Below are 55349 nucleotides of genomic sequence, written 5' to 3' on the forward strand. Positions count from 1 at the left end.
CACGAGCGCGAGCGTCTTGCCGCGCGGGATCTGGAACGAGACGCCGTCGACCGCGCGGAAGGGCTCGCTGCGGAACCCGCCCTTGCGGATCCGGTAGTCCTTCGTCAGATCGCGCACCTCGACCACCGGGTGGGCGTCGGCGACGTCCTCCAGGTGCTCCACGCCGCGCTCCTCGACCACGGCCTGGATGCGCTGCGACGCCAGGCTCGGCGCCGCGGCCACCAGCCGCTGGGTGTACGGGTGCTGCGGGTTCTCGAGGATGACGCGGCTCGGGCCGGCCTCGACGATCTCGCCCTGGTTCATCACGACGATGCGGTCCGCGCGGTCGGCCGCGAGGCCCAGATCGTGCGTGATGAACAGCACCGAGGTGCCCTTGTCCCGGGTCAGCGACGCGAGGTGATCCAGGATCACGCGCTGCACCGTCACGTCGAGCGCGCTCGTCGGCTCGTCGGCGATCAGCAGCTTCGGGTCGGCCGCGAGGCCGATGCCGATCAGCGCGCGCTGGCGCATGCCGCCCGAGAACTGGTGCGGGAACTGGTGCAGGCGCCGCTCGGCGTCCGCGAGTCCCGCGTTCTGGAGCACCTCGATCGCGCGGGCGCGCACCTCGCGGCGCCCGGAGGCCAGGCCGTTCGCGCGGATGGCTTCCTCGACCTGGAAGCCGATCGACCACACCGGGTTGAGGTTGGACATCGGGTCCTGCGGCACGTAGCCGATCTCGCGCCCGCGGATCGACTCCATCTCGCGGCGGCTCGCGCGCGTGATGTCCACGCCGTCGAGCTCGATCGTCCCGCCGGTCACCTTGCCGGTGCCGGGGAGCAGGTCGATCACCGCGGCGGCGGTGGTCGACTTGCCGGATCCGGACTCGCCGACGATCGCGACGGTCTCGCCCGGATACACGTCGAGGTCGACGCCGTGCAGCACCTCGCGGGTCTTCTTGCCGGTGCCGAACGAGACATTCAGCCCCCGGATCTTCAACAGCGGCTCGGTCACGGCGTTCTCCTTCGTCGCCTCGCGCCGCGCGGCGCGGCTCGTCACGACCTCGTTCTGGATCTCGGTCATCGCTGGGCCCTCGACTTCGGGTCGAGCGCGTCGCGCAGCAGCTCGCCGAGCGTCACGAACGCGAGCACCGTGACGGTGAGCGCGAGCGACGGCCAGAACAGCGCCATGGGCGACGTGCGGATCGACGTCTGCGCCTGGCTGATGTCGGCGCCCCAGGAGACGCCGCCGAGGCCGACGCCGAGGAACGACAGGGTCGCCTCGGCGACGATCGCCGAGCCGAGCCCGATGGTCGCGACCACGATCACCGGCGCGAGCGCGTTGGGCAGCACGTGCACGACCAGGGTCTTGAAGCGCGACAGGCCGAGCGACACCGACGCCATCACGAAGTCGAGCTGCTTCACGCGGAGCACCTCGGCGCGCATGATGCGCGCGGTCGAGGCCCACGAGAAGCCGCCGATCGCGAACGCCAGCACGAGCTCGTTGCGCAGGTCCCGCGGCACCACGGTCATCACGACGATCGCGGCGACGATGTAGGGGATCGTGAAGAAGATGTCGCCGACGCGCGACAGCAGCGAGTCCAGGAAGCCGCCGTAGAACGCGGCCAGCGCGCCCATGATCACGCCGATCAGGGTGCCGATCGCGGTGGCCATCAGGCCGACGGCCATCGACACGCTCGTGCCGTGCACCAGGCGCGACCACACGTCGCAGCCCAGGCGGGTGAAGCCCAGCGGGTGACCCGGCTCGGGGCCGGCGTTGCTCTTGTTCAGGAAGCAGGCCCCGGAACCCTGGGGCGGCACCGACGTGAACAGGGACGGCCACAGCGCGACGACCACGATGATCGCGCACATCACGACCGAGATCCAGAACAGCGGGCGGCGTCGCAGGTCGCGCCACGCGTCGAGCCAGAGGTTGCTCTTCTTCTCGTCGAGGCGCACCGCGTCGACGACGACCTGCTCCGCCTTGACCGGAGCGACGTAGTGGGTGGCGTTACTTGACATAGCGGATCCTCGGGTCGAGCAGACCGTAGAGCAGGTCGACGAGCAGGTTGACGAGCACGTACACCACGACGAACACGGTCACGAAGGACACGACCGTGGGCGTCTCGTGGCGCAGGATCGCCTGGTAGAGCGCGTTGCCGACGCCGGGCACGTTGAAGATGCCCTCGGTCACGGTCGCGCCGACCATCAGGATGCCGAAGTTGGTGGCGGTGTCGGTCACCATCGGGATGAGCGAGTTGCGCAGCACGTGGACGGGGATCACGCGCCCTCGCGTGAGGCCCTTCGAGTACGCGGTGCGCACCCAGTCCTGTCCGAGCGACTCGATCATCGACGACCGGGTGAGCCGCATGCTGGCCGCGTAGACGCTGAACCCGAGCACGAGGGCCGGGAGCCACAGGTCGCCCCAGTTGTTCTGGCCGCCGACCGTGGGCTTGAACCAGCCGAGCTGCACGGCAAGGAAGTACTGCGCCATGAACGCGAGGACGAAGATCGGCACCGCGATGAAGATCAGAGCGACGACCAGCTGGAAGTGGTCGTACACGGTGCCCTTGAGCATGGCCGAGGTCGCGCCGATCACGATCGACAGCACGAAGGCGATCAGGATCGACAGGATGGCCAGGCGCAGCGTCACCGGGAACGTGCGGCCGAGGACCTCGCCGACGCTCTGGCCCGTGAACGTGGTGCCCAGGTCGAAGCGCAGGATGCCGGCCAGGTAGTTGAGGTACTGGACGATGAACGGCTGGTCGAGCAGGTAGCGCTCGCGGATCTGGTCGATCACGGCCTGCGGCGGCTGCTTGTCGCCGAACAGCGCGGCGATCGGGTCGCCGGGCATGCCGAAGACCATGAAGTAGATCAGCAGGGTGGCGCCGATGAACACCGGGATCACCTGGATGATCCGTCTGAGGATGTAGGTGGCCATCCTCCCCCTCCCTTCGGGGAACTCGTCGTGCGCTCTCGGGTGGAACGCGCACGGAAAAAGGGGCCCCGATCCGGGGCGCCCTCAGCGGGGCCCATCCTCTCCCCGGATTCCTGGGAAATCCGTGAGATCGACGAGCGGAACACGGCGCGAGGCGGTGACGCGTACGTCACCGCCTCGCGGGTGAGAGCGGAAGCTCCCGACCGACTTACTCGGCCTTGGTGATCAGGTGGTACAGCGGCACCGAGTTCCAGCCGAACTCGACGTTCTCGACGCCCGCGGCCCAGCCGCCGGTGACGTTCGAGTACCACAGCGGGATCGCCGGCAGGTCCGTGAAGAGGACCGTCTGGGCCTCCTGGAACTTGGCCTGAGCCTCCTCCGGGTCGGTCGCGCTGATGCCCTCCTCGAGCAGCTGGTCGAACTCCGGGTTGGAGTACTTGCCGTCGTTGCCGCCCGCGCCCGTGGCGTAGAGCGGGCCGAGGAAGTTGTACAGACCGGGGTAGTCGGCCTGCCATCCGGCGCGGTACGGGCCGACCGTCCCGGCGTCACGCGCGTCGAGCAGCGTGGCGAAGTCCGGGTACGGGTCGCCCTTGGCGGTGATGCCCAGCGTGTTCGAGATCTGGTTCACGACCGCGTCGACCCAGGTCTGGTGACCGCCGTCGGCGTTGTACGCGAGGGTGAACTCGCCCTCGAACGGCGCGATCTCCTCGGCCTGAGCCCACAGCTCCTGGGCCTTCTCGGGGTCGTACTCGAGGACCTCGCTGCCGGGGACCGAGTCGCTCCAGCCGTCGATCACGGGCGACGTGAAGTCGCTCGCCGGCGTGCGGGTGCCGTGGAAGACCACGTCGGTGACCTCTTCGCGGTTGATCGCGTGCGAGATCGCGGCGCGGCGCAGCTGGCCCTCCTCGGTGGTCGACGAGAACTGCTCGATCCACTCGGGGATGACGAACGACTGGAAGATCGCGGCGGCCTGGTTGACCGTGCGGCCCTCGAGGTCGCTCTCGTAGGTCTCGAACGCCGAGTCCGGGATCGCGTCCAGGACGTCGAGGTTGCCGGCCTGCAGGTCGGAGTACGCCGCGTCCTGCGAGGCGTAGAAGACGATGTCCAGGCCGCCGTTCATCGGCTCGCGCGGACCCTCGTAGTCGGGGTTCGCCACGAGGTCGATGCGGACGTCGTGCTGCCACGCGTCCTCGCCGTCCAGCATGTACGGGCCGTTGCCGATCGGGTTCTGGCCGAACGCCTCGATGTCGTCGAACGCGACGTCGGGCAGCGGGTAGAACGCCGAGTAGCCGAGACGCTGGGCGAAGTCCGACGCCGGCTTGTTCAGCGTGATCGTGAACGTGTAGTCGTCGACGACCTCGAGGCCCGTGAGCTCCGAGTCCTCGTCGTACGAGAAGCCCTCGATGTCCTCGAAGAAGTACGCGGCGTAGTGCGCGTTGCTGGCCTGGGCGCCCAGGTTCCACGCCTTGGTGAAGTTGTCGGCAGTGACCTCTTCGCCGTTCGTGAAGGTCGTGCCCTCCTTGAGCTTGACCGTCAGCTGCGTGGGCGAGTCGACGGTGATCTCCTCGGCGACCTCGTTGACGACCGAGCCGTCGGCCTCGTACGTGATCAGACCCGCGTAGATCGAGTCGACGATCTTGCCGCCGCCCGTCTCGCCGGTCATCGTCGGGATGAGCGGGTACTGGGGCTCCGAGCCGTTGGTCGTGATGACGGCCGTGGTCGCAGCCGGGGTCTCGCTGCCGCCGGTCTCGCCGCCGCCGCCGGCGCAGCCGGCGAGCACGAAGCTGCCGCTGCCCAGCAGCGCGAGGCCCGCGAGGGCGATCTTGTTGCGCTTCACAGGGTTCCTCCTGGGGAAGGTTGGGTGTCCCCGCCGGGCATGGTTGACCGGCGGGCGATGCGATGACTCTAAGCCTCACATCGGTCTGTCCCAAAGTTTGAGCAGAACCGTTACATAGCCTTTACCCGGCTCGCCGTCGATTGGGCAATCTGTCGATTTCAGCGAAGTTTCGACCAGATGACCGATCGATCGTCGTGGCAAGGTAGCCGAGTGCAGCCGACCGATCCCTTCCCCGGAATCGCCCCGCCGCAGGCCCGCGCGCGCCTGAAGGCCGAGGTCGCGATCGTGCTCGCGCTCACGGTGGGCCAGTCCGCGCTCTACGCCGTGCTGTCGCTCGTGCGCCGTGTGCTGGATCCCCGCCCCCTGTCGCAGCAGTCTGCCCAGCTGAACACCCCGCTCGACGCCGCGGTGCTCTGGGACATCCTGTACCGGGTCCTCGACGTGGGGTTCGACCTGATGCTCGTGGTGCTCGTGGTGTTCCTGCTGTGGGAGCCGGGTCGCGGCGCCCTCCGGCGGCTCGGCCTCGACTTCACCCGGTTCGGCGTCGACCTGGGTCGCGGCCTGGCGCTGGTGGCCGTGATCGGGATCCCGGGCATCGCGCTGTACGTGGCCGGGCGGCTGGCGGGCGTGACCGTCGCGGTCGAGGCCTCCCCCGGCGGGCTCGACTGGTGGACGGTGCCGCTGCTGCTCCTCTCCGCGCTGCGCGCGGGGCTGATCGAGGAGGTCATCGTCGTCGGCTACCTGGGCGACCGCCTCTCGCGGCTCGGCTGGGGACCCTGGCGGATCATCGTGGCGGCATCGCTCCTGCGCGGCGTCTACCACGCGTACCAGGGCTTCGGCGCGATCGCCGGCAACGTCGCGATGGGGCTGGTCTTCGGCTGGTGCTACCGCCGCTGGGGACGGCTGATGCCGCTGGTCGTGGCGCACACCGCGATCGACGCGATCGCCTTCGTGGGGTACCCGCTCGCGGCCGCGTTCCTGCCGGACCTGTTCTGACGCTCGTCCCCAGGCCACGATCCGGACACGAGGCGTCGAGATCCCCGCGTGTCGCGCGCGCGAAGGGCCCGGGAGCGGGATCCTGGCCTCATGTTCTCGCTCGCACGTCGTTCCGGACACGCGTTCGGACTCCTGGTGGCCGAAGAAGCCCGCCAGAACGGCTGGCTCACCCGGCTCGAGCACGCGGTCGAACGCGACGACGTCGTCGCCGTCCGGCCCGGCGTGTACCTGCCGGCCCGCCGGTGGCGGTCCCTGTCGGGGGCCGACCGCACGCTCGCCCGGATCTACGCGGTGGCTCTCACGACGCCGGACGCGGTGTTCGCCTTCCACTCGGCCGCGGCGCTGTACCGCCTGCCCCTGCCCGGGGACGAGATCGCCGACGTGCACGTGCTCGGGGGCGAGCCCGCGGAGGGGCTGATCGTGCATCCGGCCGCGTCGCACGACGGCGCCTCGGACATCGCCGAGCGGTTCGGGCTCCGCGCCACCTCGCCCGTGCAGACGGTGCTCGACATGGCCGACGTCCTGGACTACGACGACGCGCTGGCTCTCGTGCGCGCCGCCATCCACCCCGCATCGGGAACGCGGTTCGACGAGCCGCCCCTGTGCACGAGGGCCGAGCTGCTCGACGCGGCGCAGGCAGTCGCCCGGCGCACCGGCGACGAGAGGCCGCTCACGGTGGCGCAGGCCGCGGAGGCCGACCGGCTCGCCGCCTGACGGGCGCGCTCAGCGACCGGCGATCCGGTGCTCGAGTCCCGCGCGCACCGCGGGCCACTCGGTGTCCAGGATCGAGAAGACCACGGTGTCGCGGATCACGCCGTCCTCGGTCATCGAGTGGTTGCGCAGCACGCCGTCCTGCTTGGCACCGAGACGGGCGATCGCCGCGCGAGACTGGTGGTTGTGCCAGTGCGTGCGCAGCTCGACCGCGATGCAGCCGAGCACGTCGAACGCCCGCTCGAGCAGCAGGAGCTTGGCCGCGGGGTTCACGCCGGTCCCGTGGGCCGCACGGCGGAGCCAGGTCGACCCGATCTCCAGGCGCCGGTTCTGCTCGTCCAGGTTGAGGAAGGTCGTCATGCCGACCGCGCGGCCGGCGCGCGCATCCACGATCGCCCACGCGGCGATCCGGCCCTCGCGGTGCAGCGCCAGGCGGCGGTCGATCTCGGCGGCCATCCCCTCGGGCGTCGGGATGCGCGTGTACCAGGCGCGCGCGAGGTCGCCCACCGCGTCAGCGAGGTCGTCCCGATGATCCGCCGCCAGCGGCTCGAGCCGGACGAGGCGGTTCTCCAGCAGCGGGGCGTCGGCGAAGGTCACCGGTTCAACCTACCGAAACCGCACCGCAGCGCTGAGACGGCAATGCCGCGCCGACACAGCGGGTGTCCACTGCTGTCTCGGCGCGGCGTTGCAGTCTCGCGGCGGGATCAGGCGACGGCCTCGATCGGCGGGCAGGCGCACACCAGGTGGCGGTCGCCGTAGGCCTGGTCGACCCGGCGCACGGGAGGCCAGTACTTGGCGGTCGGGTCGCCGCCGGCGGGGTACACGGCGACCTCGCGCGGGTACGCATGCGACCACTCCGACGCCACGGCGACGGCCGCCGTGTGCGGCGCGTTCACGAGGGGGTTGTCGCCGGCCGGCCACTCCCCCGCGCGCACGCGCTCGGCCTCGGCGTGGATCGCGATCATGGCGTCGACGAAGCGGTCGAGCTCGGCGCGGTCCTCCGACTCGGTCGGCTCCACCATGAGCGTTCCCGCCACGGGGAACGACATGGTCGGGGCGTGGAAGCCGTAGTCGATCAGCCGCTTGGCGACGTCGTCGACCGTGATGCCCGTGCGCTCGCGCAGCGGACGAAGGTCCAGGATGCACTCGTGCGCCACCAGGCCGTCCTCACCCGTGTACAGCACCGGGTAGTGGTCCTTGAGCCGCGCCGCCACGTAGTTCGCCGCGAGCACCGCTGCGCTCGTGGCCTCCGTGAGGCCTTCGCGGCCCATCATCCGGATGTACGACCACGTGATCGGCAGGATGCCGGCGGAGCCGTACGGCGCGGCCGACACCGGTCCGATGCCCTCGCGCGCCGCCGCCCCCTGGGCGAACGGGTGCGAGGGCAGGTACGGCGCGAGGTGCTCCTTGACGGCCACGGGGCCCACACCGGGACCGCCGCCGCCGTGCGGGATCGCGAACGTCTTGTGCAGATTGAGGTGCGACACGTCGCCGCCCAGGTCGCCGAACCGGGCGTGGCCCACGAGCGCGTTGAGGTTGGCGCCGTCGATGTACACCTGTCCGCCCGCGTCGTGCACCGCCGCGGTGATGTCGAGCACGTCGTGCTCGTACACGCCGTGCGTCGACGGGTACGTGATCATGAGCGCAGCCAGCGTGTCGGCGTGCGCGGCGATCTTCTCGCGCAGGTCGGCGAGGTCGACGTCGCCTCCCTCATTCGTGGCGACCACGACCACCTTCATGCCGGCCAGCACGGCCGACGCGGCGTTGGTGCCGTGGGCCGACGACGGGATGAGGCACACGTCGCGCTGCCGGTCCCCGCTCGCGTCGTGGTACCCGCGGATCGCGAGCAGCCCGGCCAGCTCGCCCTGCGAGCCCGCGTTGGGCTGCAGCGAGACGCGGTCGTACCCGGTCACGTCGGCGAGCCAGCCCTCGAGCTGTCCGATCAGCTCGAGGTATCCGGGCACGTCCTCCGCGGGCGCGAACGGATGGATGCGCCCGAACTCGGGCCACGTGATCGCGGCCATGGCGGTCGCGGCGTTGAGCTTCATGGTGCACGAGCCGAGCGGGATCATGCCGCGGTCGAGCGCGTAGTCCTTGTCGGCGAGGCGCTTGAGGTACCGCATCATGGCGGTCTCGCTGCGGTGCGCGTGGAAGACCGGGTGCGTGAGGTACTCGTCCTCGCGCGCGAGCGCATCCGGAAGGCCGCGCAGATCGAGCGCGGCGTCGAACTCCTCGGGCGCCGTCCCGCCGAACGCGGCGATCACGAGCTTCAGGTCGTCGGTGGTCGTGGCCTCGCCGACCGAGACGCCGACGGTGTCGGCGTCGGCCAGGTGCAGCAGCACCCCGCGCTCGCGCGCGTCGGCGACCACCGCCTCGGCGCGCCCGGGCACCCGCACGGTCAGCGTGTCGAAGAACGTGTCGCCCACCGCCTGGGCGCCCGCCGCGGCGAGCGCGTCCCGCAGGAGCGCCGTCTTGGTGGCGATCTCGGTCGCGATCGTGCGCAGGCCGTCGGGGCCGTGGTAGACCGCGTACATCGAGGCCATGACGGCGAGCAGCACCTGAGCCGTGCAGATGTTTGACGTCGCCTTCTCACGCCGGATGTGCTGCTCGCGCGTCTGCAGGGCGAGGCGATAGGCCGTGTGGCCCTCGGCGTCGACCGAGACGCCGACCAGGCGGCCCGGCAGCTGCCGCTCGAGCCCCTGCCGCACGGCCATGTACCCGGCGTGCGGGCCGCCGAAGCCGAGCGGCACGCCGAAGCGCTGCGTCGAGCCCACCACGATGTCGGCCCCGAGCGATCCCGGCGAGGCGATCAGCGTCAGCGCCATCAGGTCCGCCGCAACGACGACCTGCCCGCCCGCGACGTGCGCGGCGTCGATCACGCCGGACGGATCCCAGATGCGGCCGGAGGCGCCCGGGTACTGGATGAGCGCGCCGAACGCGCCCTCGGGAAGGGCCGCGCCCCCCGCGAGGTCGAGCTCGACGATCTCCACCCCCAGCACGCCGGCGCGCAGGCGCAGCATCGCCTTCGTCTGCGGCAGGGCGTCGGCGTCGACCGCGAACACGTCGCCGCCGCCCTTGACCGCCCGGCGCGCGACGAGCATCCCCTCGACCACGGCCGTGGACTCGTCGAGCATCGACGCGTTCGCGATCGGCAGGCCGGTCAGATCGCCCACCATGGTCTGGAAGTTGAGGAGCGCCTCCAGGCGGCCCTGCGAGATCTCGGGCTGGTAGGGCGTGTAGGCCGTGTACCAGGACGGGTTCTCGAGCACGTTCCGCTGGATGACCGACGGCGTCAGCGTGTCGCTGTAGCCCAGGCCGATCATGGGCGTGCGCACGCGGTTGCGGCCGGCCAGGGCGCGCAGCTCCGTGAGCGCCTCGGCCTCCGAGACGCCCTCGCGGGGCAGCAGGCCGGCGCCCTTCGGCGCACCGGTCCGGATGACGGCGGGGACCGCGGCGTCCATGAACCGGGCGAGCGGGCGGCGGCCGTCCGCGGCGATGCCGACGGCCGCGGCCATCTCCTCGTGGTCGCGCGCCGACGTGCCGATGTGCCGCGCGGCGTACTCGGTGGAGCTCACGCGTCGCCGCCGGTCAGCGCGACGTACGCGTCGCGGTCGAGGAGCCCGTACGGCTCGCCGGTCACGCGCACGCGGATCAGCCACGCGGCGAAGGCGTCCGCGTTGACCTGGGCGGGATCGGCGTCGACGTCCGCGTTGACCTCGACGACCTCGCCGTCCACGGGTGCGTAGAGCTCCGACACCGACTTGGTCGACTCGATCTCGCCGAACACCTGGCCGGCGGTCACGGTCTGGCCGACGGAGGGCAGGTCGACGTACACGACGTCGCCGAGTTGGTCGGCGGCGAAGTCCGTGACCCCGATGGTCGCGAGGTCGCCGTCGACGGCGACCCACTCGTGCTCGGCGGTGTACTTGAGGCTGTCGAGATCGGTCATGAGTTCCTCCGGTAGAAGGGCAGGGCGGTCACGGTCGCGGGGATGCGCGTGCCGCGGACGTCGATGGTCAGGTCGGATGCGGCGGCGCCGTCGGACGGCAGCGCGTCGGGCCGCACGAACGCCATGGCGATGGGATGGCCGAGCGTCGGGCTGAGCGCGCCGCTGGTGATCTCGCCCACGCGCTCGTCGCCGCGGAACACGCCGTAGCCGGCGCGGCCCGCGCGGCGCCCCTCGGCCGTCAGCCCGATCAGGACGGGCGCATCCGGGCGCGACTCGGTCGCGGCCTCCCCCACGAAGCCGGTCTTGCCGGCGGGGATGACGCGGCCGAGCCCGGCCTGCGCGGGCACGATGTCGCGGGACAGCTCGTGGCCGTAGAGCGGCATGCCCGCCTCGAGGCGCAGCGTGTCGCGCGCCGCCAGGCCGGCCGGCACGAGCCCGTGCGGCTCCCCGGCCGCGAGCAGCGCGCGCCACAGCTCGGCCGCGCGCGCGACCGGCACGAGCAGCTCGAAGCCATCCTCGCCCGTGTAGCCGGTGCGGGCGATCAGCAGCGGCTCGCCTCCGAAGAGCACGGATCCCCACGCGTAGTTCCGGATCTCGGGCAGCGGGAGCGAGAGCTCGACCACGCCCGCCGTCTCGGCGAGGATCCGTTCGGCCGTCGGGCCCTGCAGCGCGATGAGCGCGTAGTCGTCGCTCTGGTCCTCGACCGTCGCGTCGAAGCCTGCGACCCGGTCGGTGAGCTCGCGCGCCACGACCTCGCGGTTGCCCGCGTTCGCGATCACGAGAAACTCGTCGTCCTGCAGCCGGTACACGATCAGGTCGTCCACGATGCCGCCGTCCTCGGCGAGGATCATCGTGTACTTGGCGCGACCGACCGGGACGGCCGAGATGGCGCCGGCGAGCGCGTGATCGAGGAACGCGCCGGCCCCGCCGCCCTCGACGAGGATCTCGCCCATGTGCGAGATGTCGAACAGGCCGGCGGCCTGGCGCACCGCGTGGTGCTCCGCGAGGTCCGACGTGTAGCGGACGGGCATCAGCCAGCCGCCGAAGTCGGTGAAGGAGGCGCCGAGCGCCTCGTGCTCGCCGCGCAGGGGCGTGTCGCGCGGCTCCTCGGCCGGGATCCCGGCGTCCGTGGGCTGATCCATGAGTTCTCCTGACGACCTGGCGTCATCCCCGGGTCTCGGATGAGAACCGGGAGAACTCCCCCTCTGTCATGGACCTGAGAGTTTCGGCGGGAGGCGCCGCGAGGGCGGCATCCCGTCTTTCACCGTCGGCGGGAGCGTGGGCTCCGCTTTTCAGAGTGGCCCGATCCACGCGGTACGTGCACCTGAGAGATTGGCGGGGAGGCTTGCTCCTTCGGTGTCGCGGTCGCGCCCGGATCCGAGGATCCCGGCGCCCGGCGACTCTCCCGCGCGGGTCATGGGGCCGTCTTCAGTTGTGCCGCGCCGTGGGAAGCGCGCGGTGTCGGGCTCAGACTACCGCGTGCGCCCCGTCCGGACGAGGCGCCCCGGCGTCCGCGTGGCGCGCGGGGCGCTGCTCGAAGAACGCCCGCTCGTGCGCGCACGACGCGAGGAACGCCTCGCGCATCCGCCCCAGCGCGTCGGGGTCGGCGCGCGTGGCCGCGCGGTCGGCGATCCGGATCGCCCGGCGCGTCGCCTCGGCGAACGCGGGGTCGCCGTAGGTCCCGAGCCAGTCGGCATACGGATGATCCGGATGGGCCGCCGTCGCGAGCCGCCGCCCGACGTCCTCGTAGATCCAGAAGCACGGCAGCACGGCGGCGACGAGCACCCCGTAGTCGCCGGCCGCGGCGGCCGCGTCGAGGTGCGCGAGGTACGCCGCGGTCTCGGCGGACGGGGCGACGGCGGGCTCCCCCACCCGCGAGCGGTGCAGCTCGAGCTCGACCTCGATGCACGTGGCCGAGGAAGCCGCCCAGAACGCGCGCTCGTCCTCGTCGCCGGCCAGCATCGCGGCGCGCGCGAGCACGGCCGAGTACGCGCGCAGGTACAGCGCGTCCTGCGCAAGGTAGTGCTCGAAGACCTCGCGGTCGAGCGATCCGTCGGTCATGCCGCGCACGAACGAGCCGGCGTCGATGGCCGCGCGGACGGGCGCCGCATCGCACCACCACCGCTCGGTGGCCGCTCGCGGGACGCCGTCGCCGCGCCAGAGCGCGTGCGCGTGCTGCAGCGGCCCGTTCCCGCCGCCGACGTCCAGCGCCTCGGCGGCGGCGATCGCTCCGCGCAGCCACTCGCGCGCCAGCCCGGTCGCCACGACCCAGTCGCCGTAGCGGGCGAACAGCGTCGCGAGCGCGGACGACAGCGAGCAGCCCGTGCCGTGCGTGCTGCGCGTCTCGATGCGCCGGCCGGCGAACTCCGCGAGCACGCCGTCGGCGGACACGAGCGCGTCGGGGCAGGCGGGTCCCGGCAGGTGCCCGCCCTTGGCGAGGACCAGAACGCCGTGCCGCTCCGCCAGCGCGCGGGCCTGGCGCAGCGCGGCGGGCCAGTCGCCCGCCACGTCCTCGCCGACCAGCACGGCCAGCTCGGGAAGGTTCGGCGTCACGACGTCGGCCCGGGCGATGAGGTCGTGGAGCGCGTGCTCCGCGTCGTCGTCGATCAGGCGGTCGCCGCTCGTGGCGATCATGACGGGGTCGACGACCACGGCGGGCCGCTCGGCGAGCGCGTCGAGCCACCCGACCACCTCGGCGATCACCGCGGCGCCGCCGATCATCCCCGTCTTGACCGCGTCGATCCGGATGTCGGACGCCACCGCGTCGAGCTGGTCGCGCACGAACCCCAGCGGCGGGACGTGCACGCCGCTGACGGCGCGCGTGCTCTGCGCCGTCAGGGCGGTGAGAGCGGCCATGCCGTAGCCTCCGCTCGCCAGGATGGACTTCAGATCCGCCTGCACGCCCGCCCCGCCCGAGGGATCGGAGCCCGCGATCGAGAGCACGTTCGGGATGCGGGTCGACGCCTCGCGCCCGCGCATCAGGCGACCTCCGCCCACTCGTTCCGCAGCGACCGCGCGGCGTGGGCGGGGTCCTCGGCGGCGCACACGGCGCGCACGACGGCCAGCCCGGCCGCCCCGGCGCGCCGCGCCTCAGCGGCGTCGCCGTGCCCGACGCCGCCGATCGCCACACAGGGCAGGCCCGCGACCGCCGCGAACTCGGCGAACCCGCGCCAGCCCAGCGGCTCGGGGTGGTCGGGCTTGGTCGGCGTCGCGCGGATCGCACCGACGCCGAGGTAATCGGCCGTGCCGGCGGGGAGCGCGCGCAGCGCCGCGAGCTCATGCGGGCGGCTCGCGCTCAGGCCCACGATCGCGCCCTCGCCGAGCAGCGCGCGCACGCGGTCGACGGGCAGATCGCTCTGGCCCACGTGCACGCCGTCGACCCGGGCGCCAGCCGCCCGCGCGGCGAGCACGACATCCACCCGGTCGTCCACCACGAGCGCGGCCCGCCCGGCCACCGCCTCGGCGGAGCGCTCGACGACGTCGAGCAGCTCCGCTCCCCCGAGCTCCTTGCCGCGCACCTGCACGATCGTCGCGCCGCCGTCGACCGCCCGGCGCACGACGTCCGCGACGGCCGCCAGATCGCGCCCGGCTCGGGAGAGGATCGTGGCGACGTCGGCGACGACGTACGTGCACAGGTCGAGCGCGCGGCTCACGCTCCGGCTCCGGCTCCGGCGAGGAGCGGCTCGCGGGCCGCGAGGGCGGCGGGCTCGACCGTGGCCAGCGCATCCAGCAGCGCGACCGCGAAGCCGCCCGGGGCCGGCGCGACGGCGGCCGCGCGCTCCGCGGCCTCCGCGTAGAGCACGTGCGCGGCGACCGCCCCCGCGAAGGCGTCGCCGCCGGCGGCCGCGACGGCCGCGCCCACGATCGCGCCGAGCGCGCATCCGGCGCCCGTGACCCGGGTGAGGAGCGGATCGCCGCCGTGGACCCGGACGACCCGGCCGCCGTCCGCGATCAGGTCCACGGGTCCGGACACGGCGACGACCGCGCCGGTGCTCCGCGCCAGCTCGCGCGCGATGCCCGCCGTCTGCTCGACGTCGTCCGCGGCGTCGACGCCGCGGCCGCGTCCGCCCGCGCCGGCGAGCGCGAGGATCTCGGACGCGTTCCCGCGGATGACCGCCGGGCCGTCGGCGAGCAGCTCGCGCGCGAAGTCCGTGCGCAGGGACAGCGCGCCCACGCCGACGGGGTCGAGCACCCACGGCGTGCCCGCGGCTCCGGCGGCCGCGACCGCCTCTCGCATGGCCTCGCGCTGCTCGGCGCGCGGCGTGCCCAGGTTCACGAGCAGCGCCGACGCGACGCGCGCGCACTCGCGCGCCTCGCCCGGGACGTCCGCCATGACCGGCGACGCCCCCGCGGCCAGCATCGCGTTGGCGGTGAAGTTCACCACCACGGAGTTGGTGATGCACTGCACCAGCGGTGCGTCCTCGCGCAGCCGTGCCAGCACGGCTCCCGCATCCGGACCGGACGACAGATACACGTCACTCATCAGCGACATCCCTCCGCTCGTACTAACGAGATCAGGTCGATACGGGTGTGATCTCAGTCCCCCGGTGGGGACACCCCGTGCCACTGCGAGCGATCCTATCCGGGTTGCGCCTCCCGGGCGGGCGACCTCGACCGCATAGGCTCGAGGGGTGAGCAGGACGTCGGATGCGCAGGATCAGGAGCGGGGCGCGACCGCCTCGGGCGACGAGATCCGGGTGGCCGTGTCGACCGTGATCTTCTCGCTGCGCCCCGACCCGGACTCGGACCGGCTGATGATCCCGCTCGTGCGGCGCACGCGCGACCCCTTCGAGGGCATGTGGGCCCTGCCCGGCGGCTGGCTGGACGTGGACGAGGGCCTCGGCGAGGCCGCCTCGCGCACGCTCGAGGAGACCACGGCGCTCACGCCCAGCTACCTGGAGCAGCTGTACACGTTCGGCGACGTCGACCGGTCGCCGACGCGCGTCGTCTCGGTCGTGTACTGGGCGCTGCTGCGCTCCGACCTCGTGGACGCGCAGCGCTCGGTCGTCGGCGCGCCCGAGAACGTCGAGTGGTTCGACGTCGACCACCTGCCGGCGCTCGCGTTCGACCACAACCGGATCGCCGAGTACGCGCTGTGGCGCCTGCGGAACAAGGTGGGCTACAGCCGCATCGCCGCGGGCCTGCTGCCCGACGAGTTCACGCTCACAGAGCTGCGCGAGGTGTACGAGTCCGTGCTCGGCCGCCGGCTCGACCCCTCCAACTTCCGCCGCCTGCTCGAGGGCTCCGAGGCGCTCGTGCCCACCGAGTCCTTCCGCACCGGCAAGCACCGCCCCGCCCGCCTCTACCGCTACAACGCGGAAGCTGAGTCTTTCTAGAAGCGCCTCGCACGCTCGCTTTGCTCGCACGACCGTAGATGCAGGGAGTTGCTGCCGACCCTCACCCCCGGTCGTTCAGCGACGAGCGCCAGCGAGGAGTCGAAACGACGCCGAACCTCCCCAGCCGGCCGGGACGATCCGGCCACGTTTCGACTTCGGCGCTGGCGCGCCTCCGCTCAACGACCACGGGTTGGCCATCGACCGCCGTGCGAGCGAAGCGAGTCGAAACCGCGGCTCCACGCCGGGGCGTGAGCGGAAAGTGATCGAAATTGCGGTTCTGGTCAATGTGACCTAATCTGGGCGCGACAGTAAGTGTCGTTCCGACCAGAAGGCGAGGGCTCACATGGCCGCCTCTCCCCTGACCCTCGCACCGCGCCGCGCCGTCGATGCGTCCGTCGACCACGGCATCCAGGCGATCGTGGCCGGCACGGCCACGGGCAGCACGTGCTCGACGGACCTCGCGGCCACGCCCTGGACGTTCGACACTGTCCCCGGCTACGGTCCCGGCGCCTCGATGGGCGACGTGATCCCCACCGGGTCGCCGCGCCAGGGCGAGCTGCCCGCCGAGTATCGCGAGGCGTCCGAGGACGAGCTGCACGCCCGGATCCGCGCCGCGAAGGAGACCCTCGGCGACCGCGTCGTGGTGCTCGGCCACTTCTACCAGCGCGACGAGGTCGTGCGGCACGCCGACTACGTGGGCGACTCGTTCCAGCTCGCGAACGCCGCCAAGGCCCACCCCGAGGCCGAGGCGATCGTGTTCTGCGGCGTGCACTTCATGGCCGAGACCGCCGACCTGCTGTCGGGCCCGGGGCAGGCGGTCATCCTGCCGAACCTGGCGGCGGGCTGCTCGATGGCGGACATGGCCGACATCGACCAGGTCGAGGAGTGCTGGGAGCAGCTGGAGGACGTCTACGGCCCGCTCGACGAGCCCGACGCCGACGGCTTCCTGCCGGTGATCCCGGTCACCTACATGAACTCCTCGGCGGCGATCAAGGGCTTCGTGGGCCGCCACGGCGGCATCGTCTGCACATCGTCCAACGCGCGCACCGTGCTGGAGTGGGCGTTCGCGCGCGGGCGCCGCGTGCTGTTCTTCCCCGACCAGCACCTGGGACGCAACACCGCGAAGGCCATGGGCGTCCCGCTCGAGCGGATGCCGATGTGGAACCCCCATCGCCCGCTCGGCGGCTCGTCCGAGCAGGACCTGCGCGATGCGCGCGTGATCCTGTGGCACGGCTTCTGCTCGGTGCACCGGCGGTTCACGGTCGACCAGATCGACAGGGCGCGCGCCGAGCACCCCGGCGTGCGCGTCATCGTGCACCCCGAGTGCCCGATGCCCGTCGTCGACGCGGCCGACGAGGCCGGCTCGACCGACGTCATCCGGCGCGCGATCGTGAGCGCGACCGCGCCCACGACGTTCGCGATCGGCACCGAGATCAACCTGGTCCAGCGCCTCGCGGCGCAGCACCCGCAGCACACGATCTTCTGCCTCGACCCCGTGGTGTGCCCCTGCTCCACGATGTACCGGATCCACCCGGGCTATCTCGCGTGGACGCTCGAGGAGCTCGTGGCCGGCCGCGTCGTGAACCGGATCACGGTGGCGGACGAGGTCGCGGCGCCCGCGCGGGTCGCGCTGGAGCGGATGCTCGCCGCGAAGCCCGCGTCCGCGACGCCCGCCCGGACGGCCTGACATGACGCGCGCGCTGATCGTCGGCAGCGGGATCGCCGGCCTGTTCTGCGCGGTCCACGCCGCGCATCGGGGCGTCGACGTCACGCTCGTCACCAAGGGCTCCGCGGATCAGGGCTCCACGCGGCACGCCCAGGGCGGCATCGCGGGCGTCGTGATGCCCGAGGACCGCCTCGAGGACCACGTCGCCGACACGCTCGCGGCGGGCGCGGGCCTGTGCGACGAGGACGCCGTGCGCGTGCTCGTCGAGGAGGGCCCGGAGCGGATCGGCGAGCTCGCCCGCTGCGGCGTCGAGTTCGACCGCGACGCCTCCGGTCGCCTGCAGCACGGCCTGGAGGCCGCGCACTCGTTCCCGCGCATCCTGCACGCCGGCGGCGACGCCACGGGCCTCGCGATCGAGACGGCGCTGCTGCGCACCGCGCGCCGGATGGGCATCCGCATCGTCGAGCACGCGTTCCTGCTCGACCTCGTGATCGGGCGCACGGGCGCCGTGACGGGCGCGCGCGTCCGCATCGACGGCCGCGACGCGGTGCTGTCCGCCGACGCCGTGGTGCTGGCCACGGGAGGCGCGGGCATGCTGTACGCCCGCACCACCAACCCGGCCGTCGCCACGGGGGACGGCATCGCCGCGGCCCTGCGCGCGGGCGCCGCCGTGGCCGACCTGGAGTTCGTGCAGTTCCACCCGACCGTGCTGATCGCCGACGGGCCGGCCCCCGGCGATCCGTTCCTGATCTCGGAGGCCGTGCGCGGCGAGGGCGCGGTGCTGATCGACGACGACGGGCGGCGCTTCGCGTTCGACGCGCATCCGGACGGCGAGCTCGCGCCGCGCGACGTCGTTGCCCGCGCGATCGCGAACCGGATGGCGGCGCAGGGCGGCCGTCCCGTGCGCCTGGACGCCACGGCGCTCGGCGCCGATCTGCTGCGCACCCGCTTCCCCTCGGTCGATGCGGCCGTGCGGGCGCGCGGCCTCGACTGGGCGTCCGAACCCATTCCGGTGACGCCCGCGGCGCACTATCTCATGGGCGGCGTGCGCACGGACCTGGAGGGTCGCACGACGCTCCGGGGGCTCTACGCGGTCGGCGAGACCGCGCGCACCGGCGTCCACGGCGCGAACCGCCTCGCGTCCAATTCGCTGCTGGAGGGCGCCGTGTTCGGGGCGCGCGCCGCGATCGCGATCGCCGAGCGCGGCCGGCGGCGGTCCGGCTGGCCGGGCCCCGAGCCGACGGCGGCCGCCGCCGAACCGGTCGCCGCGGCCGCCGATGCGCCGCCGTTCACGCGCGCCGCCCTGCGCGCGCTGATGTGGGAGCACGTCGGTCTGGTCCGCGACGCGGCGGGGGTGGCGCGCGCGGGCGCGGTCGTGGCGGCGTGGCGCCGCGACGCCACGACCCCGCGCACGGTCGCCGAGCATGAGGACGCCGGCATGCTTCTCGTGGCCGCGGCGACCATCGCCGCGGCGAGCGCGCGGACCCGATCCGTCGGCGCCCACTTCCGATCCGACGAGCCGCGGCTCTCGGGCGGGGCGCACCCCCCGGTCGAGTCCCGAGCCGCCGATCCCGCCTACGACCTCACGCCGGCAGGAGCCGCATGCTGACCCCGCAGACCATCGACCGCGTCGTCGGCGCGGCGCTCGAGGAGGACGCACCCTGGGGCGACCTCACCGCGCAGGCGTTCCTTCCCGCCGAGGCGACCGCACGGGCCGAGCTCGTCGCCCGGGAGGCCGGCGTGTTCAGCGGCGGAGCGGTCTTCGCGGCCGCCTTCCGCCTCACGGACCCGGCCATCCGGGTCGACGTGAGCGCGCGGGACGGCGAGACGTTCGACGCGGGCGCGGTGCTCGCGGTCGTGAAGGGCCCGGCGCGCGCCGTCCTGACCGCCGAGCGCGTGGGGTTGAACTTCGCGCAGCGGATGTCGGGCATCGCGACCCTGACCGCGCAGTACGTCGCGGCCGTGGCGAACACCGGCGCGCGCATCGTCGACACCCGCAAGACCACCCCGGGGCTGCGGGCGTTCGAGCGGCACGCCGTGCGCTCGGGCGGCGGCTTCAACCACCGCCACTCGCTGTCGGACGCCGTGATGGCGAAGGACAACCACCTCGCCGTGCTCGCGGCGGGTGCGAAGGGCGCCGACTACGCCGCCGCCCTCACGAACGCGCTGCGCGCGGGCATCGCACGGCTCCCCCACACGACGCACGTCGAGGTCGAGGTCGACCGCCTGGAGCAGATCGAGCCCGTGCTCGCGGCGGGCGCGCACACGGTCATGCTGGACAACTTCGCGCTCGACGACCTGAGGCGCGGCGTCGACCTGATCGCGGGCCGCGCGGTCGTCGAGGCCTCGGGCGGCGTGACGCTGGACACCGTGCGCGCGATCGCCGAGACGGGCGTCGACGTGATCTCGGTCGGCGCGCTCACCCACTCCGCGCCGGCCCTGGACCTGGGCCTCGACGTCGCGATCGGCGACTGACATGCCGCACCTCGACGCCCTGTACCTGGACCACGCGGCCACCACGCCCGTGCGGCGCGAGGTGCTCGAGGCCATGGCGCCGTACCTCACGGACGAATTCGGGAACCCGTCCAGCCACCACACGGTCGGCGAGCGTGGCGCAGCCGCCCTCGACGACGCCCGCGCGCGCGTCGCCCGCGTGCTCGGCATGCGCCGCGGCGACATCGTCTTCACGTCGGGCGGGACGGAGGCCAACAACCTCGCGGTGAAGGGCGTCGCGATCGCCGCGATGCTCGACCGCGGGGCCCGCCACATCGTCACGTCCCCGATCGAGCACGAGTCGATCCTGGCCTCCGCCGAGCACCTGCGCCGCGTGCACGGCTTCCAGGTCGCGCACGTGCCCGTGGACGGCGACGGCCTGGTGGATCCGGACGCGCTGGCCGGGGCCGTCCGAGACGACACGGCGCTCGTGACGGTCGCGCTCGCGAACAACGAGGTCGGCACGGTCCAGGACCTCCCGGCGCTGCGCGCCGCCGCGCCCGGGACGGTCTTCCACACCGACGCGGTGCAGGCGGCCGGGTGGCTGCCCCTGGCCGGGCTGCCGGTGGACGCGCTCACGATCGCCGGTCACAAGCTGGGCGCCCCCAAGGGCACCGGCCTGCTGGCCGTCCGGGGCCGGATCCCGCTCGAGCCGCTGCTGCACGGCGGCGGGCAGGAACGCGGCCGCCGCAGCGGCACGGAGTCGGTCGCGGGGGCCGTCGCGCTGGCCACGGCGCTCGAGCTCGCCGAGGCCGAGCGCACGGCGGACGCCGCCCGCGTCGCGGCCCTGCGCGACGAGCTGGTGGCCCGCGTGCTCGACCTCGTGCCGTCCGCGCGACTCACCGGCCATCCGGTCCGCCGTCTTCCCGGCACCGCGAGCTTCACGTTCGCGGGCACGAGCGGCGAGGCCGTCCTGCTCGAGCTCGAGCGCCGCGGCGTCGTGTCGTCGAGCGGCTCGGCGTGCGCGGCGGGCAGCTCGGACCCCTCGCACGTGCTGCTCGCTATGGGCGTGGATCCCGAGGTCGCGCAGACCGCCGTGCGGATCACCCTCGCGCATTCGCACCGGGCGCCGCTCGGCCCGGTCGCCGAGGCGATCGCCGCGTCCGTCGCCGCCGTGCGCGGATCCTGATCCGGCCCTGGACCGAGGAGATCTACCGGATCCCGGAGCTTCCGGCCGGGATTCCTCCTGAGCCGTGCAGATCTCCTCTCCTGGCGTCGCCGCGCCCGTCCGCAGCTCGGCTCCCCGCCCGCCCCGCGCGCGCCGCGCGGCCGTAGGATCGCGACGTGACCTCCGACCCGCTGATCACCGTCATCGTGCCCGGGTGGGACGTCGCGCTCTACGCCGCCGAGGCGCTCGCGTCGCTGCAGGCGCAGACCCTGGACGCGTGGCGCGCCGTCCTGGTCGACGACGGCTCGACGGATGAGACGGGCGCCGTCTTCGCGCGGTTCGCGGGGCGCGACGAGCGGTTCCGGCTCGCGCCGCATCCGTCCCGGCGCGGTCTCGGGGCGGCCCGCAACACGGGCCTCGAGCTGGTCGACACGCCCTACGTCGGGTTCCTCGACGCCGACGACGTCATGCTCCCGCGCGCCCTGGAGCTTCTCGTCGGGTCCCTCGAGCGCTCGGGCAGCGACGTCGCCGTCGGCGCCTATGCGCGCCTGCGCCCGCAGCCGGGCGGCGGGTACGCGCCCTCCCCCGTCCAGCCGTGGGTCGTGGCGTCCACGTCCCCGGCGCGCACGGGCGTGACGCTGGCCGAGCACCCCGAGGTGACGGGCAACATCGTCGCCTGGTCCAAAGCCAGCCGCGCCGAGCTGTGGGAGGGCCTGCGGTTCCCGCAGGGGCTGTACGAGGATCAGGCTGTCACGCAGGCCATGTACGCGCGCGCACGCGCGATCGACACCATCCCGGAGCCGGTGGTGCACTGGCGCGTGCGCGCCGAGGGCACGTCCATCACCCAGCACGAGGCGGACCCCGACGTGCTGGCCGCGGCGCTCGACGCCCTGCGCGACGGCGTCGACGTGCTGCGCCGCGAGGGCCCCGAGGCGGCGGTTCGGGCCCGCATCGGCCAGATCCTGCGGATGGACGTCCCCCGCCTCACGGCCATGTCCCAGGACGACGCCTCCCGCGCGCTCATCCGCGACTTCGCGGCCGAGCTGTCGGAGTCCCTCCCGGGGTGACCTAGGCCTCGGGAAGAGGCGCGGGCGACTCCAGCAGCGCGACCGGCTCGGGCGCGGCCGGCGGGCGCTCGTCGGCGGGAGGGCGGTCGGCGCGGCGCGCGCGCAGCGCGGGGTCGCGGCCCTCCTCCGATTCGGCCTCGGCCTCGAGCACGCGGTTCGCCGCGAGCTGCTCCTCGGCGAGCTCGGCGTACAGACCGCCGAGCGCCACCAGCTCGGCGTGCGTGCCGGACTCGACGATCCGACCCGCCTCGACCACGTGGATGACGTCGGCGTCGATCACGGTCGACAGGCGGTGCGCGATCGAGAGGGTCGTCCGGCCCGCCGCCGCCGTCTCGAGGGCCTCCTGCACGATGCGCTCGGACACGGTGTCGAGCGCGCTCGTCGCCTCGTCGAGCAGCAGCACCGGCGGGTCCTTGAGCAGCACGCGCGCGATCGCGATGCGCTGCTTCTCGCCGCCCGAGAGGCGGTAGCCGCGCTCGCCCACCACGGTGTCGTAGCCGTGCTCGAAGCCCGCGATGATGTGGTGGATGTTCGCCTTGCGGCACGCCTCCTCGATCTCGGCGTCGGTCGCGTCCGGCCGCGCGTAGGCGAGGTTCTCGCGGATCGTGGCGTGGAACAGATAGGTCTCCTGCGACACGATGCCCACGTGGTCGATGATCGACTCGTGCCGCAGGCGCCGCACGTCCTCTCCCGCGAAGAGCACCTGCCCCGACGACGCCTCGTACAGCCGCGGGGTCAGGTACAGCACGGTGGTCTTGCCCGCGCCGCTCGGGCCGACGAAAGCGACCTGCTGGCCCGGCTCGACCGTGAACGAGACGCCGTCGAGCGTGGGGCGCGAGTCGGGGGCCGCATCCGGGTAGCGGAACGTGACGTCGCGGAACTCGATCCGCCCGATCGGCCCGGGCGCCTCCGTCACCGGGATGGCGTCGGGCGCGTCGGTGATCGCGGGCCGCAGATCGAGGTACTCGAAGATGCGGGCGAACAGCGCCGCGGAGGTCTGGACGTCGAGCGCGACGCGCATCAGCCCGATCAGCGGCTGCAGCAGCCGCGCCTGCACGGTCGTGAAGGCCACGATCGTCCCTGCCGTCACGAGCCCCGCGTCGCCGGCCAGCAGGAACCCGCCCACCAGGTAGATCACCGCCGGGACGCTCGCCATCAGCACGTGCACCACGGCGAAGAAGCCCTGCCCGCTCATCGCCTGGCGCACCTGCAGGCGGATCTGGTTGGCGTTCTCCTCCGCGTACCGCGCCGACTCGGTGCGCTGCCGGTTGAACGACTTCGACAGCAGGATGCCCGAGACGCTCAGCGTCTCCTGCGTGATCGCGGTCAGCTCCGACAGCGACTGCTGCGTCTGCGCCGCGATCCTGGCGCGGATCTGCCCGACGCGCCGCTGCACGAGCACCAGGATCGGCATCAGCACCACCGCGATCAGCGTGAGCCGCCAGTCGATCAGGATCATCGCCACGAGCGACGCGACGACCGTGACCGTGTTGCCCAGGATGCTCGCGACCGTGTTGGTCAGGACGCCCGAGACGCCGCCCACGTCGTTCTGCAGGCGCGACTGGATGACGCCGGTCTTCGTGCGGGTGAAGAAGCCCAGCTCCATCCCCTGCAGGTGCTCGAACATCCGGACCCGGAGGTCGCCCGTGACGCGGTTGCCGACGTTCGACGTGAACCACGTCTGCGCGACGCCCACCAGGGCGCCGGCGACGTACAGCCCGACCATGAGCAGCACCAGCCGCACGAGCAGCGGCAGCTGGACCGGGCCGCCGTCGGTCGGGAAGAGCGCGTCGTCGAAGATGCGCTGGATGACCAGCGGAGGGATCGCGCCGATGGCCGCGCCCAGCACGACCAGGCCCATCGTGACCGCGATGCGCGCCCGGTAGGGCCGGAAGAGGGCGAACACGCGGCGGCGCAGATCCGGCACGCGCGGCGCCTCGGCGTTCTGCCGGCGCAGGGCGTCCTCGTCCATGCGCCCGAAGCCGCCCGGGCGATGCCCGCCGCCTCCGCGCATCGCCATGCTCATGCGGTCAGCCTAATGACGGCCGCCGACGCACCGGCCGGTCTGGGACGCTCTGGTGACGCCCCGGAGAATTCTCTCGCCAGGCGGGAATGGGATGTCCGACCCCGCGGTTACGCTTGAGAGTCCGGCGGCCCTCGCGTGGTTCACCCCCTCGCGGCCGCCCGTCCGAGCCTTCGCTCGCCGCCCCGGCCGCCGACACGCGGGGATGATCCGTCCTTTCCGCCGAGGAGCACGATGACCGCCACCGAGACCGCCCCGAGCACCGGATCGATCCCCCGCCAGCCCGAGGTGGACCCGAAGGGCATGCGGGTCATCTGGCTGCTGCTGATCGCGGCGTTCGTCGCGATCCTCAACGAGACCACGATGAGCATCGCGATCCCGCACCTGAACGTCGATCTCGGCGTCCCGCCCGAGCTGGGCCAGTGGCTGACGAGCGCGTTCATGCTCACCATGGCCGTGGTCATCCCGACCACGGGCTTCCTGCTCCAGCGGCTGACCACCCGGCAGGCGTTCCTGCTCGCGATGTCGCTGTTCACGGCGGGCACGCTGATCTGCATGGTCGCGCCCGGGTTCTCGATGCTGCTGATCGGCCGGATCGTGCAGGCGGCCGGCACCGCGATCGCCATGCCGCTGCTCATGACGACCGTCATGCGCGTCGTGCCGGCGCACGCGCGCGGCCGCATCATGGGCCGCGTCGGCATCGTCATCTCGCTGGCCCCCGCGATCGGCCCCACCCTCGCGGGCGTCCTGCTCGACGTGGCGAGCTGGCGCTGGATCTTCGGCGTCGTGCTGCCCATCGCGGTCGTCGCGCTGGCGATCGGCGCGAAGCTCCTCACCAACCTCGGCGAGACCTCGAAGGCGCCGCTCGACGTGCTCTCGGTCGTGCTCTCGGCCATCGCGTTCGGCGGCATCGTGTTCGGGCTGAGCCAGATGGGCGGCGGCTCGCACGGCGGCGCCTCGGCGCTGCCCGCCGGGACGGCGGGCGGGATCATCGCGGCCTCGGTCGTCGTGCTCGCGCTGTTCATCTGGCGCCAGCTGCGGCTGCAGCGCGTCGACGACGCGCTCCTCGACCTGCGGGTGTTCCTGTCGCGCAACTTCACGATGGCGATCGTCGTGATGGGCATCCTGTCGCTCGCGATGTTCGGCACGTTCACGGCCCTGCCGCTGTACATGCAGGACGTCGCGGGCCTGACCGCCACGGAGGCGGGCCTGGTCGTGCTTCCCGGCGCCGTCACGATGGGTCTGCTCGGACCGGTCATCGGCCGCATCTACGACGCGCGGGGCGCGCGCATCCTGCTGATCCCGGGCACGATCCTGGTGGCCGGCGTGATGGTGTTCTACGCGACGCTCACCGAGTCGACCCCCGTGTTCGCCCTCGTGATCGCGCAGATCACGATGTCGATCGGCATGGCCATGTCGTTCACGCCGCTGTTCTCCGCCTCGCTCGGCTCGCTGCAGCCGCGGCTCTACTCGCACGGCTCCGCGGTGCTGAACACGCTTCAGCAGGTCGCGGGCGCGGCGGGCGTCGCGGTGCTCATCACGACCATGGCGTCGGTGGCGGCCTCGCGCGAGGCGGCGGGCGTGGCCGAGCTCGCCGCTGGGGCGGCGGGGGCGCGCGCGGCGTTCCTGTTCTCGGCGATCGTGGCGATCATCGCGGTGGGCGCGGCGTTCTTCGTGCGCAAGCCCGCGGACCAGCCCGGCGAGCTCGCGGCCGGCCACTGAGCCGGACGGCTGGGCCCGGACCGCTGAGCCGCGGCGGTCAGTCCGGCAGGCGGCAGACGCCGTCGACGCACAGGCCGGCGGCGTCCTCGCCCAGCGGCACGAGCGGCAGGGCGGCGAGGGACAGGAGCTCCGCCGCCCCGGCCTCGGCTCGCGCCTGAGGCGCGGCGGCAGGGGCGACGGCGTCGTCTTCGGGCGAACTCACGCCCGCCATCGTACGCCCGCCGCGCAGCGGCGTGGGCCGCGGCTCAGGGGCTCTCGGGCACGGGCACGGTGACCACCTCGACGCCGCGGTCGCGCAGGAGATGCACCACGTCCGCGGGCGCGTCCTGCGTGGTCACGACCGTGTCCAGGTCGGCGAGCGCCCCGAAACGGTGCGCCGCCGTGCGGGTGAACTTGTCGGCGGTCGCGACGAGCACGACGCGGCGCGCCGTCTCGAGGAGCGCCCGCTTGACCTGCGCGTCGCCCCATCCGGCGACCGTCAGCCCCGCCTCCGGATCGGCTGCGCAAGCCCCGAGCACGGCGACGTCGAATCGCATGGCCCGGACCGCCTCCGCGGCGCCCGGACCGTGGAACGACAGATCGTCCTGCGCGACCGGTCCGCCCGGCACGATCACCTCGACGCCGGCACGGCGCGCGAGCGCGGCTGCCGCGTGCAGGGAGAGCGCCATCGCGCTCAGGTCGCGCCCGGCGAGCCGGTCAGCCACGGCCAGCGCGGTCGTGCCGTTGTCGATCGCGACCGTCGCGCGCTCCGGGACGAGCTGCGCCGCCGCCTCCGCGAGGGCCTGCTTGGCGGCCCGATCCGAGCCCGCGCGCACGTCGAACGGATAGGGCGAGCCCCGCCGCGGCGCCGGCTCCGCGCCGCCCCGGATGCGGCGGATCGCACCGTACTCCTCCAGCTCGCGCAGGTCGAGCGTGATCTCCTCTCGAATGCCCTCCTCCCGCCGGCAGGTCGCGGGCGCCGGCCTGCTGTTCGCCGGCAACGGCGCCACGTTCGCCGCCCTGCTCCCCTGGTATCCGCTGCTGACCCGCGAGCTCCGCCTGGGCCCGGCCGAGTTCGGCCTCATCGTGGCGTGCTTCGCGGTCGGCGCCATCCTGTCGTCGACTCTGCCGGCCCCGCTGATCCGCCGCTTCGGCCCGCTGCCGGTGTGCGTCGCCCTGACGTCGGTGCTGGCCGCTGCCGTGGCCGCGGCCGCCTGGGCGCCGACGGGAGCGCTCCTGGCCCTCTGCCTGTTCGCGGCGGGCTTCGCGGACGCCGTGGTCGACGTCGCGCAGAACGTCGTGGGCCTCCGGGCCCAGACGCGTGCCGGCCGACCGGTCCTCTCCTCGATGCACGCGCTGTGGAGCCTGGGCGGCGTCGCCGGCGGGGCGGTCGCGACCGCGGCCGCCGCCTCGGGCGTCGACATGTGGGTGCACCTCGTGCCGGCCGGGGTCGTCGGCGTGGTCGCGGTCGGCGTCGGCCCATGGCTGGTCGGCCCGATGGACGCGCCGAGCGGCGAGGCCCCGCCGCACGCCGACCGCCGCCTGCGACGATGGGCTCCCGTGCTGCGCGCCGTGCTGCCGCTGGTCGTCATCGCGGTCGCGGGCACGATGCTCGAGGACGTCGCGAACAACTGGGCGGCGCTGTCGGCGGTCGAGCTCGGCGGCGTGGAGGCGGGCGCGGCAGGCATCGCCTTCACGGTCGTGATCGGGAGCCAGTGCATCGGCAGGTTCACGGGGGATGCGCTCATCCACCGATTCGGAAGGGCGGCGGTCGCGCGCTCGGGCGGCGCCCTCGTCGCCGCGGGCGGCCTGGGGATCGTCAGCGGTCAGTCCGGGCTGTTCTTCGCGGGCCTGGCGGCCGTCGGCCTCGGCTGCGCGACGCTCGTCCCCAGCGCGCTCACGGCGGCCTCGCGTGTCCCCGGACTCGCGGAGGGCACGGGCGTGATGATCGTGAGCTGGCTCATGCGGCTGGGCTTCCTCGGCACGAGCCCCCTCGTGGGCGCGATCGCCGACGGGGCCGGGCTGCGCGCCGCGATGCTGGTGCTGATGCTCACGGGCGTCGCGGTCCTGCTGCTCGGCCGGCACCTGGGCGGCGGGGACGAGGCGCCGCCCGCGCCGTAGGGTTACGCCCCCGCCGCGCCGCTGTCAAGGCGGAGGCGCATCCTGCCGGCCCCTCCTAGCGTCGACTGCACGCCCGGATCATCCGGGACCACCGCACGAGAGAGGACGAACGCCATGACCACCGCACGCGACATCATGACCCCCGACCCCCGCTGCATCGGCGAGAACGACACGCTCGTGGACGCGGCGATGCTGCTGGCGGACCTCGACGTGGGTGCGCTGCCGATCTGCGGCGAGGACGGCAGGCTGAAGGGCATGCTCACCGACCGCGACATCGTCGTGAAGTGCCTCGCGAAGGGCGGGGACCCCCGCACGGACACGGCGGGCTCGCTCGGCGAGGGAACGCCGGTCTGGGTGGATGCGGGCGCCGACGTCCGCGACGCGCTCACGCTCATGGAGCAGCACCAGGTGCGCCGCCTGCCGGTGATCGAGGACCACCAGCTGGTCGGCATCATCAGCCAGGCCGATGTGGCACGCAATCTCGAGGCGACCGAGACGGGCGAGACCGTCGAGCAGATCTCCGAGGAGTGACCGCGCGGGGTGCGGGCGGCGGCGTCCAGGGTCCGGGCAGGATCGGCGCGCCAGACTGAGCGGATGCGTCATCGCCGGATCCTCGCCGCCGTCCTCGCGGCGAGCGCTCTCGCCGCGGGCGGCGCGGTGGCTGCCGTGTCGCTGACGCGCGCGGAGGACGCTCCCCCGGGCTGCGACGACATCCGCGCATACCAGCAGCGCTTCGGCGAGATCGAGCGCCTGGGAGCGGGCGACCGCGAGCTCACCGTGCTGGGCGACTCCTACTCGGCCGGGGACTCGCTGCGCGATCGCGGCCGCCGCTGGACCGACGCGCTGCCCGCGCTCGAGCCCGGTCTGACGGTCGAGCTGGACGCGATCGCGTTCACGGGCTACGTGAACACCGGCGGGTGCGGCCCGAACTCGTTCCGCGACCGCATCGACCGCGCGGTCGCCGAGGTGGATCGGACCCTGGTGATCCAGGGCGGGCTCAACGACGTCTACGCCCAGCCGGCCACGCTCGAGCGGGCGGCCTCGGCCGTGCTCGACGCCGCCCGGGCGGTGGATCGCGTGGTGGTCGTCGGCCCCGTGGACGTGCCGGGGCGCGAGGGAGAGGCCGCCGTGGACGGCGTCCTGGCCGACGCGGCGGAGGCCCGCGGCCTGGCGTACGTGTCGACCCTCGACTGGGACCTGCCTGTGGGCCCCGACCGCGTCCATCTCACCGCGGAGGGGCACCGCGCCTACGCCGAGCGTCTCCGCGACGCCCTCGTCGTGGCCGGCGCGCTCTGAGGCGCGAGCACGGCCCCGCGCGCCGTCACATCCACTTGCGCCACTTGAACACCGTGTACAGCCCCACGGCGGTCACGGTCATGAGCGCGAGAGCCATAGGGTAGCCCCACACCCATTCCAGTTCGGGCATGTGCCGGAAGTTCATGCCGTAGACGCCCGCCACGATGCTCGGGCCGAACAGGATGGCCGCCCATCCCGAGATCCGCTTCACCTGCTCGTTCTGCGCGAGCGCGGTCTCGGTCTGCCGGCGCGTGACGAGCGTCGAGTTCACCGTCAGCGCGTTGTCCAGGATCGCCCGGTACGACGCCAGCCGGTGCGCGATCCGGATGGTGTGGTCCAGCACGTCGCGCAGCGACCGCTGCAGTTCGATGTCTACCCCGTACCGGTCGGCGCCGCGCAGGAGCGACTCCAGCATGGTGCTGAGCGGATCGACCGCTCGCTGGAAGCCGATCACCTCGCGCGAGAGCTCGTAGATCCGGCGGGACAGCTCGGCGCCGTCGTCGCTGAAGAGCAGGTCCTCGATCTCGTCGATGTCGTTCTGCAGGCCGCCCGCGACCGGCTCGTACTCGTCGACCACCTCGTCGAGGATCGCGTACAGCACGGCCTCCGGGCCCAGCGCGAGCAGGTCGGGGACGGCCTCCATGCGCTTGCGCACGCGGGCGAGGTCCGGCGACTCGGCATGCCGGATGGTGACCACGAAGTCCGGGCCCACGAACACGTGCAGCTCGCCGAGCTCGACGGTCTCCCGCGACTCGACGTACCGCGCCGGCAGCAGCACCGCGAACAGCGTGTCGCCGTACCGCTCGAGCTTCGCGCGCTGGTGCCCCGACAGCGCGTCCTCGACCGCGAGCGGGTGCAGCGAGAACTCCTGCGCGACCTTCTGGATCTCCTCCGTCGTCGGCCGGAAGAGGCCGATCCACGCCATGCCGTTCCGGTCCCGCATGTGCTCGAAGGTGTCCTCGAGGCTGGCGGGGTTCTCGATGCGACGTCCGGCGACGTACACGGCGTTGTCGATGATGGGCACTCGCCCATTGTCCCCGCGCCCGTCGCCGCGTCCCGGAGGCGCGCGCCGGCCAGGGCCGACGTGCGCAGCACGGCCGCTCCCCTGTCCCGTCCGGGCCCGCGGTGGGATCATCGAGGAGCGGCGCGCCGGCCCCGCACGGATCGAAGGAGATCGACGCATGTCACGCGCACAGGAATGGCTGGACAGCTACCTCCGGGCCTGGAAGTCGAAGGACGAGTCGGATGTCCGGGCGATCTTCACGGACGACGCCGAGTACTGGTTCCGCCCGAACGACGCCGAGCCGGTGCGCGGCATCGACGCGATCGTCGAGATGTGGGCCGGCGACGAGCCGGTCGAGCCCGAGTACGCGTTCGAGGTCCTGATCGAGGACGAGCGGCTGGGCATCATCAAGGGACATGTGGACTATCCCGGCCACCAGCACTACACCAACCTCTGGGAGGTCTACTTCGCTCCCGACGGCCGCGCGCAGCGGTTCGTGGAGTGGTTCATGACCCCGCGCAAGCGCGCCGACAACCTCTGAGGTGCCCGGGCCCCGGGCCGCTGCCATCCTCCGTCATGGCAGTATGGCGGAGCACCCACGGCTCGCTCGGAAGGACGCCCATGCCCCTCTCGCCCCGCCGCGCCGCCGCCGTGATGCTCCTCCCGCTCCTGCTGCCTCTCGCGGCGTGCACGGACGCCGGCGGGGACGCCGCGCGCGCCGCGGCCGCGGACCTCGCCGAGGCCCTGTCGGCGCACTCGCTCGACGACGTCGGGCTCACCGAGCCGGACGCCGCCGCCGCGTTCGCCCAGCAGGTCGAGCCGCTCTCCGACTACGACGTCGAGGTCGTCGCGGACGAGCTGGAACGCGACGGATCAGAGGCCGCCGTCCCCCTGCACTGGACGTGGACCATCGAGGGCCGCGAGTGGACCTACGACACGACCGCCCGGCTCGTCGAACGCGAGCAGGAGTGGGTCGTCGACTGGTCGCCGTCGACCTTCCTCCCCGAGCTCGCCCCGGACGAGCGGATCGAGATCCGCCGCGAGCACGGCCCCCGCGCCGATGTGGTGGACGCCGCCGGCGAGCCCATCGTCACGATGCGCCCCGTGGGCCGGTACGGCCTCGACAAGGCCAACACCCCCGCCGAGGAGGTGGGCGCCTCGGCGGAGCGGATCGCGGCCGCGGTCGGCATCGACCCGGTCGCCTTCCGTGCGGCGGCGGAGGGCGCGGGGCCCGAGGCCTTCGTCGAGGCGCTCGTGGTGCGCGAGGGCGAGGAGCAGGCTCACGTGAGCCCGGACTTCGCCGGCATCCCCGGTGCGCTGCGGGTCCCGGATCAGATCCCTCTCGCACCCACGCGCACGTTCGCGCGCGAGCTGCTCGGCTACGTCGGGGAGGCGACGGCCGAGGTCGTCGAGGCTTCCGACGGCGCGGTGCGCCCCGGCGACCAGGTCGGACTGGCCGGCCTCCTCGCGGCGCACGACGCGACGCTCCGCGGAACGCCCACGATCCATATCGACGCGGTCGACCCGGATGCGGCCCGGCGCAGCATCGCCACGTTCGAGGGCGAGCCCGCCGAGCCCCTCGCGCTGACCCTCGACCGGGCGCTCCAGACGGACGCGGAGCGCATCCTGTCGGGGCTGGGCGGCGCCGACTCCCCCGACAGCGCCATCGTCGCGATCCGCCCCTCGACCGGAGAGATCCTCGCGGCCGCGAACGGCCAGGGCAACGGCGGCGCCAACGCCGCCACGGCCGGCCAGTACGCCCCCGGCTCCACGTTCAAGCTCGTCACGGCGCTCGCGCTGCTGCGCGCGGGCGTCGCGCCGGACGACGTCCTGAGCTGCCCCGCATCCGTCACGGTCGACGGGTACACGTTCCACAACTACGACGACTACCCGGCGGGCGCGACGGGCGACATCTCGTTCCGGTCGGCGATCGCGAACTCGTGCAACACGGCGCTGATCGGCGCGCGGGACCGGATCGACGCGGACGCGCTCGCCGCCGCGGCCGAGAGCCTGGGCCTCGGGGCCGAGATCGATCTCGGATACCCCGCGTTCCTCGGGCAGGTGCCGGAGCCCACGGGCGAGACGGAGTGGGCCGCCGACCTCATCGGTCAGGGGCGCGTGCTCGCGTCGCCGCTGGCGATGGCGACGGTCGCCGCCTCCATCCAGGCCGGCCACACGGTCGTGCCGCACCTGATCGCCGAGCGGGTGGGAGAGGCCGCGCCCGCGCAGCCGCTCACGGCGGACGAGGCCGCGGCCCTGCAGGACCTGATGCGGGCTGTCGTCGCCGAGGGCTCCGCGCCGTTCCTGCAGGCGATCCCCGGAGAGCCCGTCGGCGCGAAGACCGGGACGGCGGAGTACGGCGAGCCGGATGACGCGGGCGCGTATCCGACGCACAGCTGGATGGTGGGCACACACGGCGATCTCGCCGTGGCGGTGTTCGTCGAGACCGGTGTCTCCGGAGCCGAGACCGCCGGCCCCCTCCTGCAGGCGCTGCTCGAGCGCGGCTGAGCGGCCGGGCCGCCCGGCCTGACGCGCGTCGCGCGGCCGCCGGTCCCCCGTGACCGGCGACCGAGCGACGCGCCGGCTCAGTCGGCCGAGGCGCGCGTGACCGCCTCGAGATGGCGCCTCGCCGCCTCCACGACCGACTCGAGCCCCTCCTCCCCGGACACCTTCTCCTCGCCCACCGCGTCGGAGGTCGCGTACCGGTGGACGACCTCGACGAGGTCGAGCGTGAACTGCGCACGCTCCCGCTCATCCATCGGCTTGAGCTGCTGTTCGATATCTGCCGCGAGCATCGTGTCGAGTGCCATGCCGCGACCGTACGCACGATGCGGGCGGCGATGCGAGGGGTTGCGCGCCGGACGACCCGACGCTACCGCGGCGACCGCTGCGGCGTGTAGCATGCCGGAAACAAGTGGGCTATACCATTCCCGAAAACCCCCCACCCATTGCCCACCTCCGGACACACAGGAGTGCCAATGTTCTCGTTCGAAGACCTCATCGAGGTCATCACCAACAACCTGTTCAGCCAGGTATCGGTCCTGATCGGCATCATCGCGATCATCGGCCTGGCCCTGCAGCGCAAGCCGTTCGAGCAGGTCGTCGCCGGCGGCCTGCGCGCCACGATCGGCGTCGTCGTGCTCAACATCGGCGTCGAGATCTTCGTCGGCGGCCTCGTCAGCTTCCAGGCGATCGTCGCCAGCGCGATGGGCCTCGAGCCGCCGACCTCGGACGCCACGCTGACCGGCTTCACCACCGAAGGACCCGGAACCGTCGTGCCGCTGATCATCGCAGGCGGCTTCCTGGTGCACCTCGTGTTCGTGCGCATCTTCAAGGCGGCCCGCTTCGTGTACCTCACGGGCCACCTCATGTACTGGATGAGCGTCGTGATCGCCGCCAGCCTCGTCGAGGCCTTCGGCGACGTGAACCGCTGGGTGCTCGCGGGCGTCGGCTCGCTGCTCATCGGCTGCTACTGGGTGCTCCAGCCGCTGTGGACCGCGCCGGTCATGCGCAAGGTCATGGGCAACGAGGACATCGGCCTCGCCCACACCGACTCGGTGCTCGCGGTCGCGTCGGCGTACGGTGCCAAGGCCCTGCGTCTCGGCGACCCCAAGAAGCACGACTCCGAGAACCTGAACCTGCCGCGCGCGCTGTCGTTCTTCAAGGACATCAACGTCTCGACCGCGTTCGTCATCGGCGTCATCATGCTCGTCGCGATCGCGTTCGCGGACGCCGCGGTCGTCACCGAGCAGATGGCCGGCTCGACCGTCCTGCCCGCGGTCTGGGCGCTGCTGCAGGCCCTGCGCTTCGCGGCCGGCATCGCCATCCTGCTGTTCGGCGTGCGCATGTTCCTCGCCGAGATCGTCCCCGCGTTCAAGGGCCTCTCGGAGAAGGCGCTGCCGGGCTCGAAGCCCGCGCTCGACCTCCCGGTCACGTTCACGCAGGCGCCCACGGCCGTCATCGTCGGCTTCCTCGCCTCGGCCGTCGTGTTCCTGGTCCTCATGGGCGTGTTCGCCGGCCTCGGCTGGTTCGTCCTGGTCCCGCCGATGATCATGCTCTTCTTCGGCGGCGCGGCGGGCGGCGTGTTCGGCAACGCGGTCGCCGGCTGGCGCGGTGCCGTCTTCGGCGGCGTGCTGAACGGCGTGTTCCTGGCGTTCGGCCAGTGGATCAGCTGGGGCGTGTGGAACACCACGGCTCCGGAGCTCGCGACGCTGATCGACTCCGACTGGGTCGTCGTCGGCTGGACGCTCGCCTGGCTCGGCCAGCTCCTGGCTCCCCTGGGCGCCGCGGCGCCGTGGGTCCTCGCGGTCGTCATGGTCGCCGTCACGATCGCCGTGCTGGTGCTCGCCGGTCGCCGGATGCCCGCGCAGGCCGAGCTCTCGGAGGAGACCGAGACGCACGCGGCGTTCGTCGACCCCGCCGCCGAGGCGACCATCGCGTCGACCGACGCGGTGCAGCACGGCGCCCAGCACGCGCCTGTCGCCGTGGCCACCACGGACCGCCCCGAGACGCTCACGGTGCTCGCGGTGTGCGGCGCCGGCATGGGCTCGAGCCTGATCCTGCGCACGACGACCCAGAAGGCGCTCGAGCAGATGGGCGTGCCCGCCTCGCTCGACCACGCCGACGTCGGCTCGGCGCGCGGACAGCGCCCCGACGTCGTGATCGGCCAGCCGTCGTACCTGTCCGAGGTCGGCGGGATCGCGCCGGTCGCGGTGCCGATCACGAGCTTCGTGGACGTCAAGCACGTGCGTGAGCGCCTCGAGCAGGCCCTCACGGAGAAGGGCTGGCTGTGATGGAGAGCCTCTCCGAGTACGTCGACCACGTCGGCTCGACCAATCGGGAGGCCATCGAGCAGGCGGCCGCGGCGATCGTCCGCAGCGCCGAGTCGGGCGGCCTGGTCCGCCCGACCGGCGCGGGGCACTCCCTCGCCTCGGTGCTGGAGACGTTCTTCCGGGCCGGCGGACTGGCGTTCGTGCGACCGATCTGGCACGAGCGGGTGCTGCCCTTCCACGGCGCCCGCACGGCCACGGCGGCCGAGCGCGAGGAGGGCCTGGGCGCCGCGGCGGCCGCGGCCGCCGAGATCGGCGCGGACGACACCGTGATCGTGTTCTCGAACTCGGGCGTGAACCCGTTCCCCGTCGAGGTGGCCGAGGCCGCCAAGGCGGCGGGCGCGACCGTGATCGCGGTCACGTCGCGGCGGTCGAGTGAGGCGGCGCCGAAGCGCTCCGGGCGCAAGCTGGTCGACATCGCGGACATCGTGCTCGACACGGCCGTCCCCCCGGGTGATGCCACCTGGCCGCCGGAGGCGCCGGTCACAGCGCCGGTGTCGAGCATCGCGAACAACACGCTGTGGACGCTGATCCTGCGCGAGGTGTATCAGCTCGCGCCGGACGCTCCGCGCTGGCGCAGCGCCAACATGCCGGGGAACGACGAGTTCAATCGCGGACTCGTAGAGCGCTTCGAAGCTCAGATCCCCGAACTGTGACCGGAGCGATCCGGGCGGACAGCTCGAACCGCGAGGCGGGGTAGGTCGACGTGGTCCACTCGACCACCTCGCCTCGCGAGACCGAGACGCGCACGAGCTCGAGCACGGGGGCGCCGCTCGGGATCTCCAGGATCTCGGCGTCCTCGTCCCGCACGATGCCCGCCCGGATCACCTGCTCCCCGGCCTCGAACCGCGCGCCGTAGTCCTCCGAGAGGACGCGGTACAGCGACTCGTTCTCGAAGTCGTAGCGGGCGAGGCCGGGGAACCGGTCGGCGCGCAGGCTGCTGCGCTCGATCGCCATGGGCACGCCGTCCGCCATCCGCACGCGGGCGAGCACCGTGACGGGCGTGCCCTGCTCCACCCCCAGCACCCCCGCGACCCTCGCGTCCGCAGGCCGGTCCGCCAGCTCGAGCAGGCGGCTCGACGGCACGTGACCTCGTGCGCGCATGTCGTCGGTGAAGCTCGTCAGCTGCAGCGGCACGCTGATGGTCGGGCGGGCGACAAACGTGCCGCGGCCCACCTCGCGGGTCAGCAGCCCCTCCTTGACGAGTTCATCGATCGCCCGGCGCGCGGTCATCCGCGAGACGCCCGTCTCCTCGGCGAGCTGGCGCTCACTCGGCGCCGGTGCGCCGATCGGGGCCTGTGAGACCTGCTGTCGCAGCATCTCGGCGAGTTCGCGGTACTTCGGAGCGGTCACCCCTCGATCCTCGCACCCGCAAGCCCTCCCCTGCGCGCGCGGCCGGGCCTTGGGCGCACGACCCCAGCGGTCGTACCATCGGAGCGCGCGAGCCGTCGCGCGAGCGGAGGTGCAGGGTGATCGTCACGCTGAGCGAGAAGGACTGCCGAGAGCTGCTGCGCTCCGCGACGGTCGGTCGTCTGGGCTTCGTCCGCGACGGACGGGTGGAGATCATCCCCGTGAGCTATCTGATGCACGAGGGCGACGTCGCCATCCGCACCACGACCGACGGCGTGCTCAGCGCGCTCCCCGATGCCGAGGGCCCCCTGGCCTTCGAGGTGGACTACCACGAGCCGATCGGCGGCATCGGCTGGAGCGTGCTGACGTACGGCACGCTCGCCGTGATGGCCGATGACGAGGTCGCGCGCATCCCGGACCCGGGACGCGTGGTGCCGTGGGCCGGCGGTACACGCCCGCTGCATCTGCGATTCGCGATCGAGAGCCTGTCCGGCCGTCGGGTGCGCCGCGAGCGCGAGCACGGGCGCGGCGACTGAGCCGGTCGGACGCCGTGCGGGCCGCCGTCAGCTCCGGATGCGCCGGTGCCGCTGGTAGACGATCTGACCGATGGCGCGGGACTCGACGAGCTCGAGCGCGAGCGGGCCGGCCAGGTGCGGCAGGTACGGCGTGCCGCCGCCGAGCACGATCGGATAGGTGAAGGTCCGGTACTCGTCGATCAGATCCTGCGCGGCGAGCGTGGCCGCCAGCCCGGCGCCGCCCACCGCGACGAGACCGTCCAGCCGATCGAGCTCGTCCGCGACCGGCTGGGACGCGAGCGTGGCGTTGCCCTCCACCCGCTCGAGCGTGCGCGAGAACACGACCTTAGGCAGGTTCTGCCAGATGCGCGCGAAGTCGGGCCCGCTCTCGCCGAACGTGAAGCCCTTCTCCCAGGGCAGCATGTCCTGGTACAGCCGCCGCCCGCACAGGTGGGCGTCGAGCTCGGCGGTGTGCGCCGTGCGGAACGTCATCTCCTCCTCGTCGGGCGTGGTCCAGTCGATGGACCCGTCGGGGGCAGCGATGTACCCGTCCAGCGAGACGCCGAACTCGTAGACCACGGTCCGTGCCATGCGGATCACCTCCGGCGTCAGTCTGGCGCGGCGGCCCCGAGCGGTCCAGAGGCGTCGCGAGTAGCCTCGGCCGCATGGCATGGGAGTTCGAGGCGGAGCTGATCTCGTGGCGCGGTCCGGCTCCGTTCGTGTTCGCACCCCTGCCGGTGGACGTCTCGGAGGACATAAAGCAGGCCGCGCGCGGCCTGATCTACTGGGGTCAGGTGCCGGTGATCGCCACGATCGGCGACACCGAGTTCGACACCGCGATGTGGCCGAAGGACGGCCGCTTCCTGCTCCCGATCAAGGTCGCGGTCCAGCGCGCCGAGCGGATCGACATCGGCGACGTGGTCGCCGCACGGGTGCTGCTCCCCGGTGAGATCGAGTGACCGCGATCGGGTTCTGAACCCGGACGCGGCCCGCCTCGTGTCCCGTTCACAGGGGGAGCCCGCGGCGCGCCCGCGCCGCGGTGTGGACCACAAGGAAGAGGCGTCACATCATGCACCACCTCACTCGCGCCACGCTCGCGACCGCGGTCGCGGTCCTCGCCGTCGGCGCCGGCACCGCGGCCGCCCACGCCGCACCGGCCATCCCCGTCAACAACGGACAGGAGACGACCGGCGCTGAAGGAGGCGCGCACGGCAAGTTCACCTACACGATCGACGGCGATCAGTTCTGCTACACACTCGACGTCGTCGGGCTGACGCAGCCGGCGGGCGCGGCGCACATCCACATCGGCCCGCGCGACGAGCCGGGCCCCGTGGTCATCCCGCTCGAGGTGCCGGCCGAGACCTCGTTCCAGGTCGACGACTGCACCACCGTCACCGATCCCGCGATCCTCGACGGCGTGCGCGCCAACCCGGGCGCCTATTACGTCAACGTGCACACGCCGACGTACCCCGGCGGCGAGGTGCGCGGCCAGCTGAAGTAGCCAGGGCCCGGGGCGCGACCGCCCGTCCGCTCATCCACAGCCATCGGCAGCGGCGGGTGGTCGCACTCGGCCCCGCGGACCCCGCGGACGAGCGCCTGCGCTCAGTACTCGCCCTTGATCACGAAGTACGAACCACGGATCTCGCCGGCCAGCTTGGAGCGCTGCCGAGCGAACTTGAACGCGGCGAGCTCGGTCGGGACATCCATGCCCTGCGACAGCTTGAACCCGACGGCGCGCTTCCCGCCCTCGGCGAGCGTGTACAGCACATTGATCGAGAGCCCCGACTCGTAGAACACGTAGCTCCACCGGGTGCCGTCGACCTCGAACTCCGACACCTCGAGCGGGCGCGAGGCGATCTCGATCCCGCGCTCGTCCTTGAGCACCCGCTCGATGTAGGCCATCACGTCGGGTGCCTCATCGGCGGGCGTGACCTCGAACGTGTGGTCGTACTTGTTCCTGAAGTACCGCGCCTCGTTCGCGCGCAGCCCGGCGAGCGCCTCGGCCACGGGCGACGACTCCAGCCCCTCGGTCGACACGTTCACGAAGTCGACGACGTCCGGCATCTGGCCTCCTCGAGTCGGTGATCGGGTCCACGCTAGCGCGCGAACGAGTGCGGACGAGGGAACGCGACCCACCGATCATTCCGCCCACCTTCCGCGGCCGCGCAGGCCTCGCGACTGCGCAGAACGCACGGTGCACGGGAGAAATCTGATAACCAAGAGGGATGAGCACCATCGAACGCGTCCCCGACGTCGCCTCCCCCGCAGCCGACCGCGCCGCGCGCCTCGCCGTGACGGTCTTCCCCATCCTCGTGATCGTCGCCGGCGTGATCGGCTTCCTGCTGCCCGGCGCCGTCGCGCCGCTCGGGCAGGCGGTGCCGTGGCTTCTCGGGGTCGTGATGTTCGGGATGGGCCTGACGCTCACCCTCCCCGACTTCACGCGCATCCTGAAGCGGCCGTGGATGGTGGCCATCGGCGTGGTCCTGCAGTACCTGATCATGCCGCTCACCGCGTGGCTGATCGCGCTCGCGCTGCAGCTCCCCGCCGAACTCGCCGCCGGTGTGATCCTCGTTGGATGCGCCCCGGGCGGCACCGCGTCGAACGTCGTCACGTATCTCTCCCGCGGTGACACGGCGCTCTCGGTCACCGTCACGACGTGCTCGACCCTGCTGGCGCCGGTGCTCACGCCGCTCCTCACCCTCTGGCTGGCCGGGCAGTTCCTGGAGGTTCCGTTCGCCTCGATGATGATGTCGATCCTGCAGACGGTCCTGCTGCCGGTCGTCGCGGGCCTCGTCGTGCGCCTGCTGCTGCGCCGCTGGGTCGAGCGCGCGCAGCCCGTGCTTCCGTGGCTGTCGACCGTGGCGATCGCCCTGATCGTGGCGGCCGTGGTCGCCGGCAGCGCCGACCGGATCGTCGGGGCCGGCCTGCTCGTCTTCCTCGCGGTGTTCCTGCACAACGGCTTCGGCCTGCTGCTCGGCTACCTCGCCGCGTGGGGGATGCGCATGACCCAGCGCGAGCGCCGCGCGATCAGCATCGAGGTCGGCATGCAGAACTCGGGGCTCGCGGCCTCGCTCGCCGCCGCGCACTTCTCGCCGCTCGCGGCGCTGCCGGCCGCGGTGTTCTCGGTCTGGCACAACCTGTCCGGCGCGATCTTCGCCCTGATCATGGGACGCCGCCCCGTCACGGACGAGTGACGGCGGGCGGCGCGCGAGACCGCTTGATCGCTGCTGTGACCATGAGTCGCGCCATCGAAGGAGCCGCACGGATGTCCCACAACGCCACGATCGGCACGGCGCTTGCCGCCTTGGCCCTCGCCACGATGACACTGGCCGGATGCACCGCCACCGCGGCGCCCGAGGCCGCCGAGCAGACACCCAAGGCCTCCCCCGCTGCGGCTGCCACTGAGAGCGAGCCGACTCCCACGGCCGCTCCAGCGCCGGATTCGGCCGAGCCGGAGACCTGCTCGCGCATGTCGGAGGTCGTCAGCTACACGGACGATTGGCGCTGGGAGCGAAGGCAGCCTCTGCGGGATCTCGGCGCGCGGGAGTTCGCGCAGGGCGAGGTGACCTTCGGGGACGACGGGGCCCCCTTGACGTACACCGTCGCGGCCGGTGACGTCGAGGCCGTGATCGTTGAACGGCTCTGCGCGTACCCGAACGTCGCCTCGTTGAACCACGAGCGCTACGTGTACCCGGGGCTGGTGCTCTGGCTCACACCGAACCCCGACACCCCGTGGGTGCCGCTCCACAGTCCGGTGGACGCGCAGGCCGGTTTCCAGCAGATCCCTTACCAGGAGGCCATCACGGCGGCGGGCGTGGCGGTCGACGCAGGTGACATCGAGACCGTGCGGGCCATCTGGAACGACACGCTCAAGGGAATGTTCACCGACCAGGACGTCATCCACGCTGTCCAGCAGGTGGTCGACTCCGGCGACCCGGACGCGCTCCGCCAGCTCTTCTCCTGAGCCAGCACCACGGGGCACTCCCGGCCGGATGTCACTCGCTGCGACCGCTGTGGTCCGCGACGTCGGGCTCTGCCCGAAGAACGTCCGCGATCTCCTCTTCCGGCCGGGGCGCGATCGTCTCGTCCTCCTCCAGCTCCGGGATGGTCGACTCTTCGAGCGCTGGGATGTGCCGGGGCGCGATGTCGTCGGCGTCTGCGGACATCGGGATCCTCCTCTCGCCGGGAGGCTCACGTTACGCGCAGAACGTCAGACGTTGAAGCGGAACTCCACGACGTCGCCGTCCTGCATGACGTAGTCTTTGCCCTCGATGCGGACGCGACCCTTGGCCTTGGCGTCGGCCATCGATCCGGCCTCGTCCAGGTCGGCGAACGAGACGACCTCGGCCTTGATGAAGCCGCGCTCGAAGTCCGAGTGGATGACGCCCGCGGCCTGCGGGGCGGTCCAGCCCTTGCGGATCGTCCACGCGCGCGACTCCTTGGGGCCGGCGGTGAGGTAGGTCTGCAGGCCGAGCGTCTCGAAGCCCACGCGGGCGAGCTGGTCGAGGCCCGACTCCTGCTGGCCGAGCGACTGCAGCAGCTCGAGCGCCTCGTCGGCGTCGAGATCGATCAGCTCCGACTCGACCTTGGCGTCGAGGAACACGGCCTTGGCGGGGGCGACCAGCGCGGCGAGCTCGGCCATGCGCGCCTCGTCGGTCAGCACGCCCTCGTCGACATTGAAGACGAACAGCGTCGGCTTGGCGGTCAGAAGGCCCAGCTCGCGGATGGGCGAGACGTCGAAGCCGGCCTGGAAGAGGGTCTTCCCCGCGTCGAGCACGTCCTTGGCGGCCTTCGCGGCATCCAGGACGGCCGGGTCGGTCTTCTTGCCCTTGACCTCCTTCTCGATGCGCGGGATCGCCTTCTCGAGGGTCTGCAGGTCGGCGAGGATCAGCTCGGTGTTGATCGTCTCCATGTCGGAGGCCGGGTCGACCTTGCCGTCGACGTGCACGACGTCCGAGTCGGCGAAGCCGCGCACGACCTGCGCGATCGCGTCGGCCTCGCGGATGTTCGCCAGGAACTGGTTGCCCAGGCCCTCGCCCTCGCTCGCGCCGCGCACGATGCCCGCGATGTCCACGAACGACACGGGCGCGGGGAGGATGCGCTGCGAGCCGAAGATCTCGGCGAGGCGGTCCAGGCGCGGATCCGGCAGCTCGACCACGCCCACGTTGGGCTCGATCGTCGCGAACGGGTAGTTCGCGGCGAGCACCGTGTTCTTGGTCAGGGCGTTGAAGAGGGTGGACTTGCCGACGTTGGGCAGGCCGACGATGCCGATAGTGAGAGCCACGGGAGTCCAGTCTACGCGGGGCCATGCCCCTCCCCCGGCGCGCCTGCCGGGCCGCCCGCGACCGGGCCCGCAGACTCGAGGCGTGGCACTGGACTTCACGGCGATCGACTTCGAGACGGCCAACGGATCTCGGGCGTCGGCGTGCCAGGTGGGCCTCGCGAAGGTGCGCGACGGCCGCGTCGTCGAGAAGACCGGATGGCTCATCCGCCCGCCCGCGGGCCACGACCTGTTCCAGGAGTGGAACACCCGCATCCACGGGATCACGGCCGCGGACGTCGAGGACGCGCTGGGGTGGGACGAGCAGATCGAGGACCTGATCGGGTTCGCCGGCGACGACGTGCTGGTCGCGCACAACGCGAGCTTCGACATGGGCGTCCTGCGCGCCGCCTGCGAGGTCACGAGCTACGAGCTCCCCGCCTACCGCTACCTGTGCACGCTCGCCGTGGCGCGCAAGGCCTATCAGCTGCCGTCCTATCGCCTGCCCGTGGCGGCCGAGGCCGCCGGGTTCACGGGCTTCGCGCACCACGACGCGATCGCCGACGCGCTCGCGTGCGCGCACATCCTGATCGACGCGGCCCGCCGCAGCGGCGCCGACGACGTCGACGGGCTGGCGGAGGCGCTGGGCGTGCGCACCGCGCAGATCGCTCCCGCGGTCGTCGCGGCCGCCTGATCCGCACGATGTCCGAGGCCCCGGTCATGATGGCCCCATGGACGCACTCGCCCTTCTGCTCGTGATCGTCGCCCTCGCGGCAGGCGCCGCCATCGGGTGGTTCGCGCGCGCCGGCCGGGCCGCTGCCGAGACGGCCGAGGCCCGCGCGGCGCTCGCGGCGCGCGACGCCGAGGTCGGCGCGCTCCGGGAGGCCCTCGAGCGGCAGGAGGACCTCCGCCGGGACGCCGAGGCGCATGCCCAGGCGGAGCGCGCGGCGGCCGAGGAGCGCGCCCGCCGCGAGAGCGCCGTGCTGACGGCCCTGGCCCCGGTGCGCGAGAGCCTGGGGCGCATGCAGCAGCGCGTGGACGAGATGGAGCGCGAGCGCGCCGGGCAGTTCGGCACGATCGCCGAGCAGCTGCGCCGGGCGCAGGCGTCGGAGGAGGCGCTGCGCGCCACGACCGAGTCCCTCGCGGGCGCGCTGCGCTCCACGACCGCGCGCGGCGTGTGGGGCGAGACGCAGCTGCGCCGGGTCGTCGAGTCCGCCGGCCTGGTGCGCCACGTCGACTTCGACACGCAGGCCACCCTGACGGGCGCGGATGCCGCCGGCCGCCCCGACATGGTCGTGCGCCTGCCGGGCGACAAGGCGATCGCGATCGACGCCAAGGCGCCGCTCGACGCCTTCCTGGACGCGACGGCGATCCCCGACACGGCGACGGGGGACGACGCCCGCCGGCGCCGCGACCTGCTGAAGCAGCACGTCAAGGCCGTGCGCTCCCATGTCGACGCGCTCGCGAAGAAGGCCTACTGGACGGGCCTGGCGTCCAGCCCGGAGTTCGTCGTCTGCTTCCTGCCGAGCGAGTCGATCCTCGCCGTCGCGCTCGACGAGGATCCGACGCTGATGGAGTACGCGTTCTCCAAGCGGGTCGCGCTCGCCTCGCCCGTGAACCTCTGGGCGGTGCTGAAGACCGTCGCCTATGCGTGGACGCAGCAGGAGGTGTCGGACGAGGCGCGCACGCTGTTCACGCTGGGCAACCAGCTGTACGAGCGGCTCGGCACGCTCGCGCAGCACGCCGACGACCTGCGCCGCGCGATCGAGCGCACGGTCGACTCCTACAACCGGTTCGCCGGCTCGCTCGAGTCGCGGGTGCTCGTCACCGCCCGCCGGTTCCCCGGCATCGACGCGACCAAGCTGGCGTCCACCGCGGAGCCGAAGCCGATCCTGTCGTCGACGCGCCGGATGGCGGCGCCCGAGCTCATCGAGGCGCTGGACGTGCCCGATGCGCCGGTCACGGAGTCGATCGCGACGCGGCTGGATCAGTCGCGACTGGAAGCCGCGACCGAGAGCGGCGAACCGCTCAGCCGGGGATGAAGCTCAGCAGCGCCGTGACGGCGCCCGAGAACACCACGAAGGAGCCGATGAACCACCAGGCGCTGGGCTCCTGGCCGGGCGCACGGCGGACGCGGAGAAGCACATCCGGACGGCGCGCGGGGTCGACGACCGGCTGAGAGCCCGTCCGCGGCGAGGCGACGTGCTGCTGCACGTTCTGCACCGGCGCGTGCTGTACTGACATGCCTTCGTCCCCCTGCTGTGTCGACCGTCCGGATCCATTGTCCCAGACGGATCCTCCGAAGTCGGTCACAGCTCCATCACGCGCGGCGACGTACGCCACCTGGTGGGACTCAGCGAGGGGTCAGAGCCACTTCGAGACGAGGTGGTCCGACGAGACGCGGCGCAGCGTGCCGGAGTGGCTGCGCAGCACCACGCTCTCGGTGTAGACGTAGTCCCCCTCGCGACGCACGCCCGCGACGAGCGCGCCGTCGGTGACGCCGGTCGCGACGAACAGGGTGTTGTTGCCCGCGACGAGGTCGTCGGCCTCGTACACGTGGTCCATCTTCAGGCCCGCGTCGATGCTCTTCTGACGCTCGTCGTCGTCGCGCGGCCAGAGCCGGCCCTGGATGTGCCCGCCCAGCGCCTTGATCGCGCAGGCCGTCACGATGCCCTCGGGGCTGCCGCCGACGCCGACGCACATGTCGGTGCGGGCGTCGTGACGCGCGGCGTTGATGCCGCCGGCGACGTCGCCGTCGCTCATCAGGCGGGTGCCGGCCCCGGTCTCGCGGATCTCGCGGATCAGCTGCTCGTGACGCGGACGGTTCAGCACCGACACGACCATCTCGTCCACCGGCTTGCCGAGCGCCTTCGCGAGCAGCCGGATGTTCTCGCCGATGGGCAGGCGGATGTCGACGACGCCCACGCCGGCGGGCCCGGTGACGAGCTTGTCCATGTAGAAGACGCTCGACGCGTCGAGCATGGTGCCGCGGTCGGACAGCGCGATCACGGAGAGGGCGTTGTTGCGTCCCTCGGCGGTGAGGGTCGTGCCGTCGATCGGGTCCACGGCGATGTCGTACGAGCGTCCCCTGCCCGTGCCGACGTGCTCGCCGTTGAAGAGCATCGGAGCGGCGTCCTTCTCGCCCTCGCCGATCACGACGACGCCGTCGAAGTCGACCGTGGAGAGGAAGGCGCGCATCCCGTCGACCGCGGCGCCGTCGGCCGCCAGCTTGTCGCCGCGTCCGATGAACGGCACCGCGCGGATGGCGGCGGCCTCGGTGGCGCGCACCAGCTCGAGCGCGATGTTGCGATCCGGGTGGAGCGGAGACATGTCGGAGGTCTGCATGTTTCGAGCGTAGAGGTGCGAGCCGTCCGCGCACCGCCGATCCGGCCGACAGGAATCGCGATTCTTTCCGATGCGCGAATGGACCCACCGTCCCTCCGCCCCAGGACCCGCCTGGAAGGCGCCCCGCCCGCCGCTAGACTGGCGACGCTTCATAGACCGACATTCCAAGGAGTCGTCCATGCCTTTCGCCACCCCGGATCAGTACGCGGAGATGCTCGATCGAGCGAAGGCCGGCGGCTTCGCCTATCCGGCCATCAACGTCTCGAGCTCGCAGACCATCAACTCGGTGCTCCAGGGCCTCCAGGAGGCCGGCAGCGACGGCATCCTGCAGGTGACGACGGGCGGCGCGGACTACTTCGCGGGCCACACGGTCAAGAACCGCGCGGTCGGCGCGATCGCGATGGCGGAGTACGTCAAGCGCGTCGCCGCCTCGTACGACATCACCGTCGCGGTGCACACGGACCACTGCCCGAAGGACGCGCTCGACAGCTTCCTGCTGCCGATCCTCGCGGCCTCGGAGGAGCAGTTCGCCGCCACGGGCGCCCCCATCTTCCACTCGCACATGTGGGACGGCTCCGCCGTGCCGCTCGACGAGAACATCGAGATCGCCAAGGAGCTGCTGCCCCGCACGAAGAACATCGGCTCGATCCTCGAGATCGAGGTCGGCGTGGTCGGCGGCGAGGAGGACGGCGTCAAGCACGAGGGCTCGAACGAGGCGCTCTACACGACGGTCGCCGACGTCGCCCAGGCCGTCGAGGCGCTCGGCCTCGGCGAGAACGGCCGCTACATCGCGGCCCTCACCTTCGGCAACGTGCACGGCGTGTACAAGCCCGGCGGCGTCAAGCTGCGCCCCGAGCTGCTCGGCGAGATCCAGGAGGGCATCGCCGCGCAGTTCGGCACCGGCGAGAAGCCGCTCGACCTCGTCTTCCACGGCGGCAGCGGCTCGACCGACGAGGAGATCGCGACCGCGGTCCGCAACGGCGTCATCAAGATGAACATCGACACCGACACGCAGTACGCGTTCACGCGCTCGATCGCCGGCTACATGTTCTCGAACTACGATGGCGTCCTGAAGATCGACGGCGAGGTCGGCAACAAGAAGCAGTACGACCCCCGCGCGTGGGGCAAGGTCGCCGAGACGGCGATGGCCGCGCGCGTGGTCGAGGCCACCAAGCAGCTCGGCTCGTACGGCCAGTCGCAGCGCTGACGCCGACGACATCATCCGGAAGCCCCGGCCCGCGCGTGCGGGTCGGGGCTTCCGCCGTTCCCGGCGGGGGCCTCAGCCGATCGCGGAGAGCTGCGACTCGACGGCCGCGTACAGCGCGCGGGACTCGGTGAAGCGCGCCTCGTCGTCGACCTGCCCCAGCACGACCGCGTAGACGCGCACCGTGCCGTCGGCGTGCGCGACGTCCTTCGCGGACAGCAGGCTGCTGCCCTCCAGCGTCCCGGTCTTGATCCCGACGACGCCCGGGTCGGCCAGCAGGTCGTTCGTGTTCTCCACGAGCCCGGCGCCGGGCAGCTCGACCGCGGGGGTCGCCACGATCTCGGCGATCACCGGATGCGCGAGCGCGAGCCGCCCGAGCTCGATCAGCGCGGCGGCCGTGGCCGTGTTCGCCGGGTCGATGCCGGTCGCCTCGACGATCGTGATGTCGGTGAGCCCGTGCCCGGCGAGGAAGTCACGGGCGGCGACAGCGAACGCCGCGTCGTCGCCCCAGATGTCGGCGACCAGGATGTCGGCGTAGTTGCACGCGGATCCGATCAGCATGCCCTGCAGGAGCTGGTACTCGGTCAGGATGCCGCCGACGGGCACCTTGAGCGCGGACTCGCCGCGGGCCGTGTACTCCTCGTACGACGCGTTCCACTTCTCCACGAAGTGGTACTCCGCGCCCGCCTCGCCGACGGCGAGGGGACGCTCCTCGAGCACCATCAACGCGGTGACCAGCTTGGTGATGCTGGCCATCGGCACGGCGTGGTCGGACCGCGTGACCACGGGTCCGTCCCCGACGGCCACGGCCGCCGCTCCCTGCGCGGGCCAGGCGAGGCGCGTCGGATCGATCTCGGGCGCGACGACCGCCGGCGCCTCCGCGACCTCCTCGGCGACCGCCTCCGGCACCCGGTCGGTCCCGGGACCGACCGCCGAGTTGGCGAACGTGGCGATGCCCAGGCCGAGTCCGCCGGCGAGCGCCACGAAGAGCCCGAAACGGGCGAGACGCTGACGACGGCGGCGGCTGAACGGACTCATCGCCGTCCAGTCTCACCCACCGGGACGCCGTCCGTGCGGCGACCCGCCCCGGAACGACCCCCGAGACGACCCGGATCGGCCCCTGATCCGGCCTAGCCGGCGGCCTGGTCGAGCACGGCCTGCAGCACCACGGGGTCGCTGAGCAGGCCGAACGCCACGACGAGGCCCGAGAGCGCGTTGAACACGAAGCCGCCGGCGAGCGGGATCCAGAACAGGATCCATCCGCGCCGGTGCGCGCGCCACGTGAGCCAGGCGGTCAGGAGCCAGCCGCCCGCGAGCAGGAGCGCGGCCGCGATCCCCCAGCCGCCCGTCGAGGTGACGCCCAGCTCCCCCGCGTCGAGGCCCATCGCGTCGAGCAGCGGTGCGGGGTCCAGCATCGCCGAGATCGCGTTCACCATGCTGACCAGCCCGTACACAAGCAGGGCCACGGCCGCGGCGCGGTCGATCAGGCGGCCGGGAGTCATGCCGGCGGCCTTCACGGGCGCGCCGACCGGGGAGACAGGCGTCGCGGGCGGCGCGCCGGGCTCGGGAAGCGGCGGGAGGGGCTGAGGCCGACGGATGCGGGCGCGCTGCTCCTCGGGCGTCGCGTACTCGCCGTACTGCGGCCGCGGGCGCGGCTCGCCGGGCGACGTCGCGTCGGTCACGCGCGGCCCCGGCCGCCGATGGCGCGGTCGTCGCGACGACCCGTGGCGTCCTGGCGCAGCTCCTTCGGCAGCGAGAACATCAGGTCCTCCTCCGCGGTGCGCACCTCCTCGACCTCGCGGTATCCGGCGCCGGCCAGGTCCGCGAGAACCTCCTGCACCAGCACCTCGGGCACCGAGGCGCCGCTCGTGACGCCGACGGTCTCGACGCCCTCGAGCCACTCCTGGCGCACCTCGTCGGCGTAGTCGACGCGGTACGCGGCCTTCGCGCCGTGCTGCAGCGCGACCTCGACCAGGCGCACGCTGTTGGACGAGTTGGCGGAGCCCACGACGATCACGAGGTCGGCGTCGCGCGCGACCTTCTTGATCGCGACCTGGCGGTTCTGGGTGGCGTAGCAGATGTCGTCCGACGGCGGATCCTGCAGATGCGGGAACCGCTCGCGCAGGCGGCGCACGGTCTCCATGGTCTCGTCCACCGACAGCGTGGTCTGCGACAGCCACACGAGCTTCTCGGGGTCCGGCACCTCGACCGTGTCGGCCTCCTCCGGCGAGTTGACGATCACGACGTTGTCGGGAGCCTCGCCCGCCGTGCCCTCGACCTCCTCGTGGCCCACGTGGCCCACGAGCAGGATCTGGTAGTCGTCCCGCGCGAAGCGCACGGCCTCGCGGTGCACCTTGGTCACGAGCGGGCAGGTCGCGTCGATCGCCTGGAGACCGCGGTCGGATGCCGCGTTCACGACGGCCGGCGAGACGCCGTGCGCGCTGAAGACGACGTGCGCACCCTCGGGCACCTCGTCGACCTCGTCGACGAAGATCGCGCCCTTCTTCTCGAGCTCCGTGACCACGTGGATGTTGTGCACGATCTGCTTGCGCACGTACACGGGCGCGCCGTAGCGCTCGAGGGCCTTCTCGACCGTGATGACCGCCCGGTCGACGCCGGCGCAGTAGCCGCGGGGCGCCGCGAGCAGCACCCGCTTGCGTCCGGGGCCCGGGATATCCTTGAGGGGCTCGCGGCGGACGTCCGCCCGGCGTGCCGGGACGGCGGGCACGGGCAGAGAGATGGCGGTGGCGCTCACACGTCGATTCTACGGGCGGCCCCTGAGCGGGGCCCGAGCGCGGCCATCCCGTCCGGTACCCAGAACCACTCCCGAGGCAGACCAGAGGTGGCATGACGTCGTTCCAGCCGGTGGCGGTGCCGGGCGAGGCCCCGCCGCCCGACAGCGTCCCGCCCCGCGACTCGCGGCCGGACGCCCCCACCTCCGTGGCGCGCCTGAACCAGACGATCAAGGGCTTCATCGAGCGCTGGGGTTCCGTCTGGGTAGAGGGCGAGATCACCTCCTGGAACGTGCGCGCCGGCGCGGTCTACGCGCGGCTGAAGGACCTGCAGGGCGACTCGCAGATCTCCATCCGGATCTGGTCGAGCGTGCGCGGCCGCATCCCGGCGGACCTCAAGGTCGGCGACCACGTCGTGGCGTGCGTCAAGGCGGACTACTACGCCAAGGGCGGCGACTTCACCTTCCAGGTATCGGCCATGAAGCACGTCGGCCTGGGCGAGCAGCTCGAGCGCCTCGAGCGCCTGCGCGCGCAGCTGCGGGCCGAGGGCCTGTTCGACCCCGCCCGCCGCAAGCCCCTGCCGTTCCTGCCGCACTGCATCGGGCTCATCACGGGCGAGCGCTCGGACGCCGAGAAGGACGTGCACCGCAACGCCGAGCTGCGCTGGCCGCACGTGCGCTTCCGGACCGAGTACGCCGCTGTGCAGGGCGACCGGTGCGTGCCCGAGACGCTCGCGGCGCTGCAGCGGCTGGACGCCGACCCCGAGGTCGACGTCATCATCATCGCCCGCGGCGGCGGCGATCCGCAGACGCTGCTGGGCTTCAGCGACGAGCGGCTGGTGCGCGCGGTCGCCGCGGCGCGCACGCCGATCGTCAGCGCGATCGGCCACGAGAACGATCATCCGCTGCTCGACGACGTCGCCGACCTGCGCGCCTCGACCCCGACGGACGCCGCCAAGCGCGTGGTGCCGGACGTCGGCGAGCAGCGCGCGATCGTGGCGCAGCTGCGCTCCCGCATGACCACGCGCCTGACGCAGCGGATCGCGCACGACATCGCGCAGCTCGAGCAGCTGCGGTCCCGGCCCGTGCTGCGCTCCCCCGAGCACCTCATCCGGACCCGCACGCAGGACGTCTGGCAGCTCGTCACGCGCGGCCGCGAGCTGATCGAGCGCCGCGTCGAGCAGGGACGGCTGCGGACGGCCGAGCTGCGCGCGTCGCTGCGCGCGCTGTCCCCCGCCGCGACCCTGGCCCGGGGCTACGCCATCGCGCACGCCGACGGCGGGGTCATCCTGCGCGACGCGGCCCAGGCGCCCGCCGGCACCCGCATCGTCGTGACGCTCGACCGCGGCTCGCTCGGAGCGACGTCGACCGGCGAGCTGCCCGAGGGCCCGACGACCACGCCGTCCGAGACGTCGGACACCGGAAAGTAGGATGGGATCGTGACCTCCGAGCCCGCACTTCCCGGATCGGCACCGGCGGACGTCGCCACCCTCTCGTTCGAGCAGGCACGCGACGAGCTCGTGCGCGTGGTCGGCGAGCTCGAGCAGGGCGCGCCGACACTCGAGCAGTCCCTCGCGCTGTGGGAGCGCGGCGAGGCCCTCGCCGCACGCTGCGATGAGTGGCTGCGGGGCGCGAAGCGCCGGCTCGAGGCCGCCCAGGGCGGCGGCGACGCAGAGGACGAGGGCTGATGGCTCGCGAGCCGCGCATCGTCGCCGAGCTCGGACGCCCGGAGACGCCCGAGGAGACGGCCGCCCGCAAGGCCGCGAACTCCAAGGCCTACCGCGAGAGCCAGAACATCCGGAACCTCGTGATCGCCCTCGTGGCGACGCTCGCGATCGTGCTGGTCATCGTGTGGGCCGTGCCGCGCGGCGAGCCGGCTCCCCGCCCGGGCATCGACCCGGAGCCCATCGCGGAGGTCGCCTCCGAGACGTACGGCACCGCGATCGTGCCCCCCGTGCCCGGCGAGGAAGAGGGCTGGCGCGTGAACCAGGCCCAGGTCGAGCCGGGCGCCCCGGCGTCCTGGAACATCGTCTACGTGCCCGGCGACGAGAGCTTCCTGCGCTTCTCGCAGGGCTTCGACGCCGACGCCACATGGGCCGCTCAGCGGCTGGGCGGCACGGCCCCGAGCGGCGAGGTCGACATCGCCGGCATCACGTGGCAGACCTACGACGTGAACCCCGACGGCAACGCGAACGTGTCGTACGCGCTCGGCACCCAGGCCGGCGCCGATCACGTGCTGCTGTACGGCTCATCGACCCCCGAGAAGACCGCTGAGGTCGCGGAGCTGATCGCGCCCCAGCTGCTGGAGCTCATGAAGGAGCAGGAATGACGAGCGCCGACGACACCCGCACCGTGACGCCCGACGAGGCCTGGGCCGAGATGGTCGCAGGCAACGCCCGATTCGTGGCCGGCACCCCCGAGCACCCGCACCAGGACGTGGAGCGCCGCAACGAGATCGCGGCCGCGCAGACCCCCCGCGCCGCGCTGTTCGGCTGCTCGGACTCGCGCCTGTCGGCCGAGATCATCTTCGACATGGGCCTCGGCGACCTCTTCGTCGTGCGCAACGCGGGCCAGGTCGCGGGCGACTCGATCGTCGGCAGCCTCGAGTACGCCGTCGAGGTGCTGAAGGTGCCGCTGATCGTCGTGCTGGGCCACGACGCGTGCGGCGCCGTGCGGGCCGCGATCGAGAGCACCCACGCGGATGCGCCGGTGCTGCCGCCGTCGATCTGGCGCCTGATCGCCCCCATCGTCCCCGCCGTGCGGCGCGTGCTGCGGGCGAGCGCCGACCAGGGCGTCACGCCCGAGACGGTGGACGCCGAGCAGGTCGGCCGCGAGCACCTGCGCGACACCGTGACGGCGCTGCTGCAGCGCTCCGAGCTGATCAGCACGGCGGTCGCCGAGCGCCGCCTCGCGATCGTGGGCGCCAACTACCGTCTGGCCGAGGGCACGGTCGTGCCCGACGTGATCCTGGGCACGTCGAACGACGCCGCGGCCTGAGCCCCACCCCGAACCACCCCCATTGCCGAAGACGCCATCCGAAGGGACGACGAAGTGACCGAGATCGAGTACCGCATCGAGCACGACACGATGGGCGAGGTGCGCGTGCCGGCATCCGCCCTGTACCGCGCGCAGACCCAGCGCGCGGTCGAGAACTTCCCGATCTCGGGCAAGGGCCTGGAGTCGACGCAGATCGCCGCCCTCGCGCGCATCAAGAAGGCCGCCGCGCTCGCGAACAAGGAGCTCGGCACGCTCGACGGCGCGATCGCCGACGCGATCGCCGCCGCGGCCGACGAGGTCGTCACGGGCCAGTACGACGCGCACTTCCCCGTGGACACGTACCAGACCGGCTCCGGCACCTCGTCGAACATGAACATGAACGAGGTCCTCGCGACCCTCGCGACGCAGAAGCTCGGCTCGGACGTGCACCCCAACGACCACGTGAACGCGTCGCAGTCGTCGAACGACGTGTTCCCGACGTCGGTGCACGTGGCCGTCACGCAGGCGCTCATCGAGGACCTCGTCCCGGCGCTCGACCACCTCGCGAAGGCCTTCGAGGAGAAGGCCGAGCTGTGGAAGGACGCCGTCAAGTCCGGCCGCACCCACCTGATGGACGCCACGCCCGTCACGCTCGGCCAGGAGTTCGGCGGCTACGCGCGTCAGATGCGCCTCGGCATCGAGCGCGTCGAGGCCGCCCTGCCCCGCGTCGCCGAGGTGCCCCTGGGCGGCACCGCCGTGGGCACGGGAATCAACACGCCGCTCGGCTTCCCGCAGAAGGTCATCGCGCTGCTCGCCGAGGAGACCGGGCTGCCGATCACCGAGGCCAAGGACCACTTCGAGGCCCAGGCCAACCGCGACGGCCTGGTCGAGGCGTCGGGTGCGCTGCGCACGATCGCGGTCTCGCTGACCAAGATCAACAACGACCTGCGCTGGATGGGCTCGGGCCCCAACACGGGCCTCGCCGAGCTGCGCATCCCCGACCTGCAGCCGGGCTCGTCGATCATGCCGGGCAAGGTCAACCCGGTCGTCCCGGAGGCCGTGCTGATGGTCGCCGCGCGCGTGATCGGCAACGACGCGACCGTGGCGTGGGCCGGCGCGTCGGGCTCGTTCGAGCTCAACGTCGCGATCCCGGTCATGGGCACCGCCCTTCTCGAGTCGATCCGACTGCTGGCCAACGCGTCGCGCGTGCTCGCCGACAAGACGGTCTCGGGCCTCGAGGCCAATCTCGAGCGCGCCAAGGCCTTCGCCGGCATGAGCCCCTCGATCGTGACGCCGCTCAACAAGCTGATCGGCTACGAGGCCGCCGCCAAGATCGCCAAGCACTCGGTCGCCAAGGGGATCACGGTGCGCGAGGCCGTGATCGAGCTCGGCTACGTCGAGCGCGGCGAGCTCACCGAGGAGCAGCTCGACGAGAAGCTCGACCTCCTCTCGATGACCCACCCGGGCTGACGGATCCGCCGTCAGGCGGATCAGTGAGAAGGGCCCGGAGGACATCGTCCTCCGGGCCCTTCCGGTCGTTGAGCGCTCGGTCGCTCAACGAGCAAGGGATGATCAGCAGCAGCGGCTGCCGGGGTTCGCCTCCTGGTCGCGGTAGACGCAGCGCCAGAACTCGCGCTCCGTGAGCGGCGCGCGATCCGGGTGCGCGGCGCGCTCGTGGGCCACGTAGGCGGCGTACTTCGACTCGCCCGTCAGTCCCTTCGCGTACCACGCCAGCGCGCGCCAGGCCCGGCCGAGCGCCCCGAGGGCGCCCGGCCGGGTCGCGACCGCGCTGTCAGTGGCCACGGACCGGCTGCCGTTCGGCGGGAAGCGCGTCCCACTGCTTCTGGATCTCGCGCTCCTCGGGCGTGGCGATCAGGCCGGCGGGCGCGAACCGGTGCGACGGGCGCGCGGGCTCCTCGTTGTCGACGACCTCGGTGCCGCGCAGCGCCTGCACGACGCGGATGATCGACCCCGTGATGACGATGAGCGTCAGCACCAGGAAGACGATCGACAGCGTGCCCTGGATCGCCGTGTTGCGCACGACGGCCGCCATCGCCTCGGGCGTTCCGGCGGTGCCGAACGAGGTCTCCCCGGCGTCGAGCGCCGTGCGGAACGCCACGTGGTTCGCCCAGTAGCCGACGGCCGGGACCGGCGAGAAGATCTTGAACAGCGACGCGGTGACCGTCACGACGGTCACGAAAGCGAGCGGCAGCCCGACGATCCACAGCACCCGGAACGTGCGGCGCTTGGCGACGATCGACATCACGACCGCGAGCGCGATCGCCGCGAGCAGCTGGTTCGCGATGCCGAACAGCGGGAACAGGGTGTTGATGCCGCCGAGCGGGTCGGTGACGCCCATCAGCAGCACGGCGCCCCATCCGCCGACCATGATCGCGGTGCAGATCCACGCGCCCACCCGCCACGAGGTGTCCTTGAAGCGGGGCACGAGGTTGCCGATCGAGTCCTGGAGCATGAACCGCGCCACGCGCGTGCCCGCGTCGACCGCGGTCAGGATGAACAGCGCCTCGAACATGATCGCGAAGTGGTACCAGAACGCGGTCATGGCCGGTCCGCCGATCCACTGCTGCATGATGTGCGCGAGCCCCAGCGCGAGCGTCGGCGCGCCGCCCGTGCGGGAGATCACCGACTCCTCGCCGACCGACTCGGCCGCGCCCGTCAGCACCTCGGGAGTGAGGTTCACGCCCGTCAGGCCGAGGCTGTTGACGAACGCCACGGCGCCCTCGACCGTGCCGCCCGTCGCGGCGGCCGAGGCGTTCATCGCGAAGTACAGGCCGCGGTCGATCGAGATCGCGGCGACGAGCGCCATGATCGCGACGAACGACTCCATGAGCATGCCGCCGTAGCCGATGAAGCGCGTCTGGCGCTCCTTCTCGATCATCTTCGGCGTCGTGCCCGACG

General features: G+C 72.6%; 57 protein-coding genes and 3 riboswitches (2 of these 60 only partly in view). Of the genes, 29 read left to right on the forward strand and 28 right to left on the reverse strand.

The window, feature by feature from the left end:
• From ASD19_RS05965 to ASD19_RS05980, 4 genes are all read right to left on the reverse strand, one after another.
• Positions 1-1059 carry the 5' portion of an ABC transporter ATP-binding protein gene (locus ASD19_RS05965; protein ID WP_055989734.1) on the reverse strand. 666 nt of this gene lie to the left of the window's left edge, so the window shows 1059 of its 1725 coding nt (coding positions 1-1059); its start codon is at positions 1057-1059; its stop codon lies beyond the left edge, outside the window.
• Positions 1056-1997, reverse strand: coding sequence for an ABC transporter permease (locus tag ASD19_RS05970; RefSeq protein ID WP_055989737.1), 942 nt, complete (start codon positions 1995-1997; stop codon positions 1056-1058). The genes ASD19_RS05965 and ASD19_RS05970 overlap by 4 nt, the downstream gene beginning before the upstream one ends.
• Positions 1987-2916 carry an ABC transporter permease gene (locus ASD19_RS05975; RefSeq protein WP_055989741.1) on the reverse strand — a complete coding sequence of 310 codons (930 nt, stop codon included), beginning with the start codon at positions 2914-2916 and terminating at the stop codon, positions 1987-1989. Before ASD19_RS05975 ends, ASD19_RS05970 begins: the two co-directional genes overlap by 11 nt.
• 205 nt (positions 2917-3121) lie before the next feature.
• Complete coding sequence (locus ASD19_RS05980; protein ID WP_055989744.1) at positions 3122-4750, reverse strand: peptide ABC transporter substrate-binding protein; 1629 nt, start codon at positions 4748-4750, stop codon at positions 3122-3124.
• A gap of 177 nt (positions 4751-4927) precedes the next feature.
• Between ASD19_RS05980 and ASD19_RS05985 the strand changes: the two genes are divergently transcribed.
• Both ASD19_RS05985 and ASD19_RS05990 read left to right on the forward strand, forming a co-directional pair.
• Positions 4928-5746, forward strand: a complete 819-nt coding sequence (locus ASD19_RS05985; protein ID WP_082543013.1) for a CPBP family intramembrane glutamic endopeptidase — start codon at positions 4928-4930, stop codon at positions 5744-5746.
• Positions 5747-5836: 90 nt separating this feature from the next.
• Positions 5837-6460 (forward strand): hypothetical protein, encoded by a 624-nt coding sequence (locus ASD19_RS05990; protein ID WP_055989750.1) that lies wholly within the window; start codon positions 5837-5839, stop codon positions 6458-6460.
• Positions 6461-6469: 9 nt separating this feature from the next.
• Here the strand turns inward: ASD19_RS05990 and ASD19_RS05995 are convergent, their stop codons facing one another.
• From ASD19_RS05995 to thiM, 7 genes are all read right to left on the reverse strand, one after another.
• On the reverse strand, positions 6470-7054 hold the full coding sequence (locus ASD19_RS05995) for a GNAT family N-acetyltransferase (protein WP_055989753.1): 585 nt from the start codon (positions 7052-7054) through the stop codon (positions 6470-6472).
• A 107-nt stretch (positions 7055-7161) separates the two neighbouring features.
• A complete protein-coding gene (gcvP, locus tag ASD19_RS06000; protein ID WP_055990584.1) occupies positions 7162-9972 on the reverse strand; it encodes an aminomethyl-transferring glycine dehydrogenase in 2811 nt (936 codons plus the stop codon).
• A 56-nt stretch (positions 9973-10028) separates the two neighbouring features.
• Positions 10029-10406, reverse strand: coding sequence for a glycine cleavage system protein GcvH (gcvH, locus tag ASD19_RS06005; RefSeq protein ID WP_055989756.1), 378 nt, complete (start codon positions 10404-10406; stop codon positions 10029-10031).
• A complete protein-coding gene (gcvT, locus tag ASD19_RS06010) occupies positions 10403-11548 on the reverse strand; it encodes a glycine cleavage system aminomethyltransferase GcvT (RefSeq protein ID WP_055989759.1) in 1146 nt (381 codons plus the stop codon). Before gcvT ends, gcvH begins: the two co-directional genes overlap by 4 nt.
• A 53-nt stretch (positions 11549-11601) precedes the next feature.
• A riboswitch (glycine riboswitch) is annotated at positions 11602-11708 on the reverse strand.
• A riboswitch (glycine riboswitch) is annotated at positions 11709-11824 on the reverse strand.
• 49 nt (positions 11825-11873) lie between these two features.
• On the reverse strand, positions 11874-13385 hold the full coding sequence (thiD, locus tag ASD19_RS06015; RefSeq protein WP_055989763.1) for a bifunctional hydroxymethylpyrimidine kinase/phosphomethylpyrimidine kinase: 1512 nt from the start codon (positions 13383-13385) through the stop codon (positions 11874-11876).
• Positions 13385-14059, reverse strand: coding sequence for a thiamine phosphate synthase (gene thiE, locus ASD19_RS06020; protein WP_082543015.1), 675 nt, complete (start codon positions 14057-14059; stop codon positions 13385-13387). Before thiE ends, thiD begins: the two co-directional genes overlap by 1 nt.
• Positions 14056-14889 carry a hydroxyethylthiazole kinase gene (thiM, locus tag ASD19_RS06025; RefSeq protein ID WP_156377122.1) on the reverse strand — a complete coding sequence of 278 codons (834 nt, stop codon included), beginning with the start codon at positions 14887-14889 and terminating at the stop codon, positions 14056-14058. Before thiM ends, thiE begins: the two co-directional genes overlap by 4 nt.
• Positions 14881-14977, reverse strand: a riboswitch (TPP riboswitch). (Overlaps the previous gene by 9 nt.)
• Before the next feature lie 132 nt (positions 14978-15109).
• On the opposite strand from thiM, the gene ASD19_RS06030 reads away from it, so the two are divergent.
• The 6 genes from ASD19_RS06030 to ASD19_RS06055 all read left to right on the forward strand — a co-directional run bounded on the left by ASD19_RS06030 (position 15110) and on the right by ASD19_RS06055 (position 22076).
• Positions 15110-15742 carry an NUDIX hydrolase gene (locus tag ASD19_RS06030; RefSeq protein WP_055990594.1) on the forward strand — a complete coding sequence of 211 codons (633 nt, stop codon included), beginning with the start codon at positions 15110-15112 and terminating at the stop codon, positions 15740-15742.
• Between the two features lie 343 nt (positions 15743-16085).
• On the forward strand, positions 16086-17429 hold the full coding sequence (nadA, locus tag ASD19_RS06035; protein ID WP_055989766.1) for a quinolinate synthase NadA: 1344 nt from the start codon (positions 16086-16088) through the stop codon (positions 17427-17429).
• A gap of 1 nt (position 17430) precedes the next feature.
• On the forward strand, positions 17431-19017 hold the full coding sequence (gene nadB, locus ASD19_RS06040) for an L-aspartate oxidase (protein ID WP_082543016.1): 1587 nt from the start codon (positions 17431-17433) through the stop codon (positions 19015-19017).
• Positions 19011-19883 (forward strand): carboxylating nicotinate-nucleotide diphosphorylase, encoded by an 873-nt coding sequence (nadC, locus tag ASD19_RS06045; RefSeq protein WP_055989769.1) that lies wholly within the window; start codon positions 19011-19013, stop codon positions 19881-19883. The genes nadB and nadC overlap by 7 nt, the downstream gene beginning before the upstream one ends.
• Before the next feature lies 1 nt (position 19884).
• On the forward strand, positions 19885-21030 hold the full coding sequence (locus tag ASD19_RS06050; protein WP_055989772.1) for a cysteine desulfurase family protein: 1146 nt from the start codon (positions 19885-19887) through the stop codon (positions 21028-21030).
• A 155-nt stretch (positions 21031-21185) separates the two neighbouring features.
• Positions 21186-22076: a glycosyltransferase family 2 protein gene (locus tag ASD19_RS06055; protein WP_235562983.1), complete on the forward strand. Its 891-nt coding sequence runs from the start codon at positions 21186-21188 to the stop codon at positions 22074-22076.
• 1 nt (position 22077) lies between these two features.
• On the opposite strand, the gene ASD19_RS06060 is transcribed toward ASD19_RS06055, so the two are convergent.
• Positions 22078-24096, reverse strand: coding sequence for an ABC transporter ATP-binding protein (locus ASD19_RS06060; protein ID WP_442922523.1), 2019 nt, complete (start codon positions 24094-24096; stop codon positions 22078-22080).
• A gap of 237 nt (positions 24097-24333) precedes the next feature.
• Here ASD19_RS06060 and ASD19_RS06065 point away from each other — a divergent pair, with 237 nt between their 5' ends.
• The gene (locus tag ASD19_RS06065) at positions 24334-25821 is read left to right on the forward strand and encodes an MDR family MFS transporter (RefSeq protein WP_055989775.1); all 1488 of its coding nucleotides are present in this window, start codon (positions 24334-24336) and stop codon (positions 25819-25821) included.
• Positions 25822-25858: 37 nt separating this feature from the next.
• On the opposite strand, the gene ASD19_RS14325 is transcribed toward ASD19_RS06065, so the two are convergent.
• Both ASD19_RS14325 and ASD19_RS06070 read right to left on the reverse strand, forming a co-directional pair.
• Complete coding sequence (locus tag ASD19_RS14325; protein ID WP_156377123.1) at positions 25859-26023, reverse strand: hypothetical protein; 165 nt, start codon at positions 26021-26023, stop codon at positions 25859-25861.
• A gap of 43 nt (positions 26024-26066) precedes the next feature.
• Positions 26067-26810: a DeoR/GlpR family DNA-binding transcription regulator gene (locus tag ASD19_RS06070; RefSeq protein WP_082543017.1), complete on the reverse strand. Its 744-nt coding sequence runs from the start codon at positions 26808-26810 to the stop codon at positions 26067-26069.
• Here ASD19_RS06070 and ASD19_RS06075 point away from each other — a divergent pair.
• From ASD19_RS06075 to ASD19_RS06085, 3 genes are all read left to right on the forward strand, one after another.
• Positions 26749-27921, forward strand: a complete 1173-nt coding sequence (locus tag ASD19_RS06075; protein ID WP_082543018.1) for an MFS transporter — start codon at positions 26749-26751, stop codon at positions 27919-27921. The genes ASD19_RS06070 and ASD19_RS06075 overlap by 62 nt on opposite strands.
• A gap of 114 nt (positions 27922-28035) precedes the next feature.
• Positions 28036-28452 (forward strand): CBS domain-containing protein, encoded by a 417-nt coding sequence (locus ASD19_RS06080; RefSeq protein WP_055989781.1) that lies wholly within the window; start codon positions 28036-28038, stop codon positions 28450-28452.
• Positions 28453-28515: 63 nt separating this feature from the next.
• A complete protein-coding gene (locus ASD19_RS06085; protein ID WP_055989784.1) occupies positions 28516-29217 on the forward strand; it encodes an SGNH/GDSL hydrolase family protein in 702 nt (233 codons plus the stop codon).
• Between the two features lie 25 nt (positions 29218-29242).
• On the opposite strand, the gene ASD19_RS06090 is transcribed toward ASD19_RS06085, so the two are convergent.
• Positions 29243-30241: a magnesium and cobalt transport protein CorA gene (locus tag ASD19_RS06090; RefSeq protein ID WP_055989787.1), complete on the reverse strand. Its 999-nt coding sequence runs from the start codon at positions 30239-30241 to the stop codon at positions 29243-29245.
• 157 nt (positions 30242-30398) lie between these two features.
• On the opposite strand from ASD19_RS06090, the gene ASD19_RS06095 reads away from it, so the two are divergent.
• Both ASD19_RS06095 and ASD19_RS06100 read left to right on the forward strand, forming a co-directional pair.
• The gene (locus ASD19_RS06095; protein WP_055989790.1) at positions 30399-30761 is read left to right on the forward strand and encodes a nuclear transport factor 2 family protein; all 363 of its coding nucleotides are present in this window, start codon (positions 30399-30401) and stop codon (positions 30759-30761) included.
• 80 nt (positions 30762-30841) lie between these two features.
• The gene (locus tag ASD19_RS06100) at positions 30842-32728 is read left to right on the forward strand and encodes a penicillin-binding transpeptidase domain-containing protein (protein ID WP_055989793.1); all 1887 of its coding nucleotides are present in this window, start codon (positions 30842-30844) and stop codon (positions 32726-32728) included.
• A gap of 77 nt (positions 32729-32805) precedes the next feature.
• Here the strand turns inward: ASD19_RS06100 and ASD19_RS06105 are convergent, their stop codons facing one another.
• Complete coding sequence (locus tag ASD19_RS06105; protein WP_055989796.1) at positions 32806-33030, reverse strand: hypothetical protein; 225 nt, start codon at positions 33028-33030, stop codon at positions 32806-32808.
• Positions 33031-33198: 168 nt separating this feature from the next.
• Between ASD19_RS06105 and ASD19_RS06110 the strand changes: the two genes are divergently transcribed.
• Together ASD19_RS06110 and ASD19_RS06115 are read left to right on the forward strand one after the other, a co-directional pair.
• Entirely contained in the window at positions 33199-35013 is a 1815-nt protein-coding gene (locus ASD19_RS06110; protein WP_156377124.1) for a PTS transporter subunit IIC, read from the forward strand.
• Positions 35013-35705, forward strand: a complete 693-nt coding sequence (locus ASD19_RS06115) for a sugar isomerase domain-containing protein (RefSeq protein WP_055989798.1) — start codon at positions 35013-35015, stop codon at positions 35703-35705. Before ASD19_RS06110 ends, ASD19_RS06115 begins: the two co-directional genes overlap by 1 nt.
• On the opposite strand, the gene ASD19_RS06120 is transcribed toward ASD19_RS06115, so the two are convergent.
• A complete protein-coding gene (locus tag ASD19_RS06120; protein ID WP_055989801.1) occupies positions 35656-36402 on the reverse strand; it encodes a GntR family transcriptional regulator in 747 nt (248 codons plus the stop codon). The two genes, ASD19_RS06115 and ASD19_RS06120, sit on opposite strands and share 50 nt — an antisense overlap.
• Before the next feature lie 116 nt (positions 36403-36518).
• Here ASD19_RS06120 and ASD19_RS06125 point away from each other — a divergent pair, with 116 nt between their 5' ends.
• Entirely contained in the window at positions 36519-36935 is a 417-nt protein-coding gene (locus tag ASD19_RS06125) for a pyridoxamine 5'-phosphate oxidase family protein (protein WP_055989803.1), read from the forward strand.
• Between the two features lie 27 nt (positions 36936-36962).
• Here ASD19_RS06125 and ASD19_RS06130 read toward each other — a convergent pair whose 3' ends face one another.
• Entirely contained in the window at positions 36963-37505 is a 543-nt protein-coding gene (locus ASD19_RS06130; RefSeq protein ID WP_055990606.1) for a dihydrofolate reductase family protein, read from the reverse strand.
• A 74-nt stretch (positions 37506-37579) separates the two neighbouring features.
• Between ASD19_RS06130 and ASD19_RS06135 the strand changes: the two genes are divergently transcribed.
• Both ASD19_RS06135 and ASD19_RS06140 read left to right on the forward strand, forming a co-directional pair.
• The gene (locus ASD19_RS06135) at positions 37580-37873 is read left to right on the forward strand and encodes a DUF1905 domain-containing protein (protein ID WP_055989806.1); all 294 of its coding nucleotides are present in this window, start codon (positions 37580-37582) and stop codon (positions 37871-37873) included.
• A gap of 110 nt (positions 37874-37983) precedes the next feature.
• Positions 37984-38415: a CHRD domain-containing protein gene (locus ASD19_RS06140; protein WP_055989809.1), complete on the forward strand. Its 432-nt coding sequence runs from the start codon at positions 37984-37986 to the stop codon at positions 38413-38415.
• Positions 38416-38516: 101 nt separating this feature from the next.
• Here the strand turns inward: ASD19_RS06140 and ASD19_RS06145 are convergent, their stop codons facing one another.
• On the reverse strand, positions 38517-38978 hold the full coding sequence (locus tag ASD19_RS06145; RefSeq protein WP_055989812.1) for a hypothetical protein: 462 nt from the start codon (positions 38976-38978) through the stop codon (positions 38517-38519).
• A 161-nt stretch (positions 38979-39139) separates the two neighbouring features.
• On the opposite strand from ASD19_RS06145, the gene ASD19_RS06150 reads away from it, so the two are divergent.
• Entirely contained in the window at positions 39140-40108 is a 969-nt protein-coding gene (locus ASD19_RS06150) for a bile acid:sodium symporter family protein (protein ID WP_055989815.1), read from the forward strand.
• Positions 40109-40179: 71 nt separating this feature from the next.
• Positions 40180-40878, forward strand: a complete 699-nt coding sequence (locus ASD19_RS06155; protein WP_055989817.1) for a hypothetical protein — start codon at positions 40180-40182, stop codon at positions 40876-40878.
• A gap of 31 nt (positions 40879-40909) precedes the next feature.
• On the opposite strand, the gene ASD19_RS14330 is transcribed toward ASD19_RS06155, so the two are convergent.
• Positions 40910-41080 carry a hypothetical protein gene (locus ASD19_RS14330; protein WP_156377125.1) on the reverse strand — a complete coding sequence of 57 codons (171 nt, stop codon included), beginning with the start codon at positions 41078-41080 and terminating at the stop codon, positions 40910-40912.
• A 44-nt stretch (positions 41081-41124) separates the two neighbouring features.
• Positions 41125-42198: a redox-regulated ATPase YchF gene (ychF, locus tag ASD19_RS06160; protein WP_055989820.1), complete on the reverse strand. Its 1074-nt coding sequence runs from the start codon at positions 42196-42198 to the stop codon at positions 41125-41127.
• Between the two features lie 82 nt (positions 42199-42280).
• On the opposite strand from ychF, the gene ASD19_RS06165 reads away from it, so the two are divergent.
• Together ASD19_RS06165 and ASD19_RS06170 are read left to right on the forward strand one after the other, a co-directional pair.
• Positions 42281-42868 (forward strand): 3'-5' exonuclease, encoded by a 588-nt coding sequence (locus ASD19_RS06165; RefSeq protein WP_055989823.1) that lies wholly within the window; start codon positions 42281-42283, stop codon positions 42866-42868.
• Positions 42869-42905: 37 nt separating this feature from the next.
• Positions 42906-44216 carry a DNA recombination protein RmuC gene (locus ASD19_RS06170; RefSeq protein WP_055989826.1) on the forward strand — a complete coding sequence of 437 codons (1311 nt, stop codon included), beginning with the start codon at positions 42906-42908 and terminating at the stop codon, positions 44214-44216.
• Here the strand turns inward: ASD19_RS06170 and ASD19_RS06175 are convergent.
• Both ASD19_RS06175 and glpX read right to left on the reverse strand, forming a co-directional pair.
• Complete coding sequence (locus ASD19_RS06175) at positions 44203-44418, reverse strand: hypothetical protein (protein WP_055989829.1); 216 nt, start codon at positions 44416-44418, stop codon at positions 44203-44205. The genes ASD19_RS06170 and ASD19_RS06175 overlap by 14 nt on opposite strands.
• A gap of 120 nt (positions 44419-44538) precedes the next feature.
• On the reverse strand, positions 44539-45519 hold the full coding sequence (glpX, locus tag ASD19_RS06180; protein WP_055989832.1) for a class II fructose-bisphosphatase: 981 nt from the start codon (positions 45517-45519) through the stop codon (positions 44539-44541).
• Between the two features lie 178 nt (positions 45520-45697).
• On the opposite strand from glpX, the gene fbaA reads away from it, so the two are divergent.
• Positions 45698-46726 carry a class II fructose-bisphosphate aldolase gene (fbaA, locus tag ASD19_RS06185; protein ID WP_055989835.1) on the forward strand — a complete coding sequence of 343 codons (1029 nt, stop codon included), beginning with the start codon at positions 45698-45700 and terminating at the stop codon, positions 46724-46726.
• Between the two features lie 72 nt (positions 46727-46798).
• Here the strand turns inward: fbaA and ASD19_RS06190 are convergent, their stop codons facing one another.
• The 3 genes from ASD19_RS06190 to ASD19_RS06200 all read right to left on the reverse strand — a co-directional run bounded on the left by ASD19_RS06190 (position 46799) and on the right by ASD19_RS06200 (position 49478).
• Positions 46799-47761: a D-alanyl-D-alanine carboxypeptidase family protein gene (locus tag ASD19_RS06190; protein WP_055989838.1), complete on the reverse strand. Its 963-nt coding sequence runs from the start codon at positions 47759-47761 to the stop codon at positions 46799-46801.
• A 92-nt stretch (positions 47762-47853) separates the two neighbouring features.
• Positions 47854-48405 (reverse strand): DUF6264 family protein, encoded by a 552-nt coding sequence (locus ASD19_RS06195; RefSeq protein WP_055989840.1) that lies wholly within the window; start codon positions 48403-48405, stop codon positions 47854-47856.
• Positions 48402-49478, reverse strand: coding sequence for a 4-hydroxy-3-methylbut-2-enyl diphosphate reductase (locus ASD19_RS06200; RefSeq protein WP_082543019.1), 1077 nt, complete (start codon positions 49476-49478; stop codon positions 48402-48404). Before ASD19_RS06200 ends, ASD19_RS06195 begins: the two co-directional genes overlap by 4 nt.
• 92 nt (positions 49479-49570) lie before the next feature.
• Here ASD19_RS06200 and xseA point away from each other — a divergent pair, with 92 nt between their 5' ends.
• The 5 genes from xseA to ASD19_RS06225 are packed head-to-tail and all read left to right on the forward strand — an operon-like array spanning position 49571 to position 53900.
• Positions 49571-50884, forward strand: a complete 1314-nt coding sequence (gene xseA, locus ASD19_RS06205) for an exodeoxyribonuclease VII large subunit (protein WP_055989843.1) — start codon at positions 49571-49573, stop codon at positions 50882-50884.
• Between the two features lie 9 nt (positions 50885-50893).
• Positions 50894-51142 carry an exodeoxyribonuclease VII small subunit gene (locus tag ASD19_RS06210; RefSeq protein ID WP_055989846.1) on the forward strand — a complete coding sequence of 83 codons (249 nt, stop codon included), beginning with the start codon at positions 50894-50896 and terminating at the stop codon, positions 51140-51142.
• A complete protein-coding gene (locus tag ASD19_RS06215) occupies positions 51142-51783 on the forward strand; it encodes a DUF4245 family protein (RefSeq protein ID WP_055989849.1) in 642 nt (213 codons plus the stop codon). Before ASD19_RS06210 ends, ASD19_RS06215 begins: the two co-directional genes overlap by 1 nt.
• On the forward strand, positions 51780-52451 hold the full coding sequence (locus tag ASD19_RS06220) for a carbonic anhydrase (RefSeq protein ID WP_055989852.1): 672 nt from the start codon (positions 51780-51782) through the stop codon (positions 52449-52451). Before ASD19_RS06215 ends, ASD19_RS06220 begins: the two co-directional genes overlap by 4 nt.
• A gap of 54 nt (positions 52452-52505) precedes the next feature.
• Positions 52506-53900 (forward strand): class II fumarate hydratase, encoded by a 1395-nt coding sequence (locus ASD19_RS06225; RefSeq protein ID WP_055989855.1) that lies wholly within the window; start codon positions 52506-52508, stop codon positions 53898-53900.
• Positions 53901-54002: 102 nt separating this feature from the next.
• Here the strand turns inward: ASD19_RS06225 and ASD19_RS06230 are convergent, their stop codons facing one another.
• Positions 54003-54233, reverse strand: coding sequence for a YbdD/YjiX family protein (locus ASD19_RS06230; RefSeq protein WP_055989858.1), 231 nt, complete (start codon positions 54231-54233; stop codon positions 54003-54005).
• Positions 54223-55349, reverse strand: partial view of a carbon starvation CstA family protein gene (locus ASD19_RS06235; protein ID WP_055989861.1) — the 3' portion only. Its footprint extends 1105 nt past the window's final position; 1127 of the gene's 2232 nt are visible here — the last part of the coding sequence; its start codon lies off the right edge, out of view; its stop codon occupies positions 54223-54225. Before ASD19_RS06235 ends, ASD19_RS06230 begins: the two co-directional genes overlap by 11 nt.

The organism is Microbacterium sp. Root53, assembly GCF_001426925.1.
Lineage (GTDB): Bacteria > Actinomycetota > Actinomycetes > Actinomycetales > Microbacteriaceae > Microbacterium.

Bases quoted from the DNA above. Each gene is read 5' to 3' on its own strand.
- xseA (WP_055989843.1), top strand. From the start codon at position 49,571: ATGACGTCGTTCCAGCCGGTGGCGGTGCCGGGCGAGGCCCCGCCGCCC.
- ASD19_RS06100 (WP_055989793.1), top strand. From the start codon at position 30,842: ATGCCCCTCTCGCCCCGCCGCGCCGCCGCCGTGATGCTCCTCCCGCTC.
- fbaA (WP_055989835.1), top strand. From the start codon at position 45,698: ATGCCTTTCGCCACCCCGGATCAGTACGCGGAGATGCTCGATCGAGCG.
- nadC (WP_055989769.1), top strand. From the start codon at position 19,011: ATGCTGACCCCGCAGACCATCGACCGCGTCGTCGGCGCGGCGCTCGAG.
- ASD19_RS06150 (WP_055989815.1), top strand. From the start codon at position 39,140: ATGAGCACCATCGAACGCGTCCCCGACGTCGCCTCCCCCGCAGCCGAC.
- ASD19_RS06190 (WP_055989838.1), bottom strand. From the start codon at position 47,761: ATGAGTCCGTTCAGCCGCCGCCGTCGTCAGCGTCTCGCCCGTTTCGGG.
- ASD19_RS06050 (WP_055989772.1), top strand. From the start codon at position 19,885: ATGCCGCACCTCGACGCCCTGTACCTGGACCACGCGGCCACCACGCCC.
- ASD19_RS06140 (WP_055989809.1), top strand. From the start codon at position 37,984: ATGCACCACCTCACTCGCGCCACGCTCGCGACCGCGGTCGCGGTCCTC.
- ASD19_RS06080 (WP_055989781.1), top strand. From the start codon at position 28,036: ATGACCACCGCACGCGACATCATGACCCCCGACCCCCGCTGCATCGGC.
- gcvT (WP_055989759.1), bottom strand. From the start codon at position 11,548: ATGGATCAGCCCACGGACGCCGGGATCCCGGCCGAGGAGCCGCGCGAC.
- nadB (WP_082543016.1), top strand. From the start codon at position 17,431: ATGACGCGCGCGCTGATCGTCGGCAGCGGGATCGCCGGCCTGTTCTGC.
- ASD19_RS06060 (WP_442922523.1), bottom strand. From the start codon at position 24,096: ATGGCGATGCGCGGAGGCGGCGGGCATCGCCCGGGCGGCTTCGGGCGC.
- ASD19_RS06215 (WP_055989849.1), top strand. From the start codon at position 51,142: ATGGCTCGCGAGCCGCGCATCGTCGCCGAGCTCGGACGCCCGGAGACG.
- ASD19_RS06175 (WP_055989829.1), bottom strand. From the start codon at position 44,418: ATGTCAGTACAGCACGCGCCGGTGCAGAACGTGCAGCAGCACGTCGCC.
- ASD19_RS05985 (WP_082543013.1), top strand. From the start codon at position 4,928: ATGACCGATCGATCGTCGTGGCAAGGTAGCCGAGTGCAGCCGACCGAT.
- gcvP (WP_055990584.1), bottom strand. From the start codon at position 9,972: ATGGCCGCGGCCGTCGGCATCGCCGCGGACGGCCGCCGCCCGCTCGCC.
- ASD19_RS05975 (WP_055989741.1), bottom strand. From the start codon at position 2,916: ATGGCCACCTACATCCTCAGACGGATCATCCAGGTGATCCCGGTGTTC.
- gcvH (WP_055989756.1), bottom strand. From the start codon at position 10,406: ATGACCGATCTCGACAGCCTCAAGTACACCGCCGAGCACGAGTGGGTC.
- ASD19_RS06115 (WP_055989798.1), top strand. From the start codon at position 35,013: ATGGAGAGCCTCTCCGAGTACGTCGACCACGTCGGCTCGACCAATCGG.
- ASD19_RS06145 (WP_055989812.1), bottom strand. From the start codon at position 38,978: ATGCCGGACGTCGTCGACTTCGTGAACGTGTCGACCGAGGGGCTGGAG.
- ASD19_RS06085 (WP_055989784.1), top strand. From the start codon at position 28,516: ATGCGTCATCGCCGGATCCTCGCCGCCGTCCTCGCGGCGAGCGCTCTC.
- thiM (WP_156377122.1), bottom strand. From the start codon at position 14,889: ATGAGTGACGTGTATCTGTCGTCCGGTCCGGATGCGGGAGCCGTGCTG.
- ASD19_RS06155 (WP_055989817.1), top strand. From the start codon at position 40,180: ATGTCCCACAACGCCACGATCGGCACGGCGCTTGCCGCCTTGGCCCTC.
- ASD19_RS06105 (WP_055989796.1), bottom strand. From the start codon at position 33,030: ATGGCACTCGACACGATGCTCGCGGCAGATATCGAACAGCAGCTCAAG.
- ASD19_RS06095 (WP_055989790.1), top strand. From the start codon at position 30,399: ATGTCACGCGCACAGGAATGGCTGGACAGCTACCTCCGGGCCTGGAAG.
- ASD19_RS06065 (WP_055989775.1), top strand. From the start codon at position 24,334: ATGACCGCCACCGAGACCGCCCCGAGCACCGGATCGATCCCCCGCCAG.
- ASD19_RS05990 (WP_055989750.1), top strand. From the start codon at position 5,837: ATGTTCTCGCTCGCACGTCGTTCCGGACACGCGTTCGGACTCCTGGTG.
- ASD19_RS06170 (WP_055989826.1), top strand. From the start codon at position 42,906: ATGGACGCACTCGCCCTTCTGCTCGTGATCGTCGCCCTCGCGGCAGGC.
- thiD (WP_055989763.1), bottom strand. From the start codon at position 13,385: ATGCGCGGGCGCGAGGCGTCGACCCGCATCCCGAACGTGCTCTCGATC.
- ASD19_RS06135 (WP_055989806.1), top strand. From the start codon at position 37,580: ATGGCATGGGAGTTCGAGGCGGAGCTGATCTCGTGGCGCGGTCCGGCT.
- ASD19_RS06130 (WP_055990606.1), bottom strand. From the start codon at position 37,505: ATGGCACGGACCGTGGTCTACGAGTTCGGCGTCTCGCTGGACGGGTAC.
- ASD19_RS06110 (WP_156377124.1), top strand. From the start codon at position 33,199: ATGTTCTCGTTCGAAGACCTCATCGAGGTCATCACCAACAACCTGTTC.
- glpX (WP_055989832.1), bottom strand. From the start codon at position 45,519: ATGCAGACCTCCGACATGTCTCCGCTCCACCCGGATCGCAACATCGCG.
- ASD19_RS06220 (WP_055989852.1), top strand. From the start codon at position 51,780: ATGACGAGCGCCGACGACACCCGCACCGTGACGCCCGACGAGGCCTGG.
- ASD19_RS06075 (WP_082543018.1), top strand. From the start codon at position 26,749: ATGCCCTCCTCCCGCCGGCAGGTCGCGGGCGCCGGCCTGCTGTTCGCC.
- nadA (WP_055989766.1), top strand. From the start codon at position 16,086: ATGGCCGCCTCTCCCCTGACCCTCGCACCGCGCCGCGCCGTCGATGCG.
- ASD19_RS14330 (WP_156377125.1), bottom strand. From the start codon at position 41,080: ATGTCCGCAGACGCCGACGACATCGCGCCCCGGCACATCCCAGCGCTC.
- ASD19_RS05970 (WP_055989737.1), bottom strand. From the start codon at position 1,997: ATGTCAAGTAACGCCACCCACTACGTCGCTCCGGTCAAGGCGGAGCAG.